Source organism: Streptomyces sp. UF-297, from assembly GCF_058245575.1.
On sequence record NZ_JBSIBZ010000006.1, the window covers coordinates 115,344 to 170,444 of the forward strand.

Sequence of the window (55,101 nt, forward strand, 5' to 3'; positions counted from 1 at the left end):
CCTCCCAGGAGGTGCCGCCGCGCAGCTTCTCGATCATCCGGTGCGCCTCGGAGATGGTCTCCGCCGACTTCTTCAGCTTCGTGGCCAGATCCGAAACCGTGGTGACGGTGCCGGGGGCGGGGTTGAATCCCAGATGGGTGTACGGATTCGCGGTCACTTTCCGCCTCCCTTGCCCGCTGCCTGCCGGAAGCCGTCCGCCAGGGCCTTCTCGACCTCTTCGTAATTCTCTTTGCTCTGATTGACGGTTTCGGCGAGCTTGCCGGTGTGCTTCGCGATCTGTTCGGAGCCGTACTTCCAGTGCTCCTGGAAGTCGTTGCAGGCGGAGTCCAGGTCCTTGGTGCCGATGCCGTCCGGCGAGGCGGCCTGCATCAGTTTGCGTACTTCCTCGAGTGAGGCCTTGGCCTCGCGCAGCGATTTGGAAAAATGTCCCAATTCGCCCGTGTCTACGTTGAAGCGGTCGCCCACTTCGGCCTCCCCGTGTGCCTCACTCGATCACTAATTGCCTCAGCACCATACGAAAATCGCGCGGAATTTCAAAAGGGCGACGGCGGGAAGAATTCGATCAAGAAGTCGACGGGTGACGGGTGGTGAGGAATGCGGCAGAAGCGGGTGCATTGTGGGGCAAAGGCCTGGCAAAGTGGAGGCTTTGCGTGATGCTCCCCGAGGAATGTCAACGGCCTTGTCGCACGCGCTTTCTGACGGGGCGGCAGCGACGCCCGGGCGGCGGGGGAGCGGCCGGCGGGGGCGCGGGTGGCGCCCGTGCGGTCCGCCGCGTACGGGAGCAGGGCGGAGCGCGGGCCCGGCGGCCGGTCTCCCCTCCGGCCGCCGCGACCCGCGTTCCGCGACCCCCCTCCTAGGGTCTTTATCCGCTCCGCTCCCGCGATTCACCCCATCGAGCAGGCGCTTGGGGTGAATGCCGGGCGTGGACGGGGGCGCTTTCGGGCCGCGATCTGTGCCGCCCACCGGGTGCCGCCTACGGTCGAAGCACGGGGTATGGCGGGGAGGAAACGGCTTATGGCGGCGCGGAGTGCCGACGCGGACAAGGCGCTCGTACGGATCTGTGACCTCGCCGGGAGGCCGCGCGGCACGGGATTCCTCGCCGACGACCTGGGCACCATGGTCACCAGCCACGAGGCCGTCGACGGGCTCGTCCGGCTCGTGCTGCACGCGCCCGGCGACCGTACGCAGCTGGTGGAGGCCGACGCGATCACCGCGCTCCCCGAGGCGGGCCTGGCGCTCGTCCGCACCGAGGGTCTGGTGCTGCCCCGGCTGCCGATCGCGGCGGGCGGCGCGGACGCGGAGCACCGTGGCCGGCAGGTGCTGGTGCGGGCGGGGACCTGGCTGGATGCGCGCGTGGTGGGCGGGGTGTCGGTGACGTACGCCGCCACCGACCGCTTCCATCTGCTGGACTGCGCACTGGAGTTGTCGTTCAAGGGCGAGCGCCGGGGCGAAGGGCAGCACGAGCAGGTGGCGGGCAGCCCGGTGATCGACGCGGACACCGGCGCGGTCCTGGGCGTGATCGGCACCGCGCTGCACTGCGGACACCGCACCGGCGCCCTGGCCGTCCCGCTGCGCACGGCGGCGGCCGAGGCGCCCGGCGGCCCGCTCGCGGCGCTGCTGGAGCGCAACGGCGCGACCGTGCCCGCCTTCGGCCGGGACCTCAACCTCGCCGGTGCCCTCCAGCTGACCGCGACCTCGGTGGGCACCGCGGGCGGCCCGTGGGCCTGGCGCGACCCCGTCGAACGCCCGGAGATCCGGGCCGAGTTCGGGCGGTTCTTCGCGCCGGGGGCGTCACCGGCGTCCGTGCTGGCGCTGGTCGGCGACCCCGGTACGGGCCGTACGACCGAACTGGCCGGACTCGCGGCGCGGCGGGCCCGCGGTGCGGCGCCCGCGCCCACGGTGTGGCTGCGCGGCGCCGACCTCAAGGCGGGCGACGGCAGCATCCGCAACGCCGTGGAGCGGGCGCTGCGGGCGGCCGGGCGGATCGTGGCGGCCTCCGAGGAGCGGGGCGCGCAGGGCCCTGACGCGGGCGGCCCCGGGCTCGCCACCCCCGACGCGGTGGCGCGCCTCGCGCGCGAGACGGGCCGCGGGCTGCTGGTCGTGCTGGACGGCCCCGAGGAGATGCCGCCGGTCCTCGCCCACCTGCTGCCCTCCTGGACGCGGGGGAGCGCGGCCTGGCTGCGCGAGACGGGCGCCCGGCTGGTGATCGCCTGCCGCCCCGAGCACTGGGAGCACGCCGGCGCCCTCTTCCCCGCGGGCGCGCTGCACCGCCCGCTGCACCCGGCCGACGTCCCGCCCGGTGCCACCGCGCGGGCGCTGCCGGACTGCGTACGCCTGGGGGACCTGCCGGAGCGGGAGGCGCGGCGGGCCCGCAAGCGCTACGGCGTCCCCGACGGCATGCCGGACGCGGCCGACGCCCGCCACCCGCTGGCGCTGCGGCTGCTGGCCGAGGTACGCGGCGCGCTGCCGGACCGGGCGGTGGGGACGGGGCCCCAGGCGCTGGGCACCCCCGACCGGTACGAGATCTTCTCCGCCCATCTCGCGCTGCTGTGCCTGCGTATCGCCGTGCGCCTCGCCGCGGCCGAGAGCCCGCCGGTGCGCGGCGCCGCGGTGCGGCGGCTGGCCGCGAAGGTGGCCGGGCAGGCCCACGAGGCGGCCCGCCGCTGCCTGGGCCCGGGTCACGGCGAACTGGACCGGGAGTCCTTCGAGGAGATCTTCCCCTGGCGCACGGGCTGGGCGTCCGCGGCGCTCACCGAGGGGCTGCTGGTGCCCGCGGGCGCCGGATACCGCTTCGCCCACGAGGAGTTCGCCGACTGGCTCCAGGGGCGCCACCTCGACCTGGACGCCGCGCTGCACATCCTGGTGCACCGCTGGCAGCTGGCCGAGCGCCGCAGTGGCGAGGACCCCGTACGGCTGCCCTCCCGGCCCGGCCGCCGGGCGCCCGGACCCGGCGGCTACGCCCCGCCGCCGCAGCGCACCGGACGGGGACGGCGCCCGGCCGCCGCCCCCTCCCCGCGGCCCGCCGAACAGCCGCGTACGCTCCCGGTCCCGCGGCACCGCGTCGGCCCGGTCGTCCAGGCCCTGCTGGCACTGGGGCGCGGCCCCGGAGAGGCCGAACTGGCGCGCAGGCTGCGGCACTTGGTCATCGCGGTGGACGTACTGACACCCGATCCGGAGCAGGACCCCGATCCGGAGCAGGACCCCGGGCCGGATCAGGGCGCCGGGCGTGAGGCGGGCGCCGGGCGGGCCGCGGACCCCACCCGCGGGGCCGACGGCGCGCTGTGGTGGGCCACCCATCTGCTGGGCGAGGTGCTGCTGCGGGTGCCGGACGGCGGCCCCTACAAGGACGTGCTGCGGCTGCTGGCCGAGCGGCTGGCCCACCGGGCCGCGGCCGCCGGGGGCCTGCACCGCGCCGGGCTGGACGCCTTCGGCCCGTGGTTCTGGCTGCGGCTGCCGCTGGAGCGGGCCGACCTGGTCGAGCTGCTGCGGCTGCTGCTCCCGGCGGACGACCCGCTGCCCCCGCCGGGCTGCGGCGAGCGTCCCGAGCGCTTCCTGGACGCGGTGAGCGATCTGCTCGCGGCGGACCCGGAGGGCGTACAGCCGCTGCTGTGCCGGTGGTTCGACGACGAGCGGGCCCTGCAGGAGCCGCTGCGGGAACCGGGGCGGCCCGCCGGGCCGCAGACGGAGGGAACCGATGCGCCAAGGGCGGCCGGCGGACGGACAACGGGCCGATCCGCGACGGCAGATGACAGATTCCGTGCGACAAGTGACGAAGTCGGAAAGGAAAACGACCGCGGTGGGCAGGGGGACGACGGCGCGCAGCGCATCCCGCTGGTCCCGGCCCGCCCCACCGTCGCCGCCGCCGCACAGGCCCTGCTGCACACCCACCGTCACCGCGCCGTCGACGGACTCACCGAAGCACTCGTGCGCGCCGCCCACCCCAGGGCGGACGAACTGCTCACCGCCCTGGCCGAGGACGAGACCTCCGCCGTCTGCCGCGCCGTGGACCGCTGGTCGCACGACGAACGGCCCGAGCGGCACGTCGCCGCGGCCGCCTACGGGCTGCTCGCGGCCCCGTACGCGCGCAGCGCCGCCGACCGCGAACTGCTGCGCTACGCCGCCCTCGCGCTGCTCGCCCGCCCCGCCGACTGCACCCTGCACGGCGCCGCCCTCGCCCTGCTCGTACGCGACCAGCACACCCGCTCCCAGCACCTGCCCCAAGCCCTGGACCGCTTCGCCGCGGGCGACCCGCGGCTGCCGCCCGCCGCCCTGGGAACCGCCCTGCTGACCCACCCCGAGCCGGTGCTCGCCGCCTTCCAGAGCCGGCTCCAGCACGGCAGCGAGCCCAGCGCCCGCGCCGTGCTGGGCACCCTCGCCGAGGTCACCACACCGGCCCTGGCGCGCCGCGCGGCCGCCCTGGTCAGGGAGTTCGCCGAGCGCAGGCCCGAAGGCGACGCGCAGGTCGCGGCCTTCGTGGACCGCAGGCTCGAACACGGCCCCGGCGCCCGCGCCGTGCTGTACCCGCTCGTCGTCGACCTGCTGACCACCCGCCCCGCGCGGCTGCGGCGCGCCCTGGCGCCGGTCCTGGCCGACCCGGGCACCGACACCTCCCGCCCGCTGCGCGGCGAGCTGCTGGAGGTGCTGCTGGAGCGCGAGCAGTACGGCGCCCCCTCCTACGAGCTGGGCGGCCCCGACACGGGCGTACTGGACGCCCTCCTGCGCGCGGCGGCCGACGGCGCACACCGCAGGGCCGAGGCCCGCAGCCGCGACCTGGTGCACCGCGTCGGCCTGCTGCTGGTGCGCACCCCCGAGGGCGCGGCCTGCTTCGACCGGCGGCTGGTGGAACTGGGGCGCACGGTGCCGGGCTTCGCCGCCCTGGTCCGCGGCTGGGTCGACTCCGCGCCGGGGGAGTGGGCGGCGGTGGTGGGGCCGAGCGCCCGCCATATGTGCGAGCAGCTGGCGGGAGAGCGCGGCGCGGGCGGCGGCCGGCGTACGGAGCGGTGCGGGCAGGAGGCGCCCACGGCGGCGGACCGTACGGCCACGGGCCGGCCGCAGGCGCAGCGTCCGCGCGCGCAGCGGCCGGAGGCGGAGTGCGCCGGCGTGGGCCCGGCGAACACGGAGCGTGCCGAAGCGGGGCGCCCGGGAGCCTGAGGCAGAATGCCGCGGACACCCCGGGGGACCTGTCGGGCGGCGCCCCGCACCCCTCGGTATTGCGTGCGTATCGCCGCCAATCCCCGCGAATCGCCGTCGTTCGCCGCAGATCGCGGGGGCGCTGCGGCACCGGCGGCCAGGCATGGCAGTCTTGGACCTGCAGTATCGGGCACAGACATTCGGCGAGGAGCGGCACAGTGCAGCGCTGGCGTGGCTTGGAGGACATCCCCGAGGCCTGGGGGCGCAGCGTCGTCACCATCGGCTCGTACGACGGCGTGCACCGAGGGCACCAGCTGATCATCGGGCGGACGGTGGCTCGCGCCCGTGAGCTGGGCATTCCCGCGGTGGTGGTCACCTTCGACCCGCACCCGAGCGAAGTGGTGCGCCCCGGCAGCCACCCGCCGCTGCTCGCGCCGCACCACCGGCGCGCCGAGCTGATGGCCGAGCTGGGCGTGGACGCCGTCCTGGTGCTCCCCTTCACGACCGAGTTCTCCAAGCTGGCGCCCGCCGACTTCGTGGTGAAGGTGCTGGTCGACAAGTTGCACGCGCGCGTCGTGGTGGAGGGCCCCAACTTCCGCTTCGGGCACAAGGCCGCCGGCACGGTCCAGTCGCTGGCCGAGCTGGGCGGTACGTACGACTACGAGGTCGAGGTCATCGACCTGTACGAGCGCGGCACGGCGGGCGACGGCGTGCCGTTCTCCTCCACGCTCACCCGCCGGCTGGTCGCCGAGGGCGAGGTCGCGGGCGCGATGGAGGTACTGGGCCGTCCGCACCGCGTCGAGGGCGTGGTGGTACGCGGTGCGCAGCGCGGCCGCGAACTGGGCTTCCCCACCGCCAATGTCGAGACCCTGCCGCACACGGCCATCCCGGCGGACGGCGTGTACGCGGGCTGGCTGCACGTCGAGGGCGAGGCGATGCCCGCGGCGATCTCGGTGGGCACCAACCCGCAGTTCGACGGCAAGGCCCGCACGGTGGAGGCGTACGCCATCGACCGGGTCGGCCTGGACCTGTACGGTCTGCATGTCGCCGTGGACTTCCTGGCGTACATCCGCGGGCAGGAGACCTTCGCGTCCATCGAGGCGCTGCTGGAGCGGATGGCCGTCGATGTGAAGCAGGCGCGTGAACTGATCGCGGCGGCCGATGCCGCCGCGGTGACCGGGGCCGATGGGGGCGACGGTACGGTTTCGTCCGCGTGAGGTGATATCCGCGTACGAAGGAAGGGCTCGCACCGTGAAGACGGTGCGAGCCCTTCTGCTGTTCCTGGCGCCGCTGCCGACGGGCCGCTCCTGACCGGCTGAGCGGCTCACCGGCTGATCGGTGGGTCAGGAGCGGCCGTCGGCTACTGCTGCTGGGGCGGCTGTTGGGGCCACGGCTGACCCGGCTGCGGCTGTTGCTGCTGTGCCGGTTGCTGGGCCTGCTGCGACTGCTGGGCTTGCTGGGGCTGAGCTGCCTGCGGGGGCTGCTGTTGCGCCTGCTGCTGGCTCTGCTGCTGGCCCTGCTGGGTCCAGCCCGCGGGGATCGGCGAGGAGGCCTGCTGCGGGGCCGCCTGCTGAGGCGCGCCGCCCTGCGCGGGCTGGCCCGGCTGACCCGTCTGCCACTGCGCGCCCGGCTGCGGATAGCCGTAGCCCGGCTGTTGCTGCTGCGGCTGCCCGTACTGCTGCTGTTGCTGGGGCTGTTGGGGACCCGGCCTGCCGTACTGCGGCTGCTGGCCCGCCTGTTGGGGCGCGCCGCCCTGCGCGGGGGTGAAGCCCGGCGGCAGGTCGTGCGGCTGCGGGTGGCTGGGCAGCGGTGCGGTGGGCTGCTGTTGCTGCGGCTGCTGCGGCTGCTGGCCCGGCTGGACCTGCTGGCCGCCCTCGCCGTTCCATGCCCCCGGGGCCAGCCCCTGCGCCTGCTGGACGCGCGCGAAGTCCTCGGCGACCAGGGTCGCCAGGTGGAAGTACGCCTCGCGGGTCTTGGGCCGCATCATGTCGAGGTCCACCTCGGCACCGGCGGCCAGGTGCTCGTCGAAGGGCACGACGACGACGCCGCGGCAGCGGGTCTCGAAGTGCGCGACGATGTCCTCGACCTTGATCATCTTGCCGGTCTCGCGGACCCCGGAGATGACGGTCAGGCTGCGCTGCACCAGGTCGGCGTAGCCGTGCGCGCCCAGCCAGTCCAGCGTCGTGCTGGCGCTGGAGGCACCGTCCACCGACGGCGTGGAGATCACGATCAACTGGTCGGCCAGATCGAGCACTCCGCGCATCGCGCTGTAGAGAAGGCCGGTGCCCGAGTCGGTGAGGATGATCGGGTACTGCGCGCCGAGCACGCCGATCGCGCGCCGGTAGTCCTCGTCGTTGAAGGTCGTCGAGACGGCCGGGTCCACGTCGTTGGCCAGGATCTCCAGGCCGGAGGGGGACTGCGAGGTGAACCGGCGGATGTCCATGTAGTTGTGCAGATGCGGGATCGCCTGCACCAGGTCACGGATGGTCGCGCCGGTCTCGCGGCGCACCCGGCGGCCGAGCGTGCCGGCGTCCGGGTTGGCGTCGATCGCCAGGATCTTGTCCTGCCGCTCGATGGCGAGCGTGGCGCCGAGCGCGGTGGTGGTCGTGGTCTTGCCGACACCGCCCTTGAGGCTGATGACCGCGATCCGGTAGCAGGACTGCACCGGCGTACGGATCAGCGCGAGCTTGCGCTGACGCTCTTCCTCGGCCTTCTTGGCGCCGAGCTTGAAGCGGGACGGCTGGGCCGCGGGCTGCGACTTCTTCTTCTTGGGCTGGTTGCGCAGCAGGCGGTCGGAGGTGAGGTCGACCTGTGCGTTGTAGCCGAGCGGGGCGCCCGCGATGGCCTGCCGCGCCTGGTGCTGCGGGTCCGGGGAGCCGGTCTGCCAGCTGTCGGCGCGGGCTCCGGTGGCCTGCTGGCCCGCCAGGGGAGTGGGGACGGAGGGCTGCTGGGCGGCCGGGGGCTGCTGGTGCTGCTGAGGTTGTTGCTGGGGCTGGCCCTGGTGCGGCTGCTGCGGCTGCTGGTAGGACTGTGCCGCCTGCTGGTGCTGTTGCTGCTGGTTCGGGTGCGGCTGCTGGGCGTGGGGCTGCTGCTGGGCCTGTGCCTGAGGCTGCGCCTGCTGAGGCTGCTGGGCCTGCGGGTGAGGCTGTGCGTACGGCTGCTGGGCCTGTGCCTGCTGCTGGGCGGCGGCCTGTGCCTGCGCGGCCTGTGCCTGTGCTTGGGCGTGGGCCTGAGCCTGCGCCTGGGCGTGCGCCTGCGCCTGGGCCGCGTACGCCTGCTGTGCCTGTGCCTGCTGCTGCGCGGGAGCCGCCTGCTGCGGGTAGCCGTAACCACCCTGCTGCGCCGCCGCGTTGGGGTACCCCGCCTGCGGGTGGGCCTGCTGCTGCGGCATCGGCTGTGCGTACGGCTGCGGCTGGGCCTGCTGCGGGTACTGCTGTCCCTGAGGAGCGGGCTGCTGGCCCGGAACCTGGCCCTGCGGCTGCGGCTGCGGCTGCGGCTGCGGCTGCCCCTGGACCTGACCCTGCCCCTGCGCCGCCGGGTACGGCTGCTGGCCCGGGTAGCCCTGCTGCTGGGCCTGCTGCGGCTGCTGCTGAGCGGGCGCGCCCTGCTGCGGCTGCATGTAACCGCCCTGCGGAGCGGCCGAGTTGGCGACCGGCTGCTGCGGGTAGCCGTAACCGCCCTGCTGCGCCGGCGCGTTGGCCTGCGCCGGAGGCTGTACGGGCTGCGGGTAGCCGTAACCGCCCTGCGCGGCGGCCTGCTGTACGGCCTGCGGGTAGCCGTAGCCGCTCTGCGCCGTGGCGGGGTCGGGCTGCTGCTGAGCGGGCGCGCCCTGCTGCGGATATCCGTAACCCGCCTGCTGGGCAGGCGCGTTGGCGGCGGCCGGCGGTGCGCCCTCGGCCTGCGGCATCGGCGCGGAGGCGGGCGCGGTCGGGTCGGCGGGAGCCTCGGGAGCAGCGGCGACGGGGCTGTTCGGGTCCCCGGCGGCCACCTCCGCAGCCGCGGAATCCGCGGGCGCGGCCTCGTTTGCCGCGGCTTCCCCGGCACCGGACGCCACGGGCTCGTTCGCCTCGGGCTCCGGCTGCGGCGCGGCCTCCTGGCCCGCTTCCGCGCTCGGTTCGGCGGCGGAGGAGGCGGAGGAATCGTCTCCCCACAGACCGGCGGAGGGGTCCGTACCCGTACCGCTGCGCACCTCGCCCACGGCGGGATCGGCGCTCACCGGCTCCTCCGCGGGCGCGCCCGCGGAGGGGAACACCGGTGCGGCGGGGGCCGGTTCGGCCGCATCGGCGGCCGCGGGCATCCCGCCCGTACCGACCGAAGCACCTGTACCGACCGAAGCACCCGTACCGACCGAAGCGGCGGGTACGGAGCCCTGCTCAGCACCTGCCTCGGAGTCATTGGCGTGCAGCACCGGGAAGGCGGGCGCCGGACCGGCGTCCGGCACCGGGGCGGCGGCGTCGTCGGCGAGCTGCTCGGCGACGGGCGTGGCAGGTACGGGAGCCTGCGGTGCGGGCACCGGTGTCGCGGGTGGGCCGGGAGCGATCAGGGACGAGGCGTCGGGTGCGGGCGGCGTCACCGGAGCGGGAGCCGCCGGAGCCGGTTCCGCGGGTACGGGCGACGGCGCGGGCGCCACCGGGGCACCGGCGTTCGGCGCGACGGGCTGCGGAGCCGAGGGCGGCAGCGCCCCCGCGCCGTTCGGCCCGCCGTACGACGCGTCCGGACCCTGACCGACCGCCGGACCCTGCCCGGCAACCGGCGCCGACGGCTGCGCTACGGCGGGCGGCGGCGTCACGGAAGGTGTCGCCGGCGCGGGCGTCGCGGGCGACGGCGCGGGTGAGGACACCGCACCGCCACTGCTGTCGTTCTGCGCGTACCAGTCCGGTGCGGCGAAGTCGATCTGGAACTCGCCGGTCATGTCCAGCTCGGAACCGTCATCCAGGTCGGTCCTGTCCGGCCGGAAATCATCCCGATCGCTCACGGTGTCTCCTGGTCTAGTGAAACGCACCTGAACGGCAGGACCGGATACAGGCGAACTTTTCTGTCAGAGCAGACATAGGCAGCACAGCTGACGAAGCCGACACGGCTGACGCAGCGGACACAACCGACACAGCCGACAAAGGGGCACGTGCGCTCGTGCCGCAACACCACTGTCTCCCCGTTCCTGGGCGCTCGCGTCGCCCGCATGCACCACTGTCGCTCACCAGACAGCCTAGTCGTGCGGTGCAAGTGATAGGGACCCCGGTTCAGGCCCGCCCGCCCGGCCCCGCAGGCCCGGCGGGAACGGAATATGGGCCACAGCGGGGGATCCCGCGGCAGCCCATATCGATCCGGCATCATCCCGGCATCGGCCCCGCAAAGAGTCGATCACCGGTCGAGGCGCGGGCGGTTGTCAGTCCATCCGGCGAGGCCCGCCCAGCAGACCCGTCTCCATCTCGGTGGGCTGCGTCATCACGAACTGCTGGTGGTCGCGCGTGCACCACAGCATGGTGTTGTCGCTCAGCTGCGGCAGCGTCGCCGCCACCTCGGCGGGCAGCCGCAGAATGCGCCGGGCGACCTCGGCCTCCTGCGGCGAGAGCCGCTGGAGCCCGATCAGATCGGCGCGGCGCAGCAGTTGCGGCGCCTTGGGGCCCATGAAGGGCAGCAGCGTCAGCGTGGTCTGCCAGGGCGCGGGCGCCAGCTGGCCGCGCGGTGGGCGGGCGCCGCAGTCGCGTACGACCAGCACCGGGCTGGAGACCGACGGGCCCTGCGGCGCCAGCTGCCGTACGTCGTGGACCGTGACGCACTGCTGGCCGCCGCCCGCGGACTGCGCCATCTGCGCCCAGGCCGGCGGGCGGGCCGACTCGACCGCGACCCGGGCCCCGGCGGCGACCGTGCGCAGCGCCAGGACCTGCGCCATCCACATGCTGCCGACCAGGACGACGTCCAGCGGAGCGGGGCGCAGCAGGCTCAGTACGGCGGGCTGGTTCTGCGGGTCCACGCCGATGACCACGCCGTCGTCGCCGACCGGCAGCGACAGCGAGGCGAGGGTCTCGGGCGCGACGTAGTGGTGCTCGCGGCGCGGGCCGCGCAGGCCGAACCCGGGGCGCGCCGCCCGCTCGGGCGCGGTGCTCTGCGCCTCGTCCGGCTCCTGGCGGGGGCGGTGGCTGGGCGCCGCGTGACCGCCGCCGCGCGGGCGCTGCTGGCCGTAGGGCCCCTGGCCCTGGGCCTGGAAACCGCCCTGGTTGTTCCAGTCGGCGCGCTGAGGGAATGCGGGCGCGGACATCAGCGGGTACCTCCGAGGGGAAGCGTGGCCAGCAGGCCGGGCAGCTGCTCGCGGTCGAGCCGCACCAGCCCCATCTTGACCGAGTTCAGCTTCTGCTCCAGCTCGCGCTCGGCCTGCTTGAGTTCGTTGTCGCTACGGCAGGAAAGGCGGATGTAACCCGACATTCCCACCGAATGCTCACTGCCCCGCGAGAGGGAGAGAGCGAAGGACGTCGCCATCGCCCGGGTGCCGCCCGCGAGTTGGGCCAGCGCGCCGAGCGGTGCGGCACCCTGGCCGTTGCCCAGTTGCGGCCAGCGGCTGACCCAGTACGAGGTGTGCCAGCGGTCGTCGCAGCGCCAGGCCCGGGTGGTCTCCTGGGTACGGCGCGCGGTGCGGCCGTCCCGGTCGGGGGCGTTGGTGGCCCGCGGGTTGATGCACACCGCGGTGCTCAGCGCGGAGACGACCTCGCGCTCGTCCAGCACGCTGGCGCGGAAACCACGGCTGTTGAGGCGGCTGGCCAGCTGGTCGGCGACGCGCAGCAGCGCCCGCTGCGCACCCTGTATCCCGCCGCCCCGCGACTCGATCGCCTCCGGGCACAGCTCGGGGTCGAGCTTGAGCGCCACCCAGGTCAGCTGCGCGGCAGGGGTCTTGGTCTGCGCCTGGAGCGTGGCGTACGAGCGCGCCGCGACGGCCTGCTCGGGCAGGTGCGGCGCCGGGGCGGGCTGGGTGTACTGGACGAACTGCACCGACTCCAGCCGGATTTCGTCCACGTCCAGCGAGGCCTGCAGCAGGTCCAGCGGCAGCGGGCGGGTGCCCGGCTGCGGCCGCAGCGGATCGTCGCGCACCTCGATCCGTACCAGAGCGGTGAGAAACGTACCGTCTCCGACAAAACCGACAGGGCGCTGCTCGCGGTCGGTGTACTCGTACGTCCGCAGCGCGGGGTCGGCCTCGACCAGGGGCGCGAACGCCACATCGACCGACGCCGGCACGGCCTCGGCCGAACGATGCCTGCGCTTCATGGCCCGTATCGTCGAGATCCACTCCGGCAGCGGGATGCGCCGGCGCCGGCCGAGCGCGAAGACGATCAGCAGGACGCCCACGACGCCCGCGCCGATGGCGGCCGCGGGGTGGATCGCCCAGCCCACCAGGGCCAGGGCCAGGGCGACTTCGATCAGTGCCAGAGTCCGTACGCGCACGCCGGCGATGGACAGGGCCCGGGTGCGCAGCCGGGGGGAAACCGGTCCGGAGCGCGCCGGTTGGGACTGCGAGCCGTGCGATCCGGCAGGGGCGGGGCCCGGTGGCCCTCCGCGACGGGCCGTCCCGGCGCCGCGCGGCTGTGATCCGTTACGGCGTCGGCTCCTGGTTGCGCTGGGCATCCCCCGACCTGCTCCTCTACTGGTTCTGTTACGTGCTGGTTTGACTGAGCTGCATTGAGTGGACTGCTATGTCCGGTACTCCGCCAACTTCGCCGCGGGTGGCGACTTGACTTGTGATACCCGTACGGTACGGGCCGATCATCGCACGGCATAGTAGAGGGCGCTGCGGCCAATGGGGCGAGCGCGGCCACCGGTGGAAAAGACAGGCGGGGAGTTAGGTAACGATGGCATCACGTCGGGACGAGCTGAATGCGTTCACATATGCGCGAAAGCGCACGGTGGCCTCGTTCCTCAAGCCCTTGCCGAACGGATCGACCGAAAGCGCACCGAGGCCCCTCAAGACCGTATTGCCCAGCATCATCCTGGGTGCCGTACTGGTCGCGGGATTCGGCGCCTGCGGGATCATCAAGCCTTTGGCGCCGAAGGATTGGGACAAAGTAGGTGCGGGTGTGATTGTGGGCGACAAGTCCACCACCCGATATGTCGCGCTCACCGACAAGCGCGACAACAAGAAGCAGGTTGTACTGCACCCCGTCCTCAACCTCGCCTCGGCCAAGCTCCTGACGCTGCCCGACAAGTTCCAGGTGTTCAAGGTCAAAGAGTCGGAGATCGACACCAAGCATCCGCACGGTCCCGCCGTAGGCATTCCGAACGCCCCCGACCGGCTGCCGGACAAAAAGGATGCGGCGGAGAAGAAGGACTGGGTGCTGTGCCAGCGCCCCGACGCGGGAAAGAACAGCAAGGGCCAGCAGGCGATCTTCGTGCTGGGCAAGGGCGACAAGAAATTGATCGAGGGCAAGGGCAAGCTGACCGCCAAGCGCGCGATGTACGTCCAGGACGAGGAGAAGCGCGAGTACCTGGTCGACAGCCGCGGGGTCGCCCACCCGCTGGGCTTCGAGGTGGACCCGAAGGCGCCGGACGCCAAGAAGGTCGCGGTGAACCGGATGCTGGTGCGCATCATCTTCGGTGACGTCCAGCCGCAGCCGGTCTCGGAACAGTGGATGAGCACGCTGATCAAGAGCCCGGTCCCGATCACCGTGCCCCAGGTCCCGGACGCGGGCAAGCCCACCAACGCCCCCGGCGTACCGCAGAACCACCGCAAGATCGGCGATGTGGTGCAGGCGGACAACGGCGGCAAGTGGCAGAAGTACGTGGTCACCAAGGAGGGCCTGCAGCAGGTCTCCGACTTCGTGGCGCGCATGCTGGTCAAGGGCCCGAACGCGAGCGCGGTGAACGGTCCCGGCGGCGGTGAGATCAAGGTGGAGCGGGTCTCCCAGGCGGACATCGCGCCCACCGGCGAGCAGTTCCTGAAGAAGGTCCCCTTCGAGGTCCCGGGCCTGCCGGGCGCTGCCATGGGCGTGGACAACCCGTGGCCCACCGAGGAGGTCGCCCTCGCCAACAACTTCCAGGAGCAGGGCGGCAACAGCGTCACCTGCAGCGTCTACCACAGCGGTGACCTCACGATCGGCGGCGTCGTACAGAAGCGCCCCGACAACGGCCAGCCCATCCCCGACATGTCGATGTGGACCGGCGACGACTTCCCCGCCAAGCTCTCCTCGGGCCAGTCCACGTACGTCACGCCCGGCAGCGGGCTGCTCTACCGCCAGGTGGAGAAGGCCGGCGACAAGAGCGGGCGCCTCTTCCTGGTGACCGACACCGGTCTGCGCTACGCGGTGCCTGTGAACAACGACAGCGTCGACCAGGCCAGCAAGGCGGACAAGGACCAGAACCAGTCCCAGGCGCGGCTCGGGTACGGCACCGTGCATCCGCTCCCGATTCCCAAGCAGTGGTCGCAGCTGCTGTCTGCGGGCCCGTCCCTGGACACCACGAGCGCTAAGCAGCCGCAGGTTCAGTAGCGGGCGCGGGTCGCCAAAAGTCCATACCGATGCTCGGAGGTCCAAACCGGACCGATGCTCGGAGGTCCATACCGGTGCTCAGGCTCGTACTCAGATCCGTACTCAGATTCGTACGTGTACAAGTACTTAGCCGCCCCCGCACAGCTGATCGGTGATGATCAAATGCGTGACCGGAACGTCCATTTCTGGTCAGCTGTGCGCAGTTTCACGATCCGTATGTGGCGTGAAGGATTGTTGTGATCTGGCTACAACGATCGGATCCCTGTTGGGTGTTGTCATACGGAGTGGATAGAGTGACCAAGGCATCGTCGGGAGATGCCACCCGCCCAGTGCTATGTCCGCACTAGCGGGAGCACGTGACACGACTCTCATGGGGGACGTTGACGCATGGCTGGTCAGCAGTTCAAGACTACTGAAGAGGAGATGCGGGCACTCAGCAACCGCATCTCCCAGGTAAGCAGCTCGCTCAAGGGCGAGATTACGCGCCTGAACGGCGTGGTCGACGGAATCACCTCCGGTTGGCAGGGTGGCGCCTCGCAGGCGTACGACCGTCTCCAGCGTCAGGTGAACGCGGACGGCGACCGTCTGTCGCAGATCCTGAACGACATCAAGGAAGCGGTCGACAACACGACCCGCAACTACTCCACTTCCGAGGAGGAGCAGCGCTCCGCGATTTCGCAGATCGCTTCTCAGTCGCCGTTCGGATGATGAGGCCGCACCGCTGAAAAGCGGTGCCGGTGCATCCCTCTTTTTCTTCCGACCGCTTCAACTCCCCAAGGAGACAACATGGCTGGCCACATTCTGGTCAACTTCCAGACGATCTCTCAGGCGTCGTCTGATGTCCGTCAGGGCGCAAGCCGCATCCGTCAGCAGCTCGACGACCTCGAGTCGGCTGTCAAGAAGGTCTCGGCGACCTGGGAAGGTTCTGCCCAGGAGGGTTACCAGCAGAAGCAGCGCGAGTGGGACCAGCGCGCCGCCTCCCTGCAGCAGACCCTGGAGCAGATCGCCAAGGCGCTCGACGTCGCCGCGCAGAACTACGAGAGCACGGAGCACAAGAACGCTTCGATGTGGAAGTAACGACTGCGGTCTGAGAGCCGAGGTCGACAGAGACTTACGGAGCTGGGCAGCCCGAGCGGCTCGCCGAAGCATGGAGAGGGCGGGCGCGCAGCCTTTGGGCGCGCCCGCCCTCTTGCCAATTCCGAACAATTCCAATGATCAATCGGCACGGAATGACGCCTGACCGGCTGATCCGATACGGCCGGTACGTGGGGATGGAGAGCAGACAACCGTGGGACTCCGTGGGATCCGTGTGATCCGTGCGATGGGGCACACCCGGACAGCAGGGCACCGCAGGCACGCGGCGACGGCCGCGACCGTGGTGCTGTGCACCCTCGCGCTCACCGGCGCCGGCACCGCGACGGCTTTCGCCGACGAGCCCGTCCCGCTCAACAGCGGCCAGTGCAAGTTCCCGTCGAACCACATCAAGGAAACCCCTTGGTCCCTCCAGCGCCTCCTCGTCGATGAGATGTGGAAGTCCGGCAAGGGCGAGGGCGTCAAGGTCGCCGTGATCGACACCGGCGTCTCCAAGGAGAACGCCCAGATCGGTGCGGCACTCACGGGCGGCAAGACCTTCGTCAAGGACGGCGACCAGAACGTCGACCAGGTCGGCCACGGCACCAAGGTCGCCGGCATCATCGCGGCCCAGCGCATCAAGCAGTCCGGATTCTTCGGAATCGCGCCCGGGGCCAAGATCATCCCCTACCAGCAGACCTCCGAAGAGGGCGGCGGTACGGCGGACAAACTGGCCGATGCCATCGACGCCGCCGTCAAGGACGGCGCCGACATCATCAACATCTCCCAGGGCACCGACGCCGACAAGTCCCTCCTGGACAAGCTCCAGGGAGCCGTGACGCGCGCCGAGCAGAAGAACCGGCTGATCGTCGTCTCGGCCGGCAACGGCGGCGCCGACGGCAAGCTGCGCAACATGTACCCGGCCGCCTTCAAGAACAAGAACGTCCTGGCGGTGGCCGCCTCCGACCGCAACGACGAACGAGCCCCCTTCTCCCAGGCCGGTGCCTTCGTCGATGTGGCCGCCCCCGGAGTGGACATGGTCTCCACCGTCCCCAAGGGCGGCCAGTGCGTGGACCAGGGCACCAGCTTCGCGGCCCCCTACGCCGCGGGCGTCGCCGCCCTCCTGAAGCAGAAGCACAAGAACTGGACGCCGGAACAGATCATCTGGCACCTCGAGGAGACGGCCAACCGCCCCCGCGCGGGCCGCGACGTCAACACCGGCTGGGGCGTGGTCGACCCCGTCGCCGCCATGAACAACGACACCACCCCCACAGGCGAACCGGCCCCCAAGCGCAACGACGACGCCAAAAAAGCCGCCAACACCATCCAGCCCGCCACCCTGATCCTCGGCGAGTCCCCCACAGACCGCCGCACCCGCGTCGCCACCTACGTCATCGGCGGCGCTGTGATCGCTATCGCAGGCGTAGTAGGCGGCTCCGTCGCATATCGTGACTGGCGACGCAAGACCGGCAGTACCGGCAATTGAAGAACGGGATGAACGGGGAGGACTGACACATGGGTCAGGAGTACAGGGTTGATCTGAGCGCCCTCGACAACGTCGTGAAGAAGCTCAACGGCGTGCTCAAGGAGCTCGGTTCGGCGCACTCGGATGCGAAGTACAAGACGGAGCTGCCGGCCAGCGCTCTTGGTGTGTCCGCGGGCAAGGGAAAGTTCAGCGAGGCGGAAAACCTCACCCAGGCGCACAAGATGATGAAGACGCACATCGAAGAGATCGTGCAGCACCTCAATGACGTGATGGACAAGTTCGGGCAGAAGACGAAGAAGGCGCACGGCGAGTACCAGAACCAGGAAGCCGAAGTCACCAAGAACATGTCCGGCGGGTGATGACGCTGCACGCAGGTAGAGAGCTGACGGTGGTGTTGGAAAACAAGGGGGACATTGGTCATGTCGCGTAGCGGTACCGAGTACGAGTACATCCCGGCGAACATGTGCTTCAACGCACAACACGAAACAAACTTCGCCGAGTTGGACATGGACACCATGAAGGCGATGGTGTCCGCGTCGGACCCCGGCCAGGTCATGCAGGTGGCCGACGGCTGGGAATCGCTTCGCAACCAGCTAGTCGGCGGTGGCGACGGCGGTATTCGCGGTGTCTTCAAGAAGGCTGTCGACGAGGTACTGCAGGACTGGAAGGGCGAGGCCGCCGACCGGTTCAAGGCGGAGGCCGAGAAGATCAGCAAGAAGATCTTCGATGGTTCGGAGTACGCCCGCTACACCTCTGTCGCCATGCGCAACGCGGGTAACGCCCTGAGCCGGATCAAGCCCGAAGTCATGGCGATGGAGAAGCCCAGCGCTGCCTCCAGCGCTTGGGACTGGGCAACCGACAGCAAGCGCGATGACACAGGTTTGCGGAACGACCTGAAGGACACCAACAAGACAACCCAGCAGGCGCTCGACAACAACCGCGACAGCCTCTCCAAGGGCAAAGAGGCTCAGCTCGCCATGGCCGTGAAGATGGAGGAGCTGGGGGGCGTTTACGTTTCTCAGTACAAGGCAATGGGGAGCTGGAAGGGCCACTCGAAGTATGGCAACGACGAGGACTATCCGGGCGCACCGGGCGGTACAGCACCAGTACCGATGCCTGTCGGCCCAGCACCTTCCGCTCCGAAGCCTTCGAACCGCGGGCCGCTGACCCCCACGGGCAAGGGCCCCGGTTTCTCTCCTGATGTGAAGACGCCGCGTCCCGAGGGAGTCCACGGCGGTGTCGGGCAGGTCAAACCCAGCACCAGGACGCCCGAGATGCCCAAGATCGGCACGGGCCTCGACAGCTTCAACCCCAACCCTGGAGTGCCCGGTGGCGGCGGCCCTCACACTGCCACTCCCAATGGAGGGCTCGGACCCATCAATGGCGGTCCGAATACCGGACCGAACGGCGGGAGCAACACTTTCCTGCCCGGCACGCCCGGCGTACCCAGTGGGACTGGTCGTGGCATTGGGGCGAACCGCGGAACGCCGAGCGGCACAACGACTGGCCGCGGGGTAATCGGTAACCCCGGAGGAACAAGCGGCAGCCAGACCGGACGTCCGGGCATGCCGGGCGGTATGGGCGGCACCGGTGGCGGCGCAGGCGGCGGTCGCGCCGGAATCGCTGGACGTGGTGCCCTCGCCCGCACGCCGGGTGGCGTCGTCGGTACGCCTGGCGGCAAGGCCAGCGGTACGGCCCAGGGCGGCTCAGCCCTGCACCGCAGCCGTGGCGGCACTCAGGCCGGAGAGGGCGCGGGTAACCGCCGCCCCAACGGAATGATGGGCATGCCCGGCTCCCGCGGCGCCAACGGCGAGGAGAAGAACGAAGGCGGCAAGCGTCCCGACTATCTCGTCGAGGACGAGGAGACCTGGACGCCGGAGCGTAACGTGGCGCCCAAGGTCATCGAGTAGGTACCTGCCGGGCAGGTAATCGGCGGAGATGCAATGGGGCCCGCAGTCTTCGGGCTGCGGGCCCCATTCTGTTGAGGAGAGGTGTTACAGCTTGAGCTTCACGCGGACGCTGCGTGCAGTGGGCGGCGCGGTAGTGGCGGGAGCGCTGCTCTTCGGGACCGCGCCGGTTGCTGCGGCAGATCAGGTCAGAAAAGATCAGTGGCCTTTGCAGGCATTCGCATCTGAAGAGATCTGGAAGGTCTCGACAGGGAAGGGTGTCACTGTTGCAGTCATCGATGATGGAGTCTATTCGCAGCACCAAGATCTAAAAGGTAATGTACTGGCAGGTAAAGATTTCATTGACGGACGTTCATCTGAGCCGAAAGATGGAGATGAACATGGAACTGCGATGTCTGGGATCATTGCAGGCCACGGGCATGGTGTAGGCGGAAAAGACGGCGTCAAAGGTTTGGCTCCGGATGCCAAAATCCTAGCTATCCGTGACCTCGGGAAGGGGAATGATGGCTTCGCGCCTTCCATTCGCTATGCTGTTGATAAGGGCGCCTCTGTAATCAATATCTCGCAAGGGGGGACTCAATCCCCTGGAGAGCCTGAGGCAATCAGGTATGCCTTGGAGCATGATGTCTTGGTCGTTGCGGCTACTGGCAACGACGGGAGAGGTCCTGATTCACTTCCCTCATATCCGGCAAATTATCCGGGAGTTGTGGGAGTGGGGGGCATTAAGAGCAATGGTGAGTTTTGGGAGGGGTCGAACTTTGGGCCTTTGGTCATGCTCACTGCTCCCGCTAAGGGAATTGTCTCGGCTGGACGCGGAGTTGACCGCTACCGTAAGGGAACTGGTACTTCGGATGCGTCAGCCTATGTCTCCGCCGCAGCGGCTCTCCTCCGCGCCAAATTCCCCGATCTCACTGCCGGTCAAATTGCCAACCGCCTGACCAAGACCGCCGGCCTCCCCGACTCCGCCAAGGGCGCATCCCTCCCGGACCAGAAGTACGGCTACGGTTTCATCCAGCCCCTTGCAGCGTTGAAGAAGGACATCCCGGCCGGTTCCAAGAATGGGCCCCTCAAGATGCCGGAAGGGCAGTCGTCATCCTCCGCCGGCTCCGACGGCGCATCGCCCAACACGCCTGACAAGGAGAACAACCAGGCAAAGGGCGATCAGAAGGAAGACGGCATGAGCACGGTCGCCGTCGTCGGTATCGCCGCCGGTGTCCTCGTGGTCGTAGCTGTGATCGTCATCGTCGTGGCGATGCAGCGGAAGCGCGGCCGTAACGGACCGCCTCCGCCCGGCGGAACGGGCGGGTACGGCAGCGGTGGCGGCGCCGGTTTCCCGCCGCCCCCGAACCCGTATCAGCAGCCCACACCTCCCGGCTCCTACCCCCCTCCTCCGTCGAATCAGCCGCCGAGGCAGTAAGTTCCAAAGGATTCCAAAGAAACAGGCTGCGTTGCGCAGCGACTGACGCCATAGGGCGGCGGGTGCTCCTCAAGAGCGCCCGCCGCCCTATGCAGTTGGCACTGCCGGAACCAACTGGCGTAGAGATATCGCTAAATCTCACGCCGCTTGATTGCCGAGGCCTTGGGTCGATAGCGACTGTTCAATCCTTGGTGCAGTAGGGGAACCGTCCAACGATGCTGGATGTGCACAAAGTTTCAGCCATATGGAGCGGTGGGTTGCATACCCGCCTTTTGTCTGAATGCAGCCCTGTTAGCATTTCTGTGCATGTTCCAGCGATCGTGGTGAGCCGTGCAGTTTGCATTGTCCAAGAGTCATGCCTGCAAGGGTGGTTCGCCCGCTGCTTCGGGGAAGTGGGTGTGACCTGGTGGGGTCGGGAAAGTTTCAGGTCGACGTTCAAGAGCTTGCCGCTCTGGCGAATCGACTGGACCAGTGCACACAGTCCATGCGTCATGCCAGTGGCGAATTGCGCAGTGCGACGACGCGCGATCTCGGCAATGGCCAGATCGACAAGAACGGCGCCGAGTTCAAGAGCTCATGGGAGTACGGGATCTCTCAGATAGCCGAGGTCGCGGATGCCATCCGTGAAGGACTGAAGGCTACCGCGCGCACATACAGCGAGACCGACAGCGCAATTCAGCAGGCCCTCACCCAGGGAGCCGGCCGCGGCGGCTCGTCAGGCGGGAATGGTCTGCAGGCCACTCCCTTCGGATAGTTGAGACAACTTCTTTGGATGTAACGGGGGTAGTCAGGACGTGTCACTGTCAGAGCAGCTCTTCGGGTACGGCGGCGGGAACCCCTACGACAACAACGGGCAGTTCCCCGGCCTGCAGTTCAACCCCGCGCCAGGAACGCCACAGGCTGTCCAACATCTGGTTGACGACCTCGATCGTGCACACCGGAATCTCAAGAGCGCGCTTGAGATTCTGAATGGAATCGACAGTGGAGACAAATGGTCGGGCGAAGCAGCAGAGAAGTTCCGAGCCAAGACCCGGAGCCTGCCGAAGATGCTGGACGTGGCCACCGAATCTTTCGGGCTCGCCCATTACACGCTGAATAACTGGCATTCTCAGCTCGTCTACTTACAGACCAAGGCTCGCACACACGAGAGCGAGGCCAGGTCTGCACGCAAGCGGTTCGAGCGGGCCGAAAAGAACCCGAGCCTGCAACTCTTCCGAGACGGTGGTATCGGTCTCAAGCCGGATGAGGTCGAGCAGGCTCAGAACAGTTATCGAAAGGCCGCTGCCGAGCTGACCTCGGCCCGCTCCCACCTCGAGGCCATCATCGCGGATGCGGAGAAGGTCGGCACACAGCATGTGGAGCTCGCCGGCCGCGCTGCTAGCGCGCTGGCGAAGGCTGCTGAGCACGCTCCCGACAAGCCCGGCTTGTTCGACGACATCAAGCATGCGATGAAGAGCGTGGTTGACGGCATTGCCAAGATCGGACCCGAGATAGCGAAGTGGGCCATCAAACATGCCAACTCCATTGCCGCCATAGGCGATGTCTTCGCCGCGATCAGTACGATCACCGGCACAGTGGCACTTGCCTTCCCGCCCTCCGCGGTGATCTTGGCGCCTGCCTCTGGCATTACATCGGGTATTGCCTTGGGGCTGCACCTCACAGCGAGAGCGGCGGGAGGAGAGCAGGTCGTCAGCGATCGGACTCTCGCCGAGGACGGCTTGGGAGTCGTCTCCTTCGGCACAATGAAGGCAGCGGCGAGGATGGAGAAACTTGCGGAGGGTGCTGCTGCAGGCAGGATGCTGGACGGGGTCAGTGACAGCACGGGAAAAATATCGATTGGCATGACCGGATGGGACTGGTTCAAAGACCAAACCGGTCTTGGGTATTTCCTTCCCAAGAGCAAGACAGAGGCTGCTGTGATTGGTGGGTCCTTTTTCGTGGCCGGGCCAATGGGGCCACCCGTTCTCGAACTCAGCATGGCTTTCAAGCGTGCCTGGAACAAAGGCAGTGAGAAGGATTCTGCTGCACAGCACCAAGTAGCGGACTGAGGTAATGCAATGGGTATGGTTCTGCTGGTCCTGCTACTTGGCTCGGCGCTAGTGGCTGCTGTCCTGATTTCCGTCACTGCGTATCGGAACGGACTGCAGGCGCGTGAGCGGCGAAGGCGTGAGGAAATCTTGCGGTCCTTTGATGGGCGGCCAGATGTGATAATTCCTGCGAGTGGTGCCGGCATGTCCATCGCGGAAACGATTCGGGTGGCTCGTCGCCATGGCTATGAAATGTGGGGCTGGGAACCCGTACGGAGAAGCCCGCCCCGCTTGCGTTTCAGATTGCAGCCCCCACCTCAAGAGATGCCGACAGCCGCAGCCGCCCCGCATGCCCAGTCGCAGACCTCAGGAATTCCCGGGGTCGTCCCGCAGGCCTCCTCCAGGGACTTGCAGGAAATCCAAAGGGATGTCTACCGAGTGACCGGCCGGGCCACTGTCGTGCGACTGGCTGATTTTTGTGTGATATTTGGCGTGCTGGTGATGATAAAGGCCGTCAGCGATTACCGAGTGGGTAACTCCTATGTGCTGGAGGCAGCCATAGCGATCGCTTTGATCCTGGGATCCGTAGTGGGCGGTGTAGTCGGTCGTGTAGCTATGCGCAGGCAGAATGAACGGTTCAATAAGGAGGGCGGTGCTCGGTGAATATTTCTTTTGACATTCCGCCTGCATTTCGCGAACTGAAGCCAGGCATGAGTTCCGATGAGGTGAGAACGGAAGTTCGCGCACGTGTCATGGAGGAGGGACATTCCATTGCCGCGGTCATGGAGGACGATATCGCGCTGGAGCGCGAAAAGACTTCCTCCTTGCTCGCCGCGACAGGTGTCGTATATGCGGCCTCCTGCTTCGGGCAGTTGAATGGGGAATGGTCTACCGGGACGCTTACCATCGGGCTGCAGGAGCTTGAATACTCGGATCCGAGTGTGGCCGTACAGGGAATATGCAGAATCATGGCCGCGGAGCGCGGTCAAAGCGCGGAGATTGACACTCTTCGTTTGCCGTGCGGCGAGGCTGCTCTGGTCATTCAGCAGACCCCGGCCCTGCGCATGCCTGGAGAGCTGACGAAGTCGGGCACCGATATTCCTATCGATGTGGCGCAGCTCCAGGCCTTCATTCCCGTTCCGCGAGACGCCGTTCCTGGAGCGCAGAATCTGGTCACAGTGACGTTCAGTACCCCAACATTGGATCACTGGTCTGAGTACAGCGATATTATGGCCGACTTCCTGCGTAGTCTGCGCTTTTCTCCGGATGCATCCCAAGAAGCGAACGAGGAACCCCCACCTATGGTGATGGCCTCGCACATGCCTGCCGATGGGAGCGTCTCAGCGGTGTTCGGTTGACACCGTGAGTGTGGGAACGCGACGCCAACGACGAAGTAGTGGTGGCCGGGACACATGTGACCGCACACCTCAAAGGGAAGACTCTTCAAGAGGGGAACCATGTCGTATCCACCACCGCCCGGCGGGCCAGGCCCCGCTGCGGGAAGCGGCTATCCACAAGGGCAGCTGCCGCACATGCCCGTGCACTACCCGTCGCCTACGCCGCCTCCGGATGGTGCGAGCGGAAGTGGCTTCAAGAAGCTCGTTGTCGTAGCCGTCGTCCTGGCGGCGCTGTCCTTGCTGGGGCTCGGCGGCGTAGCAGGCGTCAACGCTCTCGTCGAGCAACCGCTTCCGAACGCGCAGGGTGCGGGAGAGGGCGGGGGTAAGCCCCTGATGGGTGACAGGGAGATATCTGCTCTCCTCGGTGATCGTACGAAGGCGTTGCACGGTGGCGATGAGGACGCTTACCTCGCAGCGTTCTCGGACGACGTCAAGAAGAAGCAACGCAAGGTCTTCAAGAACCTGCGGAAGGTTCCCTTCACCAAGGCCGAGTACGCGGCCCTCCAGGTGACCGGCGCCGGGAGCGACAGCTACGGCGACGGTGTCTCGCTCGCATTGGACGTCGCTTTCGTCCACCAGATCAAGGACGTGGACGTCGCACCTGTCGCCGAGTGGTACCGCTGGATCGTGACCAGGGAGTCGGAGAACTCCGATCCTGTGGTGACCAAGGTGAGCGGCTCGCCCAACGCCTGGGGCAAGGAAGAGTTCGTTTTCTACCCGGGCCCATGGGATGTCTACGACGACATGTATGTGAAGCGCCAGAAGCATTCGATCACCATCGCGGACAACAAGAACTCCGAGACGGTGAGCCGCTACACGCCGTACATAGAGAAGTCCGCCCAGGATGATCTGACGGCATGGAAGGCCAAGGCCCCGCAAGGCGTGAAGACGCCGCAGTCCTTCGTCGTGGTGGTCGAGCCCGATCGCAAGACGTACAACCGCATGTACACCAGCACGGTTGACGACACAGCGTGGGAGGCGGGGATGAGCGTTCCCATGCCTGCCTACACCAAGAATCGGGAGCAGGACGGCGGTCAGTACGGAGGGGCCCGTATCAAGATGTACGGCTCTGCCGACTACTTTGAACCCAAGCGTTGGAAAGACGGTGTTCCGCTGATCTCGCGCCACGAAATGGCGCACGCCCTGCTGGAGCCGCTCGACAATGGCGAGACCACGATCGGGACCGCCTTGACCGGCGAAGGGGCCCCTCGTACCTGGCTGGTCGAGGGTTTTGCCGATTACATGTCCATGAGGGACAGGCCGGCCGAGCGGCAGGCGCGCATCCGTGCCCGGCTCTCAGGCAAGTCGTTCGACGGCAAACTTCCGGCCAGCGGACCGGAGTTCGAGTCTCAGCGAGACGTCAGTGCGAACTACACACTCAGCCATCTTGTCGTCGAGTTCATCGCCAAGAAGGCTGGCGAAGACGGGATGTTCGCGTTCGCCGTGCAGCACTATCAGCATCCTCGGCAGCTGAACGCTCAACTGCAGAAGACGCTCGGCATGAGCCCGGCCGAGTTCGAGAAGGAATGGGCCTCGTACGTGAGGAGCGTCGTCAAGTGAGCGGGAGCTACGGTGTGCCGCGACCGGCAAACCCCTATGGGCAGCCAATGCCTCCTCAGCCCGCACCTGCCCATGCGCCTCCAGCGCCGCCTGTTCCTCCGCAGCAGCCACCGTCGGGAGCCCGCCGCCGGCCGTCCGTGGGCCAGATCATCATCCTGTCCATCGCCCTCCTAGTCCTGATCGGATCGGGCGGAGGCATGTGGTACTTGCTGACCAAACCGGCCTACGAAACGGTCTCTTGGGCCACCCCCGGATTCGTCAACAAGAACAAGGTGGACATCCCGCACCGGACGAGAAACGTATGGTTCCTCGACGGCGCAGTGATCCAGGCGCTGCCCGACGGCATCAACGCCTACGACTCCCTCAACGGGCGCCGGTTGTGGGGCACAGCCTTGCCCGGCAGCGGCAACGTCACGTGCACGGCATCCTCGGTATCGACCGGCGATGTGGCGGTCCTCGGCTATGGCGAGCCAGGACGCTGCGACCACGTCGCGGCCTATGACCTGCGCTCGGGCAAGGAGCTGTGGACCAAATCCTTCACTATGAAGAGCAATTCGGACTCCGTCGTCATCTCCCGCTCGGGGAGCGTTGTCGTCGTCGACTCGAACGCCGGCAACGCCCAGGCGTTCAGAGCGAGCGACGGCAAGCGTCCGTGGAACCCGGCGAGGGCCAGGACGAAGCAGTGCGCCGGGAGCGGCACGTACACGGGCGGCACCGCCTTGATCAGGATTCAGGAGTGCATGTCCGAGGATTACTCCGACGAGTGGGCACAGGTGTCACTCATTGACCCGGAGACAGGGCGGGCCACCTGGACGAGGCGCTTCGACGATGAGTCCATGGGCGATGTGAGCACGGTCTCCTCCTCTCCGGTCGTTCTCATGACACAGGACAAGGGCCTCATTGCGCTCGACGACAAGACGGGGAAGGTACGGAGCAAGTTCTCGCCCGGAATGCCCGCGGGCAATATGACTGGGGGCAGGTCGTACGGCGACGCGGACTCCTGGGCGGAGACCTCCACCTTCGGCAACACCTTTGTGATCTCGGGTTCGGACTCGGATCAGGGCGAGGTGGGCGTCGTGGCAGCGTACGACCTCGACAGCGGCAAGCAGCTCTGGAAACACAAAGAAGGTCAGCGGCACAAGTTCCTGCCTATTCAGGGCGCTGACGGCAAACGGATCCTCGTCTATGACGCCGACGGAGCCTCTGTTGGACCGCAGTTGCTGGAGTTCGACCGCAACAGCGGGAAGAAGCAGGTCCTTGTCCAATACCCGGACAAGGTCGACATGAGCCTGGGTGCAGGCTCACTGCCGTACTGGTACAAGAACCAACTCTTCGTCGCTTCCAAGCACTCCCAGGGCATCTTCCAGGACGAGGAGAGGCACGCGTTGGTAGCCCTGAAGACCAAGGCATAGGGCGGGGCTCTTGTTCCCCTCACCCAACGAAGGCTCGAGGGGAACAAGAGCGAGTGGGATACGGAGGACTCGGAGACGGTTAGTCTTCCTTTTGCCCAGGTGAAGGGCTGACGGTGTCGACGGTGGGGATGACTGGGAGACTCTTGGCCCGACTGCAGCCCAGTTCCTGTGCCATTTTCCGCATGATGGGGTAGACGACCGACAGCCGGGCTGATCGTTCCTGAGCCTCTGGCAAGTCAGTGGATGAGCTGTAGGCTGTCGACCAGAGGTAGAGTTTGTCGGTCTTGAAAGCCGGAACCTTGATCTTGCATTTGAGTGCCACAGATGAGGAGTCGTCGTCGGCGTAGGAGCCATCGGCCACATCGAAGAGGGTCAGCTTCTCGTCGTCGGTGTGCTTCCGGGGCGTACCATCCGCGATTTCCCAACTGAAGCTGACTATCAACTCGGCCGAATCCCCATCCAGCGTTCTCGCTTCGCACGCGCTGACGGCACGGGTACTGGATGTGTCAGCTCGATTAGTCGTGGTTCTGAGGATTTCTGCAGCTCCTTTCAATCCCGGCGATGAACCCTTGCTCAACTCTTCGGATTTCCTGTTGCCCAAGAGTGCGTTGAAGGATTTTCTTGCGTCCGCAGTGAGAGAATTTTCGCAGAAGCTCCTTGCTGTGGCATCAAGGTGAGATGCCGCAGAGGGCTGTGTATTGTCGGAGCAGCCAGTGACGAGTGCAGCCATGCTGGCGACTCCGAGCACCGTGACGAGCGCTTTGCGCTTTCCGCCCACTTTTAGTCCGCCTTGTACGGTTCTGTTTTGATTTTGTTGGTTTTCTCGTATCCGTTGCTGGCTGCTCTGATGAGTTCCCGATCGACGTTGGAGTCGTCGCCGATTCCGTTGGCCATTTTGTAAGCGTCGATCGGGGTGCTGACTCGGCCCTCGCCCGTGCTCCGGTACTTGCTCTCGGCGTCATTGACGTCGTCGCTCTTATTCATTTCATACTTCTTTGCCGCATCGTCCACCTCGTGTCCGACATGTGTCTCAACTGCCCCTCCGACAACTTCGGCGACGATGGGGACGGCTATCGCTGCTCCGGCGCCTCCTGTGAAAATCCCTACGCCCGTTCCAACCACTGAGCCGACTCCGTACTTGATCCAATCGGTCGATTTCGCCAGGTCCTCCTTTTGCTTCTCGACGTCCCCTGCTGCATCCGACCTGATCTGTTCCACACGAGAGGAATCCAGGAGCCCGTGGATCTCGGCGCTGTTGCCCACGGCGCTGATGGCACCTTGCGCATGCTGGGGGTATGCGGCCGCGGGTGAGTCCAAGACCCCGAGTGTGTATGCCTGCTGGGCTCGGGACATCGCAGCGTGTGTGTCTTCTTTCTGCCCCATCACGGTCAAGAACTTCCGGGACTCCTCACGGTCGATGGAGGCATGGGCCTGTCCCTTGGTGTCGTAGAGCGGATCCCGGTCATCCCCCCGCCGATCGCCGAAGTTCGAGTACCCGTTGTTCAGGTCGTCGATGTAGCCGGCGCCCACCTTGCTGATGCTGTCGCCGATCCCGAGGCGTTCGTGGAGAAGTTTGGGGTTTTCGCCGTAGGCCTGGATGACGCGTTCCGCGATGTCGGCGCCGTCAGAGGTGCGGTGGAAGGGGGGTACGGGTGCGCCGTGTGCGACCCCGAGGGTGGCTGACTCCAGGGCGTGGCCGAGGGAGTTGTGGCCGGCGGTCTTTTCGGGCTTGTCTCCGTAGACGGTGTCCGGGGGCCATTCGCGGGCGGGGGTGTCGTCGGAGCCGCCGACGAGGTAGTCGAAGTTCTCCTCGTCCTTGAAGAATTCGGCGGAGGCGGTGGCGTTGTGACCGAGGGCCTCCATGAAGCCGGTCATGGGGTCGTTGCCTTGGTCGTTCTTGCCGCCGCCGAGGTTCAGGTCGCTGCCGTAGACGCCGCTACGCCAGACCTGGTCGAGGCCGCCGTACTTCTCGGCCTGTTCCTTTTCGTGCTTGATGAGGCCCGTGCCGTAGTCGTTGAGGAAGGCATCGTCGTACTTGCCGTTGCGCATCAGGCTGCTCATGACCTGATAGCCGGAGGGACTGGACTGGGAGTGGTTGGCGACCGGGTCGGGGCCGAGTTCGAGCATCTCGGCCTTCCAGTCCTTCATGGCCTGGCTGTCGGACTGGGTGGCGGTGCCGAGGGTGTGGCCGAGGCTGACCTGGAGATCTTCGAGGATGTCCTTGCGGGGCCCGCTGAGCTGGCCGCCGGCCAAGGGACGGCCGGTCAGCTCGGCCCACAGCTGCAGTGACCCCTTCGCTTTCATGCCGATGGCGAACTTCTCTGCGAACTCCTTGTCGCCCTTGTTGTCCTTGAGGAGTTCGTTGAGCTGTTTCAGCTCGGTGTCCGACATCTTCGCGCCCTTCTTCGCGAGGTCGAGGGCGCGGATGGAATCGGCGGAGTCGAGGGAGGTGGCCAGGCCCTTGGAGTTGAAGTCCCCTCTGTCGCCACCCAGATTGCGCTTCAGGGCCCAGCAGGCGGTTTCATCGGCCTCGGCGGCTCGATGCAGAATCTTGGTGAGCCGGGCAGCGAGGGCATCGCACTGGTCCTGCTGTTTGCGGATCAGCTCTGCGCCGTCGGGGTCATGGACGGCGCCGGAGTCCTTGGACAGATCATGGCGCGGAGTGACCTTGCCGGTGGCGCTGACATGCAAGCCCTGCTTCTTCGCCTCTGCGCCGGCGACATGATGCAAGTCGGCCTTGGCGTCCTTCAGCTCGTCGTAGAGCGTCTTGAGGACTCCGTATACGGCCCTGGCCTCGGCTTCCGCATCGGCGTACTCCTGTTTGATCTGGCGTAACTGGAGGTCGGCATTGGCGGCGAAGAAGGCAGGCTCGGCCCATCCCGCGTCGCGAAAGGGGCGGTGCACATGGTCGGCGTAGTCGGCCTGGAGCTCCTTGAACTTCTGAGAGGTCTCCCGCCAGCGGTCTGCCGCGGTGCTCAGATTGGTGAGAGTGAGGTGGTACAGCTGCTCGTACGTCGGCATGGCCGATTCCCCGTTCTGTCCCGTTATTTCCGCGATCTCGCTACGGTGCGTACGCGACCGTACGGAAGCCTCAGCCGAAGGGGGAGCGCTCGGACTGGAGTCTCTGCATGCCTTGGGTGTTGGTGGTCTCCACCTGGCTGTAGTTCGTCCCCGTACGCTCCAGTTGGAATCCGAGACCGCTGACGCGCTTGACCAGCGAAGAGCACTGGCTCGACCAGGTCTCCGCGAGCGCCGAAAGGGCCTGGCCGAGCCCGCCGTGCCATTCGCCACCGCTGAAGTTCTTGGCCGCTGCGCTGGTTTCGTCGACCGGCTGCTGACCTGCGGACTGGGTCTTGCCGGCGAGCTGGCGGGCGCCGAGCCCCGCGCTCTGTAGCGAGCCCGGTTTCTCGATCTTGGTGCCGTTCATCGTTGCGATTCACCCCTGTTGTCGCACCCGGGAAGCTCCGGAACCGGTAAAGGCCCGCCCAGGTAATCGTCAAGGGAGCCTAAGGGGAGTGCTCGCGCCGTGTTCAGGGTTGCTGACGATTAGGTCAGATCTGGCGCATTCGCTGCAGGTGGTTGACGGCTGTACGGGGTGAGTGCGCACCCGGCACTCCAACGCGCGCGCCCCGCAACGGTGTTGAGACGGCGGGGTGCAATCGTGTTCGAGGTCGTTCCAGAACCATGCAGCCAACCCCAGCTGTCGCGACAAATGCCGCGCGGCGTCGTGCAGTGCTCCGAACGCATCCAGGACTTCCTCGGCCCGCTCCACGAATTCCGGCGGGGCAGGGGACCGGCGCGTTCCCCGAAGGCCTTGACCACAGCGCCGAATGCTTTGAGACTGTCGGTCGCCTTCGGTTCGCCGTTTTCCGCCCGCTCCTGGAAGCTCGTGCCCCTGCTGCCGGATGAAGAGGCAGGGAGAGGGCTTCATTTGGTGGATGCCCTTGCCGAGCGTTGGATGGTTGTCGACAGGCCCCCCGTCGGATAGGCCGTACATGCCGAACTCGATCTGCTGACAAGGGATCTGGAAGCCAGCGGCGCGTGAGGCGGTGGTGGTTCAGCGGGTGAGACATCTTCTGGGTGGGCCGGTCGTGTCCGTGGTGACAGCGGAAAATCGGCAGTGGGAGGACGAGAGAGGTGGCAGAGACTCGTGTCGGCGAGTGGTGATGTGGTGGACCGGCCCGAAGTTTTGGACATCCGGCAGGTTTTGAAGCGTAACTACCTTGAGTTGGGCAAACTGCTCGGCGTGCGGAGTGTCGTCATAGCGGTATTGGTCGCGGTGCCGGTGGTGCTGCGTGTGGTGGGTGTGCCGGATTCCTTCTTGCTGGTTTTGCCCATCGTTCCTGCAGGGTTTCTTGCCATCTTCACTGTGTATCGGGTCAGGTGCGGGGTGCGCCTCGTTCAATGTGGCAGGGTGTTGCGGCACTACCCGCTTGAGTTCCACACGCGTGTGGTCAGGAAGAGTGTGGAATGGACCGAATACGGCAATGTGTACACGATCCGGATTTCGATTCGTGGGCAGCACGGGGCGCCGTTGATGCTGGCCCTCAATGCAGCGGGGCGGCGTCGCTGGCCGGAGGGCACTGAGAACGGGGTGTGGGTTGCGGGTGATCTGCCGTTCGGGGGTGTGATGGTGGTGCCAGGTAGCAACGCGATGATGTTTTTGAATCCGGCGGACTGGGAGAAATTGGCCCCGAGGCGGGAGCAGGCCGGCGCCGAGCGCATCGCATTGGCCGAGCGGGCCGGGATTGCGCAGAGGAACTGGAAGAGGCTGCTGTTCGCGCGGGGCGGGTGACCCGCGCGCCGACAGGTGTTCAAGCTCTCTTTCGGCTCAGCCCTCGCACATCGGTCTGCTGATGTTGGCGGCTGTTTCGGCGGCGTCTGAGTGCGTCATGACGGTGACCAACGAGGTCAGAGGAATCATGAGTCCGGCGATGACGACGAAGAGGACGGCGAGGGAGCTCTGCCAGCCGGCGTTGGGGCCGGAACCGCGGCGTCGCGCCCGGCGGAAGAGCACGATGTGTGCGAGCAGCGCCAGGACGGCCGAGAGCAGCCCGCCGTAGGCAGTGGCGAAATGAGTCCACGGCACGGCTATATAGCGGCAGGCGGCCGACTGGTGGTGGAGGTGCTCGTTGGACAGCGAGAGCGTCGCGATGAAACAGGCGACGGAGGCTGCGGACAGCAACGGTACCGCGAGGACTGCGGTCCGCCATCTCTTTGATGGGCGAATCTGCCGTTCCGTGGGCCGGGTGGCTGCGTCGTCCACGGGTATCAGTACCAATCCGGGTGCGGGCGGACGATACGGAGTTTTTGTTGCCCTTCGGCTTTCTCGGTCGTGGGCAGTCGGCCTTCCAGACTGACGTTCTGGTATGGGTCCGAGTGCTGGGTGTACTTGATTTCGCCGTCCGGCATCACTGCCGTGACGATCGCCGCGTGGTGGGTGTTGCCGTGCTCGATGCTGTCGTTGGGGCCTTGCTGCTCGTAATAGACGATGTCGCCGGGCCTGGCCTGTGAAGGTGAGACCTCTTCGCCGCCGTGCTGGAGCATGAAGTTCTGCTGGTTTTCGGCTCCGGCCCAGGACTTGGAGTAGTACATCTTCTTGTCCCACCAGTCGTTGCCGATGCCGCTGGTGTGCCCCCAAGTGTCGTCTCCCCTGGCGCCCGCCCAGAAGTCGAGCTTCTTCTGCATACCCGCGTGGTCGAGTGCCTGGGAGACGAAGTTGGTGCAGTTGTTGCCGAAGTCGATCGAGTCCTCCTCATCCCAGTTGTCCAGGGCGTACTCGACCATCTTGACCCGGTCGAACTTCCCGTCCGTACCGCGCATTTCACGCTTGGCGGCCTCAGGAATCCCGTCCAGTCGCGTGATGGCCACCGGCTCGGCCCGCATCAGGTCGTGCTGCTGCTTCTCGCTCAGTCCGTTCCACCACGCCTGTACGGCCGCGGGGTTGGTGCCAGGCTTGGGTATGTCGGCGGCGAGCATGTCCATCTCGACGCGCGACGCCGTGTTCTGCTCCTTGAGCGCCTTGTCCGGGTCGTCGATTGTGGCGGCGCCGATGAGGCGGGTCAGCTCGGCCTTCGTCAGCTTGTCCGCCTCATTGGCCTGCCGCAGCGCCTGGTCGCGCAGGGCGACGATCTCGGTATAGGCCTGCTGCTTGTCCGCGCCTGCGCTCGGTGCGGGGCACTGAAGCGGTTGGCCGTTGTCGTCGAGGGCGAGGTCGTGGGCCCGTGCGATGTCGACGAGCTGGTGAGCCGTGCTCTGCGCGAGTTCGAGGCTGGTGTGCATGCCCTCCAGCACCATTTTGACGCTGAGTAGCAGGTCGTATGCCGATTCCAGCTGGTTCGCCAGCTTGACGAAATCGCCGGCCGCCGACTGGCCGACTTCGTCCGCCCAATTGTCGGCGAGTGGCTTGGCGCCCTGCTCTCGTACGTCGTGCGCCGCGTTGAGCGCGTACTTCGCCAGCGCCGCCCAGTCGTCGGCGGCGTCCTTCCACTTCCGGGGATGGGCGCTGATGAGATCCGAGTACGTGACCATGCTCAGTGCTTCCCCAGGTCCTTCATAGCCGCACGCAGTCGCGAGACGGCTTCTTGGTCGGCGGCGTCGTAACCATCCGCGGAATCCTGGAGCCGCTGTCCCAGATCGCCCATTTTCTTGGCGAGCTCGACCATGCGGTCTTCCCAGGTCTTGTGGCATGTGCCCAGGGCCTCGGCGGACTGCCAGCCGAAATGGCTGTCCGCGACGGCTTGGCTGCTGTCGAGTGCGTTGCGCATTCGCCGCTGAGTGTCGCCCGACAGTGCCTTCATGTCGTCGCCGGTGCCGCGCACCTTGGCCGTATTCACTCGTATATCGCTCACGGGAGCCCCCGTTCCCATTGTTGCCAGACTGCGGCGTGCGCATGACTGATGTGCCGTACACGCACATCCTAGGGGCGTGGAAGTGTGCCCACGCAAGAGGGGCATCGGGCAGGCGATTCCCGCTGAAAAGCGATCATGCCGGGGCGGGCCGCTACGAACCGACGGCTCGGGTGCGACCACCGTCTTTGGGCGGGACCGATGCGAGCGCTTGCTGCAGCGTTTGGGGCGCACGATCGCGATGGAGCGCTGCTGATGGCGGCGCCTCCGCTTCGTCGGCCATCCCATCAGTGGAGCTGTGCGTCTCCTCGGCAGACCCGGATATCGCGATTCCTCAAGGTGGCCCAACCGCAAGGGAGTTGAGGCGCAGTTCAACATCCTGCAGCACGGCCCGCTGGGTATGGAGGACGAAGGCTTCTCCGGTGCTGGACATCGCGCTGATCTGACGGATCCGGAAGAGCTGTGCGGAGCGGGCACGTCTCCCCGCACCCTCCAGAAGGCGACATATCCCTTTCAGGGGCGATGAGTTGATGTTCCTGGCGCAATTGCCTTCCCCGTACTTGTGGCCTCTAGAGTGTCGCGCGGCACTGCGCAGTTCTTCATTCGCCATTGGCTCGTCTCCAGTTGGCACGTATGGCGGATCGTGGTCTCTTACTGCCGCGGTTGCTCGGTGACTGAACGCATGATTCATCGCAGTGGAGGGCTCGTCGCCCTGCTGTGCCCTTGGCGACGTGAACACGGGAGGGCATGTGGGACAGGGGTACGACGTCGACAGTGCGGCCCTGCGGCGCTATGCGAACGCGGTGGACCGCGCGGCGGACCAGGTCGAGAAGATACGTAACCGTACGACCGGACTGGGCCTCTCGAGCGGAACGTTCGGAATGCTGGCCGAGTCCGAGAGTCTGAAGGCGGACTACGACAAGCAGTCGCACGAAGCCGTCAGCGACCTCAAGGACGTCAAGGAGTCGCTGAGCGGAATCGCCGACGGGGTGCGGGGGATTGCCAAGGCGTACGACAGCCGTGAGGACGAGCAGATACAGGCGCTCGGAGGTGGCGGGGCGTGAGTGCAGCGCTGGAGCGCGCCGGATTCAGTGTCGACTGGAGCAACCCCCTTGCGGGGGCGCTCGATTCGACGATCCGCGGTGCCATCAAGGAGCTCGGCCTCGACGACTATCTGGAAAAGGTCAGCGGGGACAACGAGCGGCTTCTCCACGTCGCGTCCGAGTGGCGCGCCGCTGCCCGCGACATGCAAGGGGTCGTCGACGACCTGCGCGCCGAACGCAAGACGCTCGATAGGGCCTGGAGCGGCCCGGCGGCCACTGCTTTCGGCGGCATGATGACCGAATTCGAGGAGGCCCTGCACGGCGAGGCCGAGGACATGAAAACGGTCGCGGAACTTCTCGAAACGGCAGCGGAGGCGTGCGCCGAGGCCGAGAAGCTGATGGTCGAGCTGATCGTTGAGATCGTGGAGGCGCTGCTCGCTGCCGCGGCGACGGCGGCGATTGTCGCGCTTCTCACCGCGGGTGTCGGGGCTGCCATCGGCCCGCTCATAGCTGCCGCGGGAACCGCGCACCGCGTCCTGAAGGCCGTACGCATCACCGCCAAGCTGGCCGACAAACTGAAGGACTTGGCGGAGCGCTTGCGCGCATCGCAGCGGCTGCGCAGGCTGCGCACCAAGGCCAAGGCGGCCTGGCGGCACAAGGAGACCCGGAAGAAAATCAAGGGTCTGGTCAAGCGGCCGGTCAAGAAGGCGTTGGGCGCGAAGATGATTGGCGCCGGTATTGACGCGGCTCCGGTGGGCGGAAGCGTCATCGAGCACCACACCGGTGTCGACGTCGGCGCGAAGATGGAGCAGTGGGGCAACAAAGGCGAGAAGGTCATCCACGACACCACCGGTCTCGACTGGGTTCGCGTCGGTGGTGAGAAGTGGGATCTGGAGCACCAGAGCGACGGAAAGGAGCCCGGCTCGCAGACCGAGCAGCAGAAGCGGTACGCACAGCGGCCCGAACCGCAGAGCTTCAAGGAGCGTGTGGCACAGTCCGTTCCGCACGGTGCGAAGTCGGTGCGGGAGGTCTTCGGATGAGCTTGCGAGTCGCCTACGGGCGTATTCCGTACGGGGAGGCCCGCGAACGGGCCGGCGAGGCGGTTCCTGCCGGTGAGCGTCTTGTGCAGAGCGAGGTCGTACTGCCCGGAGTGCGAATGAAACGGCCTGCACTGCGGCGGCGGCCCAAAGTCATGGCGGGGCGGCGGCTGCCCGGAGACCGCTGGGAGGGGACGAAGCGGATCTTCTGGAAGGTCTACGACATCGTCGATTGGATTCCCGATCCCTTCGGCCGGCAGCGGAAGAAGGGAAAGCCGCTCAGCGGCGGCTGGGGGAGCCTGGCGGGTCAGCTCGCGGCGGCAATATGGCCACGCGTACCGACCACCGACGCGCTGGTTCTCCTTCAACTCACCGACCGGCGCCTGCACGTCACCTATGTCCAGCGGGGGAGGCGCCGCGGCGTACTGGGCGTGGTCGAGGCCGGGTGGAGTACGGCGGCCGGCCAGGTGGCCTGGATCAGGCATCGCACTGACATCGACGCCGATACGTACGAGCTCGGATTCGTCGATGACTCATGGGTACGCGTCGCGCTGCCCAGCCAGCACGCGTCCTCTTTCGTGGAGTGTTTCCCGCGAGGCCGCCAGGGCGCGTGAAAGTTGCCCCGGTGCGCCCCGAAACCCGCGGACGATGCGCCGGGATCGGCGCGACGGTGAGCGATTACGATTTCGGCTCATGAGTGCAGCTGACGATGACCAGCTCGGATCCGAGTCGCGTACGGGCCCGACACCGCGGCAGGCGCGGCGGATACGGATAGCCGCGGCGGCCGTGCTGATGGCCGTGATGGCGGTGGTGCTGGTCATACGTCTGGCGAGCCGGACGTCCGTGTTGGTGGTGGGGGTGTACGGGGCCGCGCTCGTCCTGTGCGGAATCGTGATCGAGTTGAGCCGGCACGGCCGAACGCGGCTGGGTACGTGGATTCTGGCCGCGGGCCTGGCGGCAGCCCTCGCGGCGGACTGGCTTCTGCTGCCCTGACGGGACGGCCGCGACGGCCTTCGTATTGATCGTCACGGCGTCAACACGCAATCCACACAATTCCATTGTGGTGGTCGCGATGCGCTCACCGCATCGTCCCGAAGCTGTCATAGGTGCCGTGCCGATGGTGGTCCGGGAGGGCCTTGGGCATGTGCTAGACCTGAGGGTTCAATTACCAACGGGGAGAGGGCACATGTCCGACGAAATGCGGGTCGATACCGGCGAATTGCGGAAACTCGGCGCGATATTCGCGACATACGCGCAGGAGCTGGACGGGCAACTCGACGCATTCCGACGTCGTACGGACAGTGGTGCGCAGCCTTTGCCGTACGCCGATCTCGCCGAGCGAATGGAGCTGGTGATCGGCCAACTACGGCAGAAACTTGATGAAATCGGGCACGGAATGCACGACAACGCACGGCGCACTGCCGCCGCGGACGACGAGACGGCGGCCGAGATGATGCGGGGTGTCCTGTGACGGGGGATGCGACGGGGGAGCGGAAGGCGCACCGCCCGGAGGCGCTGCTGGACGCCGCGGCCGGCTGGCGGGACATGGGCAAGCACCTGGAGAGCGCGATCGGCGACCTCGACCGGCAGGTGGGCCGGGCGCGCGAGACGCACTGGCAGGGCGACGACGCCGAGGCGTTCGGCCAGGACTGGCACCGCCTCAAGCGCAAGATCGACGATGTACTGCCCGTATTCGAACTGGCGGCGGCGGGGCTGGAGGAGCAGGCCGCCGACGCGGACACTGCCACGGGTCTGCACGGTGGTGCGGAGGGGGCGAGTGGGGCCGACGGCGATACGGGTCAGGGCAGCGGCGGCGGCAGGAGCAGCAGCGGTACGGGCCACGAGGCGATGTACGCGCTGATGGCCTTGGGCCAGGTCAGCAACGCGCTGGGCGCCACCTTCGGCGGGCGTGGCGGCCGAGGCAGAGGGAGACGCGGCGGCCCGCAGGCGACTCAGATCTGGGATACGCCGAGCGCGCCCGCCGGTCCGGATCCGTTCGGTCTCCCCGCCGCCGAGAAGCGGTCGGCGGAGAAGGCGCGCGGCGGCGAGGCCGTGGCCAAGGGCGAGCGCGTACCCGGCAAGGACGCCGACAGGGCCAAGGGCGCGGACGGAATCAAGGAAGCGGACAGCTCGAAGGGCTCCGAGCGCGCAGAAACCAGAGACAGCAAGCGCGAGGGCACCGGGGACGCCAAGGGCAAGGGGCCCGAGGCGAAGGGCCAGGCGCGGCAGGGGCAACAGGAGCAGCAAGAAGACTCCGCCACCGACAATCCCACCAACAGCAAGCCCAAGAGCAACAAGCCCGACACCACCCGTCACGGCGCTCTCGGCTGACTCCTGCTCCCACTCCCGCCCGCGAACACCGAAGCGGCGGTGCCCCTCCCAAGGATCCCAGGGATCTCAAGGAGAAGCACCGCCGCAGTCGTCGTCAGATTCGCAGGAGGGAAAAGCGGGTCACCCCTTGGGCGGCAGCCACCCCGTCTGCACCAGCTGCGTCCCCTTCTTGCGGGTGACGAACTGGCCGCGGCCCGGAGTGAGCGGCATCGCCTTCAGGTTGCCCATCAGCGGGCCCTCGCCCGGGTCGCCGGAGAGGATGATGCCCTGCGCGCCCAGTTCCTTCGTACGCTGCATGACCGGCTCGAAGGAGGTGCGGCCCGCACCCGACGAGGACCGCGCGATGATCAGGCGCAGGCCCAGGTCGCGCGCGAACGGCAGGTACTCCAGCAGCGGCATCAGCGGGTTGCCGCTGCCGGCCGCGACCAGGTCGTAGTCGTCGACGATGATGAACGCGTCCGGCAGGTCGTACCAACTGCGGTTGCGCAGCTGCTCCGGCGTGACGTCCGGGCCCGGCATACGGCGCCCGAGCGACCCGGCCAGACCGCCGATGACCTCCTCCAGCTGCGGACCCGCCGCGCAGTACTTGTAGAGATGGCTCTCCGGAATCTCCCCAAGATGTGCACGCCGGTAGTCGGAGACGACCATGAGCGCCTTCTCCGCCGGGTACCGCTCCGCGATCTGCTTGGCGATCAGGCGCAGCAGCGAGGACTTGCCGGACTCGCTGTCACCGAAGATGACCAGCAGCGGGTCGTTCTCGAAGTCGATGAACGCCGGCGCCAGCGTCGTCTCGTCGACACCGATGGCGATGCCGTGCTGCGGGTAGTCGCCGCCCTTGGGCAGCTCGTTGACGTGCAGCACCGTCGGCAGCATCCGTACCTGCGGGGCCGGCGGGCCCTGCCAGTGCTCCTTGACCGTGGCCACCAGGTGGGCCATGCCCTCGCCGAGGCTGGAGGCGTCGCTGGAGCCGTCGATGCGCGGCAGCGCCGAGAGGTAGTCCAGCTTCTCGGAGGACAGACCGCGGCCCGGCTTGCCGAGCGGCACGTTCTCCGCGCGCTTGCGGTCGAACTCCGACTCCATCGGGTCGCCGAGCCGCAGCTCGACGCGGTTGAGCAGCAGGTCGCGCAGGGCGGGGCGTACCTCGGTGTAGCGCGAGGCGCCGATGATCAGGTGGACACCGAAGCCGAGACCGCGGCCCGCGATGTCCAGTATCACCGGGTCGAGCTGCTCGTAGTCGGTCTTGAAGGTCTGCCAGCCGTCGATGATGAGGAAGACATCGCCCCACTTCTGGTCCGGGTACTGCCCGGCCGCCCGGCGCTGCCGGTAGGTGTTGATGGAGTCGATGCTGTTCGCGCGGAAGAACTCCTCGCGCTCGTTGAGGATTCCCAGGACCTCGGCGACCGTACGGCGCACCTTCTCGGCGTCCAGTCGGGAGGCGACCCCGCCCACGTGCGGCAGGTCGCTGAAGGCGAGCATGCCGCCGCCACCGAAGTCCAGGCAGTAGAACTGCACTTCGGCCGGGGTGTGGGTGAGCGCGAAGGACGCCATCGTCGAGCGCAGCAGCGTCGACTTTCCGGACTGCGGGCCACCGACGAACAGGCCGTGACCGGCCGAGCCGGAGAAGTCCTGGTACATGACGTCGCGGCGCTGTTCGAAGGGCTTGTCCACGATCGCGACGGGCACCACCAGCTTGCCGATGGCGGTGTACTCCGCGGCGTGCACCCCGCGCTCCGGGGTGACCGACAGCGGAGGCAGCAGCCGGTCCATGGAGGGCGACTCCTCCAGCGGCGGCAGCCACACCTGGTGGGCGGGCGGGCCCTGCCCCGCCATCCGCTGCACGATCACGTCCAGCACGGTGTCGGCCAGCGCGTCGTCCTGCTGCGGAACCGCCTGTACGGGCTCGGGCTCCTCGATGATGTGCCGCGCGACCGGCGCCGCGGTGAAGGGCACCGGCAGGCGCCGGGTACGGCTTCCGCCACCGCCGCCGCCGTCCCCGTCGGGCCGGTAGACACCCGAGACGTACGCGGCCTTGAACTGCACCATCGTCTCGGTGTCGTACTTCAGGATGCCCGCGCCGGGGACGTTGGGCAGGTGGTACGCGTCCGGCACACCGATCGCGGTACGCGACTCCGCGGCCGAGAACGTACGCAGACCGATCCGGTACGAAAGGAACGTGTCCAGACCGCGCAGCTTGCCCTCTTCCAGGCGCTGCGAGGCGAGCAGCATGTGCACACCCAGCGAACGGCCGATACGGCCGATCTGGATGAACATGTCGATGAAATCCGGCTTGGCGGTGAGGAGTTCGGAGAACTCGTCCAGCACCATCACCAGCGAGGCCATCGGCTCCAGCGGAGCACCGGCGGCGCGCGCCTTCTCGTAGTCGGTGATGTTGGCGTAGTTGCCCGCCGAGCGCAGCAGCTCCTGACGGCGCTGGAGCTCACCGGTGATCGAGTCACGCATGCGGTCGACCATGGTGAGGTCGTCCGCGAGGTTGGTGATGACCGCCGCGACATGCGGCATGTCGGACATACCGGTGAAGGTGGCGCCACCCTTGAAGTCCGCGAGGATGAAGTTCAGCGTCTCCGAGGAGTGGGTGACGGCCAGGCCCAGTACGAGCGTGCGCAGCAGCTCCGACTTACCGGAACCGGTCGCACCGACGCACAGGCCGTGCGGGCCCATGCCCTCCTGGGAGGCCTCCTTGATGTCCAGCATGATCGGCTGGCCGTCCTGGCCCACACCGATCGGTACCCGCAGCCGCTCGTGCAGCGTGCGCGGCCGCCAGGTGCGCGAGACGTCCACCGAGCCGGCGTCGCCGATGCTCATCAGGTCGGTGAAGTCCAGGTTGGCCAGCAGCGGCTCGTCGCCGTCGGCGGTGCCCGCGCGCAGCGGCGCCAGCTGCCGGGCCAGCGCCTCGGCCTCGACCTCGGACATCACATCGGGGGTGCCGGTGTAGACCGAGCCGTTCGCCGACTCCAGTACGAGCTTGTCGGGGCGTACCTGCACCGCCAGCGAGCTGCGCAGCTCGTCCAGCTCGCCGGGCACGATCTCGATGATGGTGACGCCCTGCAGACCCTCGGCGCCCGCGATCACCGAATCCACCGGTACGGAACCGCCGTCCAGCACGATGACCAGGTGCGGGGTGTCCGCCACCGGCGGGCCCTGCGGGTTGAACCGCCCGCGCCCGTCCAGCGCGTCCGCCAGCATCTCCTCGACCTCGCCGAGGTCCTGCACGATCAGGCGGCGGGTGCCGGCGCCGTCCAGGGTCTTGTCCTGGGAGTGCGGCAGCCACTTCACCCACTCCCACTCCGCCATCGCGCCCGGCGCGGCCACGACCGCGATCTTCAGGTCCTCGGGGGAGTGCAGGGTGCACAACTGGCCGATGATGGCGCGCGATTCGCCGTAGACGGTGTCGGTGTCCCCGGAGACCGTCAGGTGGTAGAAGGCGCGCAGCGAGACCGCCAGCGGCAGGTTCTGCAGATAGCCGTGTGCGTCCAGGAACTGCTTCATCGCGTGCGCGGTCAGCGGCTCCAGCTCGTCCACCGGTGCCGTCTCGGGCGCCTTCAGGGGAGTGGCCAGCTGCTGCGGGCCGAGCCCGAGGCGCACCTGCGCGAAGTCCGCGTCGGAGGAACGCCGTTCCCAGATGCGCTTGCCCTCGGCGACCACGGCCCACAACTGGGACGGATCGGGGTGCAGATAAAGCTGGGAATCACGCTGTTTGCGCGCGGTACGGCGTACCTCATTGCGCTTCTGCGCAAGGTACTTGAGGTAGTCCTGGCGCTCTTGGGACATTTGTCCGGCAGGACCCTGTCGGGCCCGCACGATCTGCGCTACCACCATGGCCACGGTGGACAACGCCATCATCGCACCCATGATCTTCATCATCGGGTTCATGCCCGGCATGAAGAAGAACGCCGCGGAGGAACCCATGCCCAGCATGGGCAACAGGTTCATCAGCATGTTGTTGTCGCCCTCGCGGGGCAATTCCGGTGGTGCCTCCAGCGTCACCTCCTCAATGGGCACTTCGGGTGGCAAGGCCCGAGGCGGGCGCTTGACGATCGTGACGCTCACCGAGACATCAGTCCTTCACGCGATTCGCAGTTTGGACCGCCCCCGTCTTGACGGCCCCCCGGCCAAGTCATTAGCTCAGCGCGGAGGCGATCCTACTGACCGCAGTCAAGCCTTGGGGTGGGTGGGGCGTAAGACTAAATGGGCGGTACGCTGACGCCCCACCGCGCGCAGCCGCTTTTTATCAACAGAAGCGCAGCGCAGTTTCCGGACACTTTTCGGACACTTCAGCAAAGATGCGCAAACAAACCACCGGACGAGGGGGAACCGCCAGGTGAGCACGACCGCAGGCACTGGCTTCTGCCGGGTCACAGTCGTCGCGCCGGACGCACGGATCGACGTGGCACTGCCCGAAGATGTCGCGATTATCGACATCTATCCGGAGATCCTGCAGCTCTCCGGTCAGTCTCAGGCCGAAGGGGCACCCACCGGTTATCACCTGGTGTCCCGGGACGGCACTGTTCTGGATTCGGGACGCTCGCTGGCCGAACAGCAGGTACGCGACGGCGACCTCATTCTGCTGCGCCCGTTCGCCGAATCGCTGCCCTCCGCGGTCTTCGACGACGTCTCCGACGCCGTCGCCTCCGCGGTCAAGCGCAGCCGCCACCGGTGGAACGACACCATGATGAACGGCGTCGGTCTCGCCGCCGGCATGGTGCTGCTGACGATGATGGCCTTCGCTCTGTGGTTCTCGAACCCGATGGACCGGGACATGCACCGCCTCCCGGGCATCATCGCGGGCGTCGTCGGCATCCTGCTGGTCACGCTCGCCGGCGTACGCGCCCGTATCTACAACGACCACGGGTCCTCCATCGCGCTGGGCCTGGCCGCGCTGCCGCACCTGCTGATCGCCGGATCCGGCATCTTCCCCACCGACCCGGGCGAGCAGCCCGGCCGGCTGCACTTCCTGGTCGGCTGTGTCGTCGTACTGATCGCGTCCATCCTGCTGGTGGCCCTGCTGCCGCGCGGTGACGCCCCCTTCGTCGCGGCGTCCTTCCTGTCCGCCGTCGGCACCCTCGCCGCCTTCGCCTCGGTCCTGACCGACGCCCCGGCAAGCGAGGTCGCCGCCGTCACCGCCGTCGTCGCGGTGGCCGTCGTCGCCTGGCTGCCCGCGCTGTCCGCCCGCTTCGCGCGGCTGCCCATCGGCTACCGCTCCCCGGACCAGATTGCCCGCGGCCGCGACTTCGACTCCGATGAGTCCGCCTCCAACGAGTGGGAGTCGGTGGACTTCGTCCGCATCGGCAACCAGGCCAAGCGCGGCCACGAGCTGCTCCTGGGCCTGGTCGCGGGCTGCTCGGCCCTGGTCGTCGGCTCGGCCGGTGTGGTCCTGGGCTTCTCCGACAACTGGTGGGCCCAGCTCCTGGCGCTGGCCGCCGGCATCACGCTCATGCTGCGCGCCCGCCTCTTCGACTACACCTCGCAGGTCGCCTGCCTGCTGGTCGCCGGTGTCCTCACGATCGTGCTGCTGATCCTGGGCATCGTGCTCAACCCGCCGTCGGAGATCTTCAAGGAGCTCCTGCTGCACCAGAACAGCGGCCCGCTCAACATCCGCACCATCTGGTTCGCCGGCGCCGTCGCGATCGCCGCCGGAATCTTCGTGGCGATCGGCCTGATCGTCCCGCGCAAGGGCGTCACCCCCTCCTGGGGCCGCCTCTTCGACCTCTTCGACGGTGTGGTGCTGCTCTCCCTGGTGCCGCTGTGCCTGGGCGTACTGGACGTGTACTCCGCGGTGCGCAGCATCACCAGTTAGCGCCGCCCCCGCTCCCGTCCACGGCCCCCCGACCGCCCGGTCGGGGGGCCGTCGGCAACTGGTACGCTGTGTGACGGCCCTGTTGAGTCATCCAAGCTATCCCTGTGAAGCAGACCAGGGACGCTCGACGGGCAACCACACCACTGAGGAGTACCGCGTGTCTCTCGACGCCGCTACGAAGAAGCAGATCATGGCCGAGTTCGGCACCAAGGAGGGCGACACCGGCTCCCCCGAGGTCCAGGTCGCGCTGCTTTCCCGCCGCATCTCGGACCTGACCGAGCACCTCAAGACCCACAAGCACGACCACCACTCCCGCCGTGGCCTGCTGCTCCTGGTCGGCCAGCGCCGCCGCCTGCTGCAGTACCTGGCGAAGAAGGACATCACGCGCTTCCGTGCGCTGGTCGAGCGCCTCGGCATCCGCCGCGGTGCTGCGGGCGCCAAGTAAGACGCTGCTGAGGGAGCGGTTCCCACGCCGGGGGCCGCTCCCTTTGCCGTACGCGCCGTACACGGGCGCGGCAGGGACCTGACGCTTGTGCCACCCCCTGGTGGACAGAAGCTTTGTAGTCTGGTCCCACAACGCCATAGCGACAACCGAATAACGTACGAGGTGGGGCGCCCATTCGCCGCCGGTCCTCGGTAGTGGCCCCCGGAAGAGCCGCTGACCTGCGGGTCACCACTCCGGGTGCTTCGATCGAAGACCGGCCCGCACCCCGGCGCTCCACCCAAGACGGTCCGCCGCAACACGTGCAGCGGACGCAGACGAGGAGATATTCCTGGTGGAGAACGAGACCCACTACGCCGAGGCCGTCATCGACAACGGCTCCTTCGGCACCCGTACCATCCGCTTCGAGACGGGCCGCCTGGCCAAGCAGGCCGCCGGCTCCGCCGTTGCGTACCTGGACGACGACACCATGGTGCTGTCGGCCACCACCGCTTCCAAGAACCCGAAGGACCAGCTGGACTTCTTCCCGCTGACCGTCGACGTCGAGGAGCGGATGTACGCGGCCGGGAAGATCCCCGGCTCCTTCTTCCGCCGTGAGGGCCGGCCCTCCGAGGACGCGATCCTCACCTGCCGCCTGATCGACCGGCCGCTGCGCCCCTCCTTCAAGAAGGGCCTGCGCAACGAGATCCAGATCGTCGAGACGATCATGGCGCTCAACCCCGACCACCTCTACGACGTGGTCGCCATCAACGCCGCCTCCTGCTCCACGCAGCTGGCCGGCCTGCCCTTCTCCGGCCCGATCGGCGGCACCCGTGTCGCGCTGATCAACGGCCAGTGGGTCGCCTTCCCGACGCACACCGAGCTCGAGGACGCCGTCTTCGACATGGTGGTCGCCGGCCGCGTCCTCCCGGACGGCGATGTCGCGATCATGATGGTCGAGGCCGAGGCCACCGAGAAGACCATCGAGTTGGTCAAGGGCGGCGCCGAGGCGCCGACCGAGGAGGTCGTCGCCGCCGGTCTCGAGGCCGCCAAGCCCTTCATCAAGGTGCTGTGCAAGGCCCAGTCGGACCTGGCCGCCAAGGCTGCCAAGCCGACCGGCGAGTTCCCGATCTTCCTCGACTACCAGGACGACGTCCTGGAGGCGCTGACCGCCGCCGTCAAGGACGAGCTGGCCCAGGCGCTGACCATCGCGGGCAAGCAGGAGCGCGAGGCCGAGCTGGACCGCGTCAAGGGTCTTGCCGCCGAGAAGCTGCTCCCGCAGTTCGAGGGCCGCGAGAAGGAGATCTCCGCGGCGTACCGCTCGCTGACCAAGACCCTGGTCCGTGAGCGCGTCATCAAGGAGAAGGTCCGCATCGACGGCCGTGGCGTGACGGACATCCGTACGCTCGCCGCCGAGGTCGAGGCCATCCCGCGGGTGCACGGCTCGGCGCTGTTCGAGCGTGGCGAGACCCAGATCCTGGGCGTCACCACCCTGAACATGCTCCGCATGGAGCAGCAGCTGGACACCCTTTCCCCGGTGACCCGCAAGCGCTACATGCACAACTACAACTTCCCGCCGTACTCCACCGGTGAGACCGGCCGCGTGGGCTCGCCCAAGCGCCGCGAGATCGGCCACGGCGCGCTCGCCGAGCGCGCTCTGACGCCGGTGCTGCCGACGCGCGAGGAGTTCCCCTACGCGATCCGCCAGGTCTCCGAGGCGCTGGGCTCCAACGGCTCCACCTCCATGGGCTCGGTCTGCGCCTCCACCATGTCGCTGCTGAACGCCGGTGTGCCCCTGAAGGCCGCCGTCGCCGGTATCGCCATGGGCCTGATCTCCCAGGAGATCGACGGCGAGACCCACTACGTCACCCTCACCGACATCCTCGGTGCGGAGGACGCCTTCGGCGACATGGACTTCAAGGTCGCCGGTACGAAGCAGTTCGTCACCGCGCTGCAGCTCGACACCAAGCTCGACGGCATCCCCGCCTCGGTCCTGGCCGCCGCGCTGAAGCAGGCCCGTGACGCGCGTCTGCACATCCTGGACGTGATGAACGAGGCGATCGACGTTCCGGACGAGATGTCCCCGAACGCGCCGCGCATCATCACCGTCAAGATCCCGGTGGACAAGATCGGTGAGGTCATCGGCCCCAAGGGCAAGATGATCAACCAGATCCAGGAGGACACCGGCGCCGACATCACGATCGAGGACGACGGCACCATCTACATCGGTGCCGCCGACGGCCCGGCCGCCGAGGCCGCCCGCGCCACGATCAACGGCATCGCCAACCCGACCATGCCGGAGGTCGGCGAGCGCTACCTGGGTACGGTCGTCAAGACCACCACCTTCGGTGCGTTCGTCTCCCTGCTCCCGGGCAAGGACGGCCTGCTGCACATCTCGCAGATCCGCAAGCTCGCCGGTGGCAAGCGCGTGGAGAACGTCGAGGACGTGCTCGCGGTGGGCGCCAAGGTCCAGGTCGAGATCGCCGAGATCGACCAGCGCGGCAAGCTCTCCCTGACCCCGGTCATCGAGGGTGAAGAGGGCGACGCCGACAAGGCCGACAAGAAGGACGACGCCGCCAAGTGACGTCCCGTAGCTCACAGGCGACGGCCCGCACCTCTTCGGAGGGGCGGGCCGTCGCCCGTACCCAAACGCTTCTCAAGGGCGTGGGCGGCGCCGGGACGGTGCGCAAGACCACCCTCCCCGGCGGTCTGCGCATCGTCACCGAGACCCTGCCCTCCGTACGCTCCGTCACCTTCGGCATCTGGGCCCACGTCGGCTCGCGCGATGAGACGCCGTCCCTGAACGGCGCCACGCACTACTTGGAGCACCTGCTCTTCAAGGGCACCAAGAAGCGCTCCGCGCTGGACATCTCCGCCGCCATCGACGCGGTCGGCGGCGAGATGAACGCCTTCACCGCCAAGGAGTACACGTGCTACTACGCACGTGTGCTGGACTCCGACCTCCCACTCGCCATCGACGTGGTCTGCGACATGCTGACCGGCTCGACCATCGAGCCGGAGGACGTGGACGCCGAGCGCGGCGTGATCCTCGAAGAGATCGCGATGACCGAGGACGACCCGGGCGACTGTGTGCACGACCTGTTCGCGCACACCATGCTCGGCGACACCCCCCTCGGCCGCCCGGTCCTGGGCACGGTCGACACGGTCAACGCCCTCACCCCCGACCGCATCCGCCGCTTCTACAAGAAGCACTACGACCCCACCCACCTGGTCGTCGCCGCCGCGGGCAATGTCGACCACGCCAAGGTCGTCCGCATGGTCCGCGCCGCCTTCGACAAGGCCGGTGCGCTGACCCGTACGGACGCCACCCCCATCGCCCCGCGCGAGGGCTCCCGTACGATCCGCACGGCGGGCCGCGTCGAACTGCTCAGCCGCAAGACCGAGCAGGCCCACATCGTCCTCGGCATGCCGGGCATGGCCCGCACCGACGACCGCCGCTGGACCATGGGCGTACTGAACGCGGCGCTCGGCGGCGGCATGAGCTCCCGCCTCTTCCAGGAGGTACGGGAAAAGCGCGGCCTGGCCTACAGCGTGTACTCCTACACCTCCGGCTACGCCGACTGCGGGCTCTTCGGCGTCTACGCCGGCTGCCGCCCCAGCCAGGTCCACGACGTGCTCAAGATCTGCCGCGACCAGCTCGACCAGGTCGCCGAGCACGGCCTGACCGACGACGAGATCCGCCGGGCCATCGGCCAGCTGCGCGGCTCCACCGTCCTGGGCCTGGAGGACACCGGTGCGCTGATGAACCGCATCGGCAAGAGCGAGCTGTGCTGGGGCGAGCAGATGTCGGTGGACGACATGCTCGCCCGGATAGCTGCGGTCACCCCGGACGAGGTGCGCGAGCTGGCCCGGGATGTACTGGGACAGCGACCCTCGCTGTCCGTGATCGGGCCGCTCAAGGACCGGCAGGCCGCCCGCCTGCACGAAGCCGTCGCCTAACCCACGAAGGATCGAGCACGATGAGCAAGCTGCGCGTGGCCGTCATCGGCGCCAAGGGCCGCATCGGCTCCGAGGCCGTACGGGCCGTCGAAGCCGCCAAGGACATGGAGCTGGTGGCTGCACTGGGCCGGGGCGACAAGCTGGACGTACTGACCGAGGCGGGAGCCCAGGTCGCGGTCGAGCTGACGCACCCCGACTCGGTCATGGACAACCTCGAGTTCTGTGTACGCAACGGCATCCACGGCGTCGTCGGCACCACCGGATGGACCGAGGACCGCCTCGCGCAGCTGCGCTCCTGGCTGGAGGCCAGTCCGGAGACGGGCGTGCTCATCGCGCCGAACTTCTCCATCGGCGCGGTGCTGACCATGCGCTTCGCCCAGCAGGCGGCCCGTTTCTTCGAGTCCGTCGAGGTCATCGAGCTGCACCACCCGAACAAGGCCGACGCGCCCTCGGGCACCGCGGCCCGTACGGCCCAGCTGATCGCCGCCGCCAGGCAGAAGGCCGGCTGCGCGCCGCAGCCGGACGCCACCAGCACCGCGCTGGACGGCGCCCGCGGCGCGGACGTGGACGGCATCCCCGTGCACTCCGTCAGGCTGCGCGGCCTGCTGGCTCACCAGGAGGTCCTGCTCGGCGGCGAGGGGGAGACCCTCACCGTCCGCCACGACTCCCTGCACCACAGCAGCTTCATGCCGGGCATCCTGCTCGGCGCCCGCCGTGTGGTGGACAGCCCGGGCCTGACCTTCGGGCTGGAACACTTCCTGGACCTGGACTGACCGCCGTGCGCGCAAAGATCACTTACTTCGCCCTCGCGGCGGTCCTGGTCGTCTACTTCGTCCTGGTCGGCTCGCGCGGTGTGCTGCTCATCCAGCAGGGCACCGTGATCACCGTCGCCTTCGGAGCGGCCGTCCTGGTCCTGCCGTTCATCGGCATCTGGTTCCTGTGGCAGACCACCCAGTTCGCCCGTAAGGCGGGCAGGCTGGCGCGTGAGCTGGAGGACGAGGGCGGGCTGCCGGTGGACGAGCTGAAGCGCACACCCAGCGGCCGTATCGACCGGGAGTCCGCCGACGAGGTCTTCGCCAGGCGGCGGGCCGAGACCGAGGAGCGCCCGCAGGACTGGCGTACGTGGTTCCGGCTCGCCGTGGCCTACCACGACGCCCGGGACACCCCGCGCGCCCGCAAGGCCATGCAGCGCGCCATCGCCCTGCGCGAGGGCAAGCCCGTACGCGCCTGAGCGGGAGCCGAAACCACTGCGCCCGGCCTCTCCCGCGCTGCGGGACGGGCCGGGCGCTTTACGTCCGGGCGGCTCAGCCGCGGTACTCCGCCGCCCAGGCCTCCAGGACGTCCGCGGCCCGGTCGAACGCCTCCGGGCGGGAGAGGAAGTCGCCGTTGTGGTCGGTGACCAGCGTCCGCAGCGGTTCACCCTGCACACGGTCCACCACCAGGGCCTGACCCTGCACCGTGCGCGGCAATCCCAGCCACTTCACGGGCTGTTGGGCCGTACGCACCGACGCGACGCCGCTCCAGGCGAGGGTCGTGGTCGAGAACATCGCCACCTGGCGCAGGCCGTGGGAGCTGACCCACACCCCCATGCGCAGCAGCCGCAGCGCGAGCGCGATCACCAGGGCGGAGACCCCCGCGCACACCAGGGAGCCGGACAGCGAGCCGGCCAGGGCAGTGATCATCGCGGAGAACAGGACGAACGACGCGAGCAGCAAAAACACTGCCGCCGCCCCCACTCGCCACGGTCCGGGGCGGTAGGGACGGCGCCAGTGATCAGGCTCTTCATGAGGCAGCGGGGCCGGTTCGGCACTGCTGTCGAGGTCGCGGTCGGCCGTCAGAAAGGGCAGGGGCACGGCTGATCCTCACTCAAGGCACGCAGGTGGAAGCTGTGACCGGTGAGGCTATCGAGACTTGACGGGCGGAACCACTCCGCCGCCCCCGTCCCTGCCCTTTCAGGTGGTCAACGGCCGTTCGCCGCCTCCGACTGATGCACCCCGGTGCTGCCCGGGCTGCTCTGCTGCAGCGCGGGAACACCGAACATCAGCGCACCGACCAGGCCTCCCGCAACAGTCAGTCCCATGAGCGAGCGCGCCGCGAGCTGCGTACGACTGGCACGTTCTCGCGGCGGCGGCGCGACATTGCTGCGGAACCTGTCGGCCTCTGCGACAAAGGCGAACGGTACGGGCTCTCGCCGACGGCGGAACATGAGCGGGCTCTCCTAGGAACCTCGTAGTGGGCACTGTCACAGGGTTAGACGTCTGTGTCGCCCGATTGGTGCCCGTTTTCAGTGACTTCTGTGAAAAATATCAACCGCCGTATCCGCCGGTGACTCTGGGGTCGTTTTGTTCCCTGCTGCGGCATGGCGCCGCATATCGGTGCTTGTCGGCCGCTGTCAGTGGTGCGCCGTAGGCTTGGCGCCGCACGAGGACCGATTGGAAGGAACCGCCGGTGTCCAACACCCCCGCCCCCAGCGCCGAAGGCGCAGCCGCCAGCTTCCGCAGCGAGGTGACCGTCGAGCTGGTCAAGCACAGCGCCGCCGACAGTGACGTCCTGTGGGCGGCCCGCGTCTCCACGGCCGGCGAGCAGTCCCTGGAGGAGCTGCAGAAGGACCCCGAGCGCTCCAAGGGCCTGATCAACTACCTGATGCGGGACCGGCACGGCAGCCCCTTCGAGCACAACTCCATGACCTTCTTCATCAGCGCGCCGATCTTCGTCTTCCGCGAGTTCATGCGCCACCGCGTGGGCTGGTCCTACAACGAGGAGTCCGGCCGCTACCGTCAGCTGGAGCCGACGTTCTACGTCCCCGGCGAGTCCCGCAAGCTCGTCCAGCAGGGCCGCCCCGGCAAGTACGAGTTCGTCGAGGGCACGGCCGCTCAGCACGAGCTGACCGGCCGCGTCATGGAGGACTCCTACCGCCAGGCCTACGAGGCCTACCAGGAGATGCTCGCCGCCGGCGTGGCCCGCGAGGTCGCCCGTGCGGTCCTGCCCGTCGGCCTGTACTCCTCGATGTACGCCACCTGCAACGCCCGCTCCCTGATGCACTTCCTCGGCCTGCGCACCCAGCACGAGCTGGCCACGGTCCCCTCCTTCCCGCAGCGCGAGATCGAGATGGTCGGCGAGCAGATGGAGGCCCAGTGGGCCAAGCTCATGCCGCTGACGTACGCCGCCTTCAACGCCAACGGCCGCGTCGCCCCGTAGAGATCACTTGCCGTAACGGGCAGTACACACGTACTAAGTGTCCGTATTGCGGCATTTTGAGAAGTTCATCTACGCTGAACAAACGGACCCGGCACTGCTTGAACCCCCGAGCAGGCAGTGCCGGGATCCATCTCCCCGCTCCCCAGGGGCGCAACCCGCGGGGAGCTACGAGTAGCGTGGGACCCATGGCTCCGACATCCACACCGCAGACCCCCTTCGGGCGGGTACTGACCGCCATGGTCACGCCTTTCACGGCGGACGGCGCTCTCGACCTCGACGGCGCGCAGCAGCTCGCCGCCCACCTGGTGGACGCCGGCAACGACGGCCTCGTCGTCAACGGCACCACCGGTGAGTCCCCGACCACCAGCGATGCGGAGAAAGCCCAGCTGGTACGGGCCGTGGTCGATGCGGTCGGTGATCGTGCCTTCGTCGTGGCCGGAGCCGGTACGAACGACACCCGGCACAGCCTCGAACTCGCCCGCGCAGCCCAGGACGCCGGAGCGCACGGCCTGCTCGCCGTGACGCCGTACTACAGCAAGCCGCCGCAGGAAGGTCTCTTCCGGCACTTCACCGCCATCGCGGACGCCACCGACCTGCCGGTCATGCTCTACGACATCCCCGGCCGCAGCGGCGTCCCGATCAACACCGAGACCATCGTCAAGCTCGCCGAGCACCCGCGTATCGTCGCCAACAAGGACGCCAAGGGCGACCTCGGCCGTGCGAGCTGGGCCATCGCCCGCTCCGGCCTGGCCTGGTACAGCGGCGACGACATGCTCAACCTGCCGCTCCTGTCGGTCGGCGCCATCGGCTTCGTGTCCGTGGTCGGCCATGTCGTGACCCCCGAGCTGCGCGCCCTCCTGGACGCCCACCTGCACGGCGACGTCACCAAGGCCACCGAGATCCACCAGAAGCTGCTGCCGGTCTTCACCGGCATGTTCCGCACCCAGGGCGTCATCACCACCAAGGCGGCACTCGGGCTCCAGGGCCTGCCCGCCGGCCCGCTGCGCCTGCCGCTGGTGGACCTCTCCGCGGAGGAAACCGAACAGCTCAAGCGCGATCTCGCCGCCGGCGGGGTACATCTGTAACCACAGACTTCACAACTGCATACGGACAACAACAGCCACAACAGCAAGTGCACGAATGTCATGCGCGCCACGTGCCTCAAAGGCCACGTGGCGCGCATGGTGAGGAGAGTCTTTTGAGTCATCCGCATCCCGAGCTCGGCGCCCCGCCGAAGCTCCCCAAGGGCGGCCTGCGCGTCACCCCCCTGGGCGGCCTGGGCGAAATCGGCCGCAACATGACCGTCTTCGAATACGGCGGCCGTCTGCTGATCGTCGACTGCGGAGTGCTTTTCCCCGAGGAGGAGCAGCCCGGAGTCGACCTGATCCTGCCGGACTTCAGCTCCGTCCGGGACCGCCTGGACGACATCGACGGCATCGTGCTCACGCACGGCCACGAGGACCACATCGGCGGTGTCCCCTACCTCCTGCGCGAGAAGCCGGACATCCCGCTGATCGGCTCCAAGCTGACCCTCGCGCTGATCGAGGCCAAGCTCCAGGAGCACCGCATCCGGCCCTACACGCTGGAGGTCAAGGAGGGGCACACCGAGCGCATCGGCCCCTTCGACTGCGAGTTCATCGCGGTCAACCACTCCATCCCGGACGCCCTGGCGGTGGCCATCCGCACCCCCGCGGGCATGGCCGTGCACACCGGCGACTTCAAGATGGACCAGCTCCCGCTGGACCGTCGCCTGACCGACCTCCCGGCCTTCGCCAAACTCGGCGAGGAAGGCATCGACCTTCTCCTCGTCGACTCCACGAACGCCGAGGTCCCGGGCTTCGTACCGCCCGAGAAGGACATCTCCAACGTCCTTCGCCAGGTCTTCGCCGGCGCCCAGAAGCGCATCATCGTGGCCAGCTTCGCCAGCCATGTGCACCGCATCCAGCAGATCCTGGACGCCGCCCACGAGTACGGCCGCCGGGTCGCCTTCGTCGGCCGCTCCATGGTCCGCAACATGGGCATCGCCCGTGACCTGGGCTACCTCAAGGTCCCGGCGGGCCTGGTCGTCGACGTCAAGACCCTGGACGACCTCCCCGACGACGAGATCGTGCTGGTGTGCACCGGCTCCCAGGGCGAGCCCATGGCCGCGCTCTCGCGCATGGCCAACCGCGACCACCAGATCCGCATCGTCCAGGGCGACACCGTCATCCTGGCCTCGTCGCTCATCCCGGGCAACGAGAACGCGGTCTACCGCGTCATCAACGGCCTGACCCGCTGGGGCGCCAACGTCGTCCACAAGGGCAACGCCAAGGTCCACGTCTCGGGCCACGCCTCGGCCGGCGAGCTGCTGTACTTCTACAACATCTGCAAGCCGAAGAACCTGATGCCGGTGCACGGCGAATGGCGCCATCTGCGCGCCAACGCCGAGTTGGGCGCCCTCACCGGCGTCCCCAAGGACCACATCGTCATCGCCGAGGACGGCGTCGTGGTCGACCTGGTCGACGGCAAGGCCAAGATCGTCGGCAAGGTCCAGGCGGGTTACGTGTACGTCGACGGCCTCTCGGTCGGCGATGTCACCGAGTCCTCCCTCAAGGACCGCCGCATCCTGGGCGACGAGGGCATCATCTCGGTCTTCGTCGTCGTCGACAGCAGCAGCGGCAAGATCGTCGGCGGCCCGCACATCCAGGCCCGCGGCTCCGGCATCGAGGACTCGGCCTTCGACGCCGTGATCCCCAAGATCGACGAGGCGCTGGCGAAGTCGGCGCAGGACGGTATCGCCGAGCCCCACCAGCTCCAGCAGCTGATCCGCCGAGCCATCGGCAAGTGGGTCTCCGACAACTACCGTCGTCGCCCGATGATCCTGCCCGTCGTCGTCGAGGTCTGACCTCGGTCGTCGTACGGCTCGGAGCGGAGCGCCCGGATTTGCATCGGGGCGTTCCGCTCCAGTACGTTTACCTCTCCGCCTGACAGGGAACCCGGCACGCCTGAGCGTCCGGACCAGCCCTCCAGGGCCGGAAATCCGACCCAGAGAAATTCTGATAAAGTCGGAAACGTCGAAAGACAAAGGCCAATCCAAAGGCCACCGGAATCAAATCCCAGTCGGAAACGACAAGGAAAAGAATCTGGTAAAGTCGGAACCGCCGGAAAGGGAAACCAGGAAGGCGAGCCCCGCTCCAACAGGGGGCCGGATCGGAAAAACGATCTGGTAAGGTTGGAAACGCAAGACCGAAGGGAAGCGCCCGGAGGGCCCGGTGAAACGGGACCAAAGGAAGCGTCCGTTCCTTGAGAACTCAACAGCGTGCCAAAAGTCAACGCCAGATATGTTGATACCCCGTCTCCAGCATCAGCTGGGACGAGGTTCCTTTGAAAGCCCTCCCAAGCTTTTGGGAGGCACACACAGCGAGGACGCTGTGAACGGTCGGGCCTATTCCGCCCGACTGTTCCGCTCAACGCGAGTGTCACCCGCAGTTTTTAATTAAACGCAGTCGGGTAAGCATTCACGGAGAGTTTGATCCTGGCTCAGGACGAACGCTGGCGGCGTGCTTAACACATGCAAGTCGAACGATGAAGC

The 55,101-nt window shown here is 67.7% G+C and carries 44 protein-coding genes and 1 rRNA gene (1 of these 45 cut by a window edge); 31 read left to right on the forward strand and 14 right to left on the reverse strand.

Going from position 1 to position 55,101, the window contains the following annotated elements; all coding sequences use genetic code 11:
- Together AC4IJH_RS06095 and AC4IJH_RS06100 are read right to left on the reverse strand one after the other, a co-directional pair.
- A protein-coding gene (locus AC4IJH_RS06095) for a hypothetical protein (RefSeq protein ID WP_490850480.1) crosses the window boundary here: on the reverse strand, window positions 1-157 show its 5' end (the start). It extends 1,139 nt beyond the left edge of the window; 157 of the gene's 1,296 nt are visible here — the first part of the coding sequence; it begins with the start codon at window positions 155-157; its stop codon lies off the left edge, out of view.
- Window positions 154-465, reverse strand: coding sequence for a DUF6317 family protein (locus AC4IJH_RS06100; RefSeq protein ID WP_490850481.1), 312 nt, complete (start codon window positions 463-465; stop codon window positions 154-156). Before AC4IJH_RS06100 ends, AC4IJH_RS06095 begins: the two co-directional genes overlap by 4 nt.
- 549 nt (window positions 466-1,014) lie before the next feature.
- Here AC4IJH_RS06100 and AC4IJH_RS06105 point away from each other — a divergent pair.
- Both AC4IJH_RS06105 and AC4IJH_RS06110 read left to right on the forward strand, forming a co-directional pair.
- A complete protein-coding gene (locus tag AC4IJH_RS06105) occupies window positions 1,015-5,151 on the forward strand; it encodes a serine protease (RefSeq protein WP_490850482.1) in 4,137 nt (1,378 codons plus the stop codon).
- A gap of 197 nt (window positions 5,152-5,348) precedes the next feature.
- Entirely contained in the window at window positions 5,349-6,347 is a 999-nt protein-coding gene (locus AC4IJH_RS06110) for a bifunctional riboflavin kinase/FAD synthetase (protein ID WP_490850483.1), read from the forward strand.
- 143 nt (window positions 6,348-6,490) lie between these two features.
- Here AC4IJH_RS06110 and AC4IJH_RS06115 read toward each other — a convergent pair whose 3' ends face one another.
- From AC4IJH_RS06115 to eccE, 3 genes are all read right to left on the reverse strand, one after another.
- Window positions 6,491-10,105 (reverse strand): SCO5717 family growth-regulating ATPase, encoded by a 3,615-nt coding sequence (locus tag AC4IJH_RS06115; protein ID WP_490850484.1) that lies wholly within the window; start codon window positions 10,103-10,105, stop codon window positions 6,491-6,493.
- A gap of 411 nt (window positions 10,106-10,516) precedes the next feature.
- Complete coding sequence (locus tag AC4IJH_RS06120) at window positions 10,517-11,389, reverse strand: hypothetical protein (RefSeq protein WP_490850485.1); 873 nt, start codon at window positions 11,387-11,389, stop codon at window positions 10,517-10,519.
- Window positions 11,389-12,564 carry a type VII secretion protein EccE gene (gene eccE / locus AC4IJH_RS06125; RefSeq protein ID WP_490850486.1) on the reverse strand — a complete coding sequence of 392 codons (1,176 nt, stop codon included), beginning with the start codon at window positions 12,562-12,564 and terminating at the stop codon, window positions 11,389-11,391. Before eccE ends, AC4IJH_RS06120 begins: the two co-directional genes overlap by 1 nt.
- 404 nt (window positions 12,565-12,968) lie before the next feature.
- Between eccE and eccB the strand changes: the two genes are divergently transcribed.
- From eccB to AC4IJH_RS06185, 12 genes are all read left to right on the forward strand, one after another.
- Window positions 12,969-14,600, forward strand: coding sequence for a type VII secretion protein EccB (gene eccB / locus AC4IJH_RS06130; protein WP_490850487.1), 1,632 nt, complete (start codon window positions 12,969-12,971; stop codon window positions 14,598-14,600).
- 387 nt (window positions 14,601-14,987) lie between these two features.
- Entirely contained in the window at window positions 14,988-15,308 is a 321-nt protein-coding gene (locus AC4IJH_RS06135; RefSeq protein WP_490850488.1) for a WXG100 family type VII secretion target, read from the forward strand.
- A 78-nt stretch (window positions 15,309-15,386) separates the two neighbouring features.
- Window positions 15,387-15,677 carry a WXG100 family type VII secretion target gene (locus tag AC4IJH_RS06140; protein WP_490850489.1) on the forward strand — a complete coding sequence of 97 codons (291 nt, stop codon included), beginning with the start codon at window positions 15,387-15,389 and terminating at the stop codon, window positions 15,675-15,677.
- Window positions 15,678-15,921: 244 nt separating this feature from the next.
- On the forward strand, window positions 15,922-17,157 hold the full coding sequence (mycP, locus tag AC4IJH_RS06145; RefSeq protein ID WP_490850490.1) for a type VII secretion-associated serine protease mycosin: 1,236 nt from the start codon (window positions 15,922-15,924) through the stop codon (window positions 17,155-17,157).
- 29 nt (window positions 17,158-17,186) lie between these two features.
- Window positions 17,187-17,516, forward strand: coding sequence for a hypothetical protein (locus AC4IJH_RS06150; RefSeq protein WP_490850491.1), 330 nt, complete (start codon window positions 17,187-17,189; stop codon window positions 17,514-17,516).
- Between the two features lie 60 nt (window positions 17,517-17,576).
- Window positions 17,577-19,067 carry a hypothetical protein gene (locus AC4IJH_RS06155; protein ID WP_490850492.1) on the forward strand — a complete coding sequence of 497 codons (1,491 nt, stop codon included), beginning with the start codon at window positions 17,577-17,579 and terminating at the stop codon, window positions 19,065-19,067.
- A 91-nt stretch (window positions 19,068-19,158) separates the two neighbouring features.
- Window positions 19,159-20,481 (forward strand): type VII secretion-associated serine protease mycosin, encoded by a 1,323-nt coding sequence (gene mycP, locus AC4IJH_RS06160; RefSeq protein WP_490850493.1) that lies wholly within the window; start codon window positions 19,159-19,161, stop codon window positions 20,479-20,481.
- A 355-nt stretch (window positions 20,482-20,836) separates the two neighbouring features.
- The gene (locus AC4IJH_RS06165; protein ID WP_490850494.1) at window positions 20,837-21,235 is read left to right on the forward strand and encodes a DUF6317 family protein; all 399 of its coding nucleotides are present in this window, start codon (window positions 20,837-20,839) and stop codon (window positions 21,233-21,235) included.
- A 40-nt stretch (window positions 21,236-21,275) separates the two neighbouring features.
- Window positions 21,276-22,529 (forward strand): putative T7SS-secreted protein, encoded by a 1,254-nt coding sequence (locus AC4IJH_RS06170; protein WP_490850495.1) that lies wholly within the window; start codon window positions 21,276-21,278, stop codon window positions 22,527-22,529.
- 638 nt (window positions 22,530-23,167) lie between these two features.
- Entirely contained in the window at window positions 23,168-23,866 is a 699-nt protein-coding gene (locus AC4IJH_RS06175; protein WP_490850496.1) for a hypothetical protein, read from the forward strand.
- Between the two features lie 174 nt (window positions 23,867-24,040).
- A complete protein-coding gene (locus AC4IJH_RS06180) occupies window positions 24,041-25,465 on the forward strand; it encodes a hypothetical protein (RefSeq protein WP_490850497.1) in 1,425 nt (474 codons plus the stop codon).
- 137 nt (window positions 25,466-25,602) lie between these two features.
- Entirely contained in the window at window positions 25,603-26,877 is a 1,275-nt protein-coding gene (locus AC4IJH_RS06185; protein ID WP_490850498.1) for an outer membrane protein assembly factor BamB family protein, read from the forward strand.
- Between the two features lie 79 nt (window positions 26,878-26,956).
- Here AC4IJH_RS06185 and AC4IJH_RS06190 read toward each other — a convergent pair whose 3' ends face one another.
- The 3 genes from AC4IJH_RS06190 to AC4IJH_RS06200 form a co-directional block, all read right to left on the reverse strand.
- Entirely contained in the window at window positions 26,957-27,607 is a 651-nt protein-coding gene (locus tag AC4IJH_RS06190; RefSeq protein WP_490850499.1) for a hypothetical protein, read from the reverse strand.
- A 50-nt stretch (window positions 27,608-27,657) separates the two neighbouring features.
- A complete protein-coding gene (locus AC4IJH_RS06195) occupies window positions 27,658-29,898 on the reverse strand; it encodes a hypothetical protein (protein WP_490850500.1) in 2,241 nt (746 codons plus the stop codon).
- A 70-nt stretch (window positions 29,899-29,968) separates the two neighbouring features.
- Complete coding sequence (locus AC4IJH_RS06200; protein ID WP_490850501.1) at window positions 29,969-30,304, reverse strand: hypothetical protein; 336 nt, start codon at window positions 30,302-30,304, stop codon at window positions 29,969-29,971.
- Between the two features lie 723 nt (window positions 30,305-31,027).
- Between AC4IJH_RS06200 and AC4IJH_RS06205 the strand changes: the two genes are divergently transcribed.
- Window positions 31,028-31,672, forward strand: a complete 645-nt coding sequence (locus tag AC4IJH_RS06205; RefSeq protein WP_490850502.1) for a hypothetical protein — start codon at window positions 31,028-31,030, stop codon at window positions 31,670-31,672.
- 36 nt (window positions 31,673-31,708) lie between these two features.
- Here AC4IJH_RS06205 and AC4IJH_RS06210 read toward each other — a convergent pair whose 3' ends face one another.
- The 3 genes from AC4IJH_RS06210 to AC4IJH_RS06220 all read right to left on the reverse strand — a co-directional run bounded on the left by AC4IJH_RS06210 (window position 31,709) and on the right by AC4IJH_RS06220 (window position 33,728).
- Window positions 31,709-32,062: a hypothetical protein gene (locus AC4IJH_RS06210; RefSeq protein WP_490850503.1), complete on the reverse strand. Its 354-nt coding sequence runs from the start codon at window positions 32,060-32,062 to the stop codon at window positions 31,709-31,711.
- Window positions 32,063-32,148: 86 nt separating this feature from the next.
- Window positions 32,149-33,408, reverse strand: coding sequence for an amidase domain-containing protein (locus tag AC4IJH_RS06215; protein WP_490850504.1), 1,260 nt, complete (start codon window positions 33,406-33,408; stop codon window positions 32,149-32,151).
- A gap of 2 nt (window positions 33,409-33,410) precedes the next feature.
- Entirely contained in the window at window positions 33,411-33,728 is a 318-nt protein-coding gene (locus AC4IJH_RS06220) for a WXG100 family type VII secretion target (RefSeq protein WP_490850505.1), read from the reverse strand.
- 728 nt (window positions 33,729-34,456) lie between these two features.
- Here AC4IJH_RS06220 and AC4IJH_RS06225 point away from each other — a divergent pair.
- The 6 genes from AC4IJH_RS06225 to AC4IJH_RS06250 all read left to right on the forward strand — a co-directional run bounded on the left by AC4IJH_RS06225 (window position 34,457) and on the right by AC4IJH_RS06250 (window position 38,136).
- Entirely contained in the window at window positions 34,457-34,789 is a 333-nt protein-coding gene (locus tag AC4IJH_RS06225; RefSeq protein WP_490850506.1) for a DUF2563 family protein, read from the forward strand.
- Window positions 34,786-35,808, forward strand: a complete 1,023-nt coding sequence (locus tag AC4IJH_RS06230) for a WXG100 family type VII secretion target (RefSeq protein ID WP_490850507.1) — start codon at window positions 34,786-34,788, stop codon at window positions 35,806-35,808. Before AC4IJH_RS06225 ends, AC4IJH_RS06230 begins: the two co-directional genes overlap by 4 nt.
- A 116-nt stretch (window positions 35,809-35,924) precedes the next feature.
- Window positions 35,925-36,419: a hypothetical protein gene (locus AC4IJH_RS06235; RefSeq protein ID WP_490850508.1), complete on the forward strand. Its 495-nt coding sequence runs from the start codon at window positions 35,925-35,927 to the stop codon at window positions 36,417-36,419.
- Window positions 36,420-36,498: 79 nt separating this feature from the next.
- The gene (locus tag AC4IJH_RS06240; RefSeq protein WP_490850509.1) at window positions 36,499-36,798 is read left to right on the forward strand and encodes a hypothetical protein; all 300 of its coding nucleotides are present in this window, start codon (window positions 36,499-36,501) and stop codon (window positions 36,796-36,798) included.
- Window positions 36,799-36,991: 193 nt separating this feature from the next.
- Window positions 36,992-37,276 carry a hypothetical protein gene (locus AC4IJH_RS06245; RefSeq protein ID WP_490850510.1) on the forward strand — a complete coding sequence of 95 codons (285 nt, stop codon included), beginning with the start codon at window positions 36,992-36,994 and terminating at the stop codon, window positions 37,274-37,276.
- Entirely contained in the window at window positions 37,273-38,136 is an 864-nt protein-coding gene (locus AC4IJH_RS06250) for a WXG100 family type VII secretion target (RefSeq protein WP_490850511.1), read from the forward strand. Before AC4IJH_RS06245 ends, AC4IJH_RS06250 begins: the two co-directional genes overlap by 4 nt.
- 120 nt (window positions 38,137-38,256) lie before the next feature.
- Here AC4IJH_RS06250 and eccCa read toward each other — a convergent pair whose 3' ends face one another.
- Window positions 38,257-42,204: a type VII secretion protein EccCa gene (eccCa, locus tag AC4IJH_RS06255; RefSeq protein WP_490850512.1), complete on the reverse strand. Its 3,948-nt coding sequence runs from the start codon at window positions 42,202-42,204 to the stop codon at window positions 38,257-38,259.
- 271 nt (window positions 42,205-42,475) lie between these two features.
- On the opposite strand from eccCa, the gene eccD reads away from it, so the two are divergent.
- The 6 genes from eccD to AC4IJH_RS06285 all read left to right on the forward strand — a co-directional run bounded on the left by eccD (window position 42,476) and on the right by AC4IJH_RS06285 (window position 49,563).
- Complete coding sequence (gene eccD, locus AC4IJH_RS06260) at window positions 42,476-43,951, forward strand: type VII secretion integral membrane protein EccD (protein WP_490850513.1); 1,476 nt, start codon at window positions 42,476-42,478, stop codon at window positions 43,949-43,951.
- 157 nt (window positions 43,952-44,108) lie between these two features.
- Entirely contained in the window at window positions 44,109-44,396 is a 288-nt protein-coding gene (rpsO, locus tag AC4IJH_RS06265; RefSeq protein WP_030676627.1) for a 30S ribosomal protein S15, read from the forward strand.
- A 331-nt stretch (window positions 44,397-44,727) separates the two neighbouring features.
- Window positions 44,728-46,956 (forward strand): polyribonucleotide nucleotidyltransferase, encoded by a 2,229-nt coding sequence (locus AC4IJH_RS06270; RefSeq protein ID WP_490850514.1) that lies wholly within the window; start codon window positions 44,728-44,730, stop codon window positions 46,954-46,956.
- A complete protein-coding gene (locus tag AC4IJH_RS06275) occupies window positions 46,953-48,332 on the forward strand; it encodes a M16 family metallopeptidase (protein ID WP_490850515.1) in 1,380 nt (459 codons plus the stop codon). Before AC4IJH_RS06270 ends, AC4IJH_RS06275 begins: the two co-directional genes overlap by 4 nt.
- A 20-nt stretch (window positions 48,333-48,352) precedes the next feature.
- A complete protein-coding gene (gene dapB, locus AC4IJH_RS06280; protein ID WP_490850516.1) occupies window positions 48,353-49,105 on the forward strand; it encodes a 4-hydroxy-tetrahydrodipicolinate reductase in 753 nt (250 codons plus the stop codon).
- 5 nt (window positions 49,106-49,110) lie between these two features.
- Window positions 49,111-49,563, forward strand: coding sequence for a hypothetical protein (locus AC4IJH_RS06285; protein WP_490850517.1), 453 nt, complete (start codon window positions 49,111-49,113; stop codon window positions 49,561-49,563).
- Between the two features lie 73 nt (window positions 49,564-49,636).
- Here AC4IJH_RS06285 and AC4IJH_RS06290 read toward each other — a convergent pair whose 3' ends face one another.
- Both AC4IJH_RS06290 and AC4IJH_RS06295 read right to left on the reverse strand, forming a co-directional pair.
- Window positions 49,637-50,185, reverse strand: a complete 549-nt coding sequence (locus AC4IJH_RS06290) for an SCO5741 family PH domain-containing membrane protein (protein ID WP_490850518.1) — start codon at window positions 50,183-50,185, stop codon at window positions 49,637-49,639.
- A gap of 107 nt (window positions 50,186-50,292) precedes the next feature.
- Window positions 50,293-50,538 (reverse strand): hypothetical protein, encoded by a 246-nt coding sequence (locus AC4IJH_RS06295; RefSeq protein ID WP_490850519.1) that lies wholly within the window; start codon window positions 50,536-50,538, stop codon window positions 50,293-50,295.
- Window positions 50,539-50,780: 242 nt separating this feature from the next.
- Here AC4IJH_RS06295 and thyX point away from each other — a divergent pair, with 242 nt between their 5' ends.
- From thyX to AC4IJH_RS06315, 4 genes are all read left to right on the forward strand, one after another.
- On the forward strand, window positions 50,781-51,530 hold the full coding sequence (thyX, locus tag AC4IJH_RS06300; protein WP_490850520.1) for an FAD-dependent thymidylate synthase: 750 nt from the start codon (window positions 50,781-50,783) through the stop codon (window positions 51,528-51,530).
- Between the two features lie 185 nt (window positions 51,531-51,715).
- Complete coding sequence (gene dapA, locus AC4IJH_RS06305; protein ID WP_490850521.1) at window positions 51,716-52,615, forward strand: 4-hydroxy-tetrahydrodipicolinate synthase; 900 nt, start codon at window positions 51,716-51,718, stop codon at window positions 52,613-52,615.
- 113 nt (window positions 52,616-52,728) lie between these two features.
- Window positions 52,729-54,414: a ribonuclease J gene (locus tag AC4IJH_RS06310; protein WP_490850522.1), complete on the forward strand. Its 1,686-nt coding sequence runs from the start codon at window positions 52,729-52,731 to the stop codon at window positions 54,412-54,414.
- A 612-nt stretch (window positions 54,415-55,026) separates the two neighbouring features.
- A 16S ribosomal RNA gene (locus AC4IJH_RS06315) occupies window positions 55,027-55,101 on the forward strand; the annotation flags it as partial.

Bases quoted from the DNA above. Each gene is read 5' to 3' on its own strand.
- AC4IJH_RS06105 (WP_490850482.1), top strand. From the start codon at position 1,015: ATGGCGGCGCGGAGTGCCGACGCGGACAAGGCGCTCGTACGGATCTGT.
- AC4IJH_RS06120 (WP_490850485.1), bottom strand. From the start codon at position 11,389: ATGTCCGCGCCCGCATTCCCTCAGCGCGCCGACTGGAACAACCAGGGC.
- eccB (WP_490850487.1), top strand. From the start codon at position 12,969: ATGGCATCACGTCGGGACGAGCTGAATGCGTTCACATATGCGCGAAAG.
- AC4IJH_RS06135 (WP_490850488.1), top strand. From the start codon at position 14,988: ATGGCTGGTCAGCAGTTCAAGACTACTGAAGAGGAGATGCGGGCACTC.
- AC4IJH_RS06140 (WP_490850489.1), top strand. From the start codon at position 15,387: ATGGCTGGCCACATTCTGGTCAACTTCCAGACGATCTCTCAGGCGTCG.
- mycP (WP_490850490.1), top strand. From the start codon at position 15,922: ATGGGGCACACCCGGACAGCAGGGCACCGCAGGCACGCGGCGACGGCC.
- AC4IJH_RS06150 (WP_490850491.1), top strand. From the start codon at position 17,187: ATGGGTCAGGAGTACAGGGTTGATCTGAGCGCCCTCGACAACGTCGTG.
- AC4IJH_RS06155 (WP_490850492.1), top strand. From the start codon at position 17,577: ATGTCGCGTAGCGGTACCGAGTACGAGTACATCCCGGCGAACATGTGC.
- AC4IJH_RS06165 (WP_490850494.1), top strand. From the start codon at position 20,837: ATGCCTGCAAGGGTGGTTCGCCCGCTGCTTCGGGGAAGTGGGTGTGAC.
- AC4IJH_RS06180 (WP_490850497.1), top strand. From the start codon at position 24,041: ATGCCCGTGCACTACCCGTCGCCTACGCCGCCTCCGGATGGTGCGAGC.
- AC4IJH_RS06190 (WP_490850499.1), bottom strand. From the start codon at position 27,607: ATGGCTGCACTCGTCACTGGCTGCTCCGACAATACACAGCCCTCTGCG.
- AC4IJH_RS06195 (WP_490850500.1), bottom strand. From the start codon at position 29,898: ATGCCGACGTACGAGCAGCTGTACCACCTCACTCTCACCAATCTGAGC.
- AC4IJH_RS06200 (WP_490850501.1), bottom strand. From the start codon at position 30,304: ATGAACGGCACCAAGATCGAGAAACCGGGCTCGCTACAGAGCGCGGGG.
- AC4IJH_RS06215 (WP_490850504.1), bottom strand. From the start codon at position 33,408: ATGGTCACGTACTCGGATCTCATCAGCGCCCATCCCCGGAAGTGGAAG.
- AC4IJH_RS06235 (WP_490850508.1), top strand. From the start codon at position 35,925: ATGAAACGGCCTGCACTGCGGCGGCGGCCCAAAGTCATGGCGGGGCGG.
- AC4IJH_RS06240 (WP_490850509.1), top strand. From the start codon at position 36,499: ATGAGTGCAGCTGACGATGACCAGCTCGGATCCGAGTCGCGTACGGGC.
- AC4IJH_RS06245 (WP_490850510.1), top strand. From the start codon at position 36,992: ATGTCCGACGAAATGCGGGTCGATACCGGCGAATTGCGGAAACTCGGC.
- dapB (WP_490850516.1), top strand. From the start codon at position 48,353: ATGAGCAAGCTGCGCGTGGCCGTCATCGGCGCCAAGGGCCGCATCGGC.
- AC4IJH_RS06295 (WP_490850519.1), bottom strand. From the start codon at position 50,538: ATGTTCCGCCGTCGGCGAGAGCCCGTACCGTTCGCCTTTGTCGCAGAG.
- dapA (WP_490850521.1), top strand. From the start codon at position 51,716: ATGGCTCCGACATCCACACCGCAGACCCCCTTCGGGCGGGTACTGACC.